The sequence below is a fragment of the Phenylobacterium sp. J367 genome (assembly GCF_024699985.1).
Taxonomy (GTDB): domain Bacteria; phylum Pseudomonadota; class Alphaproteobacteria; order Caulobacterales; family Caulobacteraceae; genus Phenylobacterium.
This window is the reverse complement of sequence record NZ_JAJONA010000001.1, coordinates 2600502-2656248: the sequence shown is the minus strand read 5'-3', so window position 1 is coordinate 2656248 and position 55747 is coordinate 2600502. Positions and strand designations below refer to the sequence as shown.

At 70.2% G+C, this 55747-nt stretch carries 50 protein-coding genes, 1 tRNA gene and 4 pseudogenes (1 of these 55 running past the window's edge); 17 read left to right on the top strand and 38 right to left on the bottom strand.

Annotated elements, in window-relative coordinates; translation table 11 throughout:
* From LRS04_RS14260 to LRS04_RS14245, 4 genes are all read right to left on the bottom strand, one after another.
* Positions 1-1212: the 5' portion of a choline dehydrogenase gene (locus LRS04_RS14260; protein ID WP_257816936.1), read on the bottom strand. 444 nt of this gene lie to the left of the window's left edge; the window shows 1212 of its 1656 coding nt (coding positions 1-1212); its start codon is at positions 1210-1212; its stop codon lies off the left edge, out of view.
* Between the two features lie 84 nt (positions 1213-1296).
* Positions 1297-2388 (bottom strand): DUF3667 domain-containing protein, encoded by a 1092-nt coding sequence (locus tag LRS04_RS14255; RefSeq protein WP_257816935.1) that lies wholly within the window; start codon positions 2386-2388, stop codon positions 1297-1299.
* Between the two features lie 68 nt (positions 2389-2456).
* Positions 2457-2897: a DUF805 domain-containing protein gene (locus tag LRS04_RS14250; protein WP_257816934.1), complete on the bottom strand. Its 441-nt coding sequence runs from the start codon at positions 2895-2897 to the stop codon at positions 2457-2459.
* The gene (locus LRS04_RS14245; protein ID WP_257816933.1) at positions 2897-3679 is read right to left on the bottom strand and encodes an enoyl-CoA hydratase-related protein; all 783 of its coding nucleotides are present in this window, start codon (positions 3677-3679) and stop codon (positions 2897-2899) included. Before LRS04_RS14245 ends, LRS04_RS14250 begins: the two co-directional genes overlap by 1 nt.
* Before the next feature lie 131 nt (positions 3680-3810).
* Here LRS04_RS14245 and LRS04_RS14240 point away from each other — a divergent pair, with 131 nt between their 5' ends.
* Positions 3811-4215: a hypothetical protein gene (locus LRS04_RS14240; RefSeq protein ID WP_257816932.1), complete on the top strand. Its 405-nt coding sequence runs from the start codon at positions 3811-3813 to the stop codon at positions 4213-4215.
* A 68-nt stretch (positions 4216-4283) separates the two neighbouring features.
* Positions 4284-5744 carry a M10 family metallopeptidase C-terminal domain-containing protein gene (locus LRS04_RS14235; RefSeq protein ID WP_257816931.1) on the top strand — a complete coding sequence of 487 codons (1461 nt, stop codon included), beginning with the start codon at positions 4284-4286 and terminating at the stop codon, positions 5742-5744.
* Between the two features lie 7 nt (positions 5745-5751).
* On the opposite strand, the gene LRS04_RS14230 is transcribed toward LRS04_RS14235, so the two are convergent.
* Positions 5752-6279, bottom strand: a complete 528-nt coding sequence (locus tag LRS04_RS14230) for a gamma carbonic anhydrase family protein (protein WP_257816930.1) — start codon at positions 6277-6279, stop codon at positions 5752-5754.
* 315 nt (positions 6280-6594) lie between these two features.
* On the opposite strand from LRS04_RS14230, the gene LRS04_RS14225 reads away from it, so the two are divergent.
* Positions 6595-7377, top strand: a complete 783-nt coding sequence (locus tag LRS04_RS14225) for a PhoH family protein (protein WP_257816929.1) — start codon at positions 6595-6597, stop codon at positions 7375-7377.
* A gap of 42 nt (positions 7378-7419) precedes the next feature.
* Here LRS04_RS14225 and LRS04_RS14220 read toward each other — a convergent pair whose 3' ends face one another.
* Entirely contained in the window at positions 7420-7557 is a 138-nt protein-coding gene (locus LRS04_RS14220; RefSeq protein ID WP_257816928.1) for a hypothetical protein, read from the bottom strand.
* A gap of 194 nt (positions 7558-7751) precedes the next feature.
* Between LRS04_RS14220 and LRS04_RS27980 the strand changes: the two are divergent.
* Positions 7752-8696 (top strand): annotated as a pseudogene (locus tag LRS04_RS27980) (MFS transporter); the annotation flags it as partial.
* A gap of 474 nt (positions 8697-9170) precedes the next feature.
* Here the strand turns inward: LRS04_RS27980 and LRS04_RS27975 are convergent.
* Positions 9171-9422 (bottom strand): DUF5961 family protein, encoded by a 252-nt coding sequence (locus tag LRS04_RS27975; protein ID WP_374577198.1) that lies wholly within the window; start codon positions 9420-9422, stop codon positions 9171-9173.
* A gap of 526 nt (positions 9423-9948) precedes the next feature.
* Between LRS04_RS27975 and LRS04_RS14210 the strand changes: the two genes are divergently transcribed.
* The 3 genes from LRS04_RS14210 (at position 9949) to LRS04_RS14200 (ending at position 16959) form a co-directional block, all read left to right on the top strand.
* Positions 9949-15540: a Calx-beta domain-containing protein gene (locus LRS04_RS14210; protein ID WP_257816926.1), complete on the top strand. Its 5592-nt coding sequence runs from the start codon at positions 9949-9951 to the stop codon at positions 15538-15540.
* A 170-nt stretch (positions 15541-15710) separates the two neighbouring features.
* Positions 15711-15908, top strand: a complete 198-nt coding sequence (locus LRS04_RS14205; protein WP_257816925.1) for a YdcH family protein — start codon at positions 15711-15713, stop codon at positions 15906-15908.
* A 55-nt stretch (positions 15909-15963) separates the two neighbouring features.
* Positions 15964-16959 (top strand): TerC family protein, encoded by a 996-nt coding sequence (locus tag LRS04_RS14200; RefSeq protein ID WP_257816924.1) that lies wholly within the window; start codon positions 15964-15966, stop codon positions 16957-16959.
* 21 nt (positions 16960-16980) lie between these two features.
* Here LRS04_RS14200 and LRS04_RS27970 read toward each other — a convergent pair whose 3' ends face one another.
* The 10 genes and pseudogenes from LRS04_RS27970 to LRS04_RS14155 form a co-directional block, all read right to left on the bottom strand.
* Positions 16981-17142, bottom strand: a complete 162-nt coding sequence (locus LRS04_RS27970) for a hypothetical protein (RefSeq protein WP_374577196.1) — start codon at positions 17140-17142, stop codon at positions 16981-16983.
* Positions 17143-17485: 343 nt separating this feature from the next.
* Positions 17486-17959, bottom strand: a pseudogene (locus LRS04_RS27965) (sulfate/molybdate ABC transporter ATP-binding protein); the annotation flags it as partial.
* A 64-nt stretch (positions 17960-18023) separates the two neighbouring features.
* The gene (gene cysW, locus LRS04_RS14190) at positions 18024-18821 is read right to left on the bottom strand and encodes a sulfate ABC transporter permease subunit CysW (protein ID WP_257819121.1); all 798 of its coding nucleotides are present in this window, start codon (positions 18819-18821) and stop codon (positions 18024-18026) included.
* A gap of 53 nt (positions 18822-18874) precedes the next feature.
* Entirely contained in the window at positions 18875-19771 is an 897-nt protein-coding gene (gene cysT, locus LRS04_RS14185) for a sulfate ABC transporter permease subunit CysT (RefSeq protein WP_308238145.1), read from the bottom strand.
* Entirely contained in the window at positions 19768-20796 is a 1029-nt protein-coding gene (locus LRS04_RS14180) for a sulfate ABC transporter substrate-binding protein (protein WP_257816923.1), read from the bottom strand. Before LRS04_RS14180 ends, cysT begins: the two co-directional genes overlap by 4 nt.
* Before the next feature lie 118 nt (positions 20797-20914).
* Positions 20915-21946, bottom strand: coding sequence for a sulfate ABC transporter substrate-binding protein (locus LRS04_RS14175; RefSeq protein WP_257816922.1), 1032 nt, complete (start codon positions 21944-21946; stop codon positions 20915-20917).
* A 16-nt stretch (positions 21947-21962) separates the two neighbouring features.
* On the bottom strand, positions 21963-23522 hold the full coding sequence (locus tag LRS04_RS14170) for an OprO/OprP family phosphate-selective porin (RefSeq protein WP_257816921.1): 1560 nt from the start codon (positions 23520-23522) through the stop codon (positions 21963-21965).
* Between the two features lie 296 nt (positions 23523-23818).
* The gene (locus LRS04_RS14165) at positions 23819-24823 is read right to left on the bottom strand and encodes a nitronate monooxygenase family protein (protein ID WP_257816920.1); all 1005 of its coding nucleotides are present in this window, start codon (positions 24821-24823) and stop codon (positions 23819-23821) included.
* Between the two features lie 92 nt (positions 24824-24915).
* Entirely contained in the window at positions 24916-25899 is a 984-nt protein-coding gene (locus tag LRS04_RS14160; RefSeq protein WP_257816919.1) for a mechanosensitive ion channel, read from the bottom strand.
* 20 nt (positions 25900-25919) lie between these two features.
* Positions 25920-26210, bottom strand: a complete 291-nt coding sequence (locus LRS04_RS14155; protein ID WP_257816918.1) for a hypothetical protein — start codon at positions 26208-26210, stop codon at positions 25920-25922.
* A gap of 110 nt (positions 26211-26320) precedes the next feature.
* Between LRS04_RS14155 and LRS04_RS14150 the strand changes: the two genes are divergently transcribed.
* Both LRS04_RS14150 and scpA read left to right on the top strand, forming a co-directional pair.
* Positions 26321-27730 carry a methylmalonyl-CoA mutase family protein gene (locus LRS04_RS14150; protein WP_257816917.1) on the top strand — a complete coding sequence of 470 codons (1410 nt, stop codon included), beginning with the start codon at positions 26321-26323 and terminating at the stop codon, positions 27728-27730.
* Positions 27727-29883, top strand: coding sequence for a methylmalonyl-CoA mutase (scpA, locus tag LRS04_RS14145; RefSeq protein ID WP_257816916.1), 2157 nt, complete (start codon positions 27727-27729; stop codon positions 29881-29883). Before LRS04_RS14150 ends, scpA begins: the two co-directional genes overlap by 4 nt.
* 160 nt (positions 29884-30043) lie before the next feature.
* On the opposite strand, the gene LRS04_RS14140 is transcribed toward scpA, so the two are convergent.
* From LRS04_RS14140 to LRS04_RS14130, 3 genes are all read right to left on the bottom strand, one after another.
* A complete protein-coding gene (locus LRS04_RS14140; RefSeq protein ID WP_257816915.1) occupies positions 30044-31381 on the bottom strand; it encodes a hypothetical protein in 1338 nt (445 codons plus the stop codon).
* A complete protein-coding gene (locus tag LRS04_RS14135) occupies positions 31303-32031 on the bottom strand; it encodes a peroxiredoxin (RefSeq protein WP_257816914.1) in 729 nt (242 codons plus the stop codon). Before LRS04_RS14135 ends, LRS04_RS14140 begins: the two co-directional genes overlap by 79 nt.
* Before the next feature lie 121 nt (positions 32032-32152).
* Positions 32153-34258 carry a winged helix-turn-helix domain-containing protein gene (locus LRS04_RS14130; RefSeq protein WP_257816913.1) on the bottom strand — a complete coding sequence of 702 codons (2106 nt, stop codon included), beginning with the start codon at positions 34256-34258 and terminating at the stop codon, positions 32153-32155.
* A gap of 104 nt (positions 34259-34362) precedes the next feature.
* On the opposite strand from LRS04_RS14130, the gene LRS04_RS14125 reads away from it, so the two are divergent.
* Complete coding sequence (locus LRS04_RS14125) at positions 34363-36261, top strand: TonB-dependent siderophore receptor (RefSeq protein WP_257816912.1); 1899 nt, start codon at positions 34363-34365, stop codon at positions 36259-36261.
* On the opposite strand, the gene LRS04_RS14120 is transcribed toward LRS04_RS14125, so the two are convergent.
* Both LRS04_RS14120 and LRS04_RS14115 read right to left on the bottom strand, forming a co-directional pair.
* Entirely contained in the window at positions 36258-37067 is an 810-nt protein-coding gene (locus LRS04_RS14120) for a transglutaminase family protein (RefSeq protein ID WP_257816911.1), read from the bottom strand. The genes LRS04_RS14125 and LRS04_RS14120 overlap by 4 nt on opposite strands.
* Positions 37068-37104: 37 nt before the next feature.
* Entirely contained in the window at positions 37105-38007 is a 903-nt protein-coding gene (locus LRS04_RS14115; protein ID WP_257816910.1) for a transglutaminase family protein, read from the bottom strand.
* A gap of 74 nt (positions 38008-38081) precedes the next feature.
* Here LRS04_RS14115 and LRS04_RS14110 point away from each other — a divergent pair, with 74 nt between their 5' ends.
* The 3 genes from LRS04_RS14110 to purU all read left to right on the top strand — a co-directional run bounded on the left by LRS04_RS14110 (position 38082) and on the right by purU (position 40212).
* A complete protein-coding gene (locus LRS04_RS14110; protein ID WP_257816909.1) occupies positions 38082-38804 on the top strand; it encodes an N-formylglutamate amidohydrolase in 723 nt (240 codons plus the stop codon).
* Positions 38805-38903: 99 nt separating this feature from the next.
* Positions 38904-39362 carry a type II 3-dehydroquinate dehydratase gene (locus tag LRS04_RS14105; RefSeq protein ID WP_257816908.1) on the top strand — a complete coding sequence of 153 codons (459 nt, stop codon included), beginning with the start codon at positions 38904-38906 and terminating at the stop codon, positions 39360-39362.
* A 4-nt stretch (positions 39363-39366) separates the two neighbouring features.
* On the top strand, positions 39367-40212 hold the full coding sequence (purU, locus tag LRS04_RS14100; RefSeq protein ID WP_257816907.1) for a formyltetrahydrofolate deformylase: 846 nt from the start codon (positions 39367-39369) through the stop codon (positions 40210-40212).
* On the opposite strand, the gene LRS04_RS14095 is transcribed toward purU, so the two are convergent.
* The 14 genes and pseudogenes from LRS04_RS14095 to LRS04_RS14030 all read right to left on the bottom strand — a co-directional run bounded on the left by LRS04_RS14095 (position 40202) and on the right by LRS04_RS14030 (position 52178).
* The gene (locus tag LRS04_RS14095) at positions 40202-40783 is read right to left on the bottom strand and encodes an NADPH-dependent FMN reductase (protein WP_257816906.1); all 582 of its coding nucleotides are present in this window, start codon (positions 40781-40783) and stop codon (positions 40202-40204) included. The genes purU and LRS04_RS14095 overlap by 11 nt on opposite strands.
* 17 nt (positions 40784-40800) lie before the next feature.
* Complete coding sequence (locus LRS04_RS14090) at positions 40801-41559, bottom strand: PepSY domain-containing protein (protein ID WP_257816905.1); 759 nt, start codon at positions 41557-41559, stop codon at positions 40801-40803.
* Positions 41556-42263 (bottom strand): PepSY domain-containing protein, encoded by a 708-nt coding sequence (locus tag LRS04_RS14085; protein WP_257816904.1) that lies wholly within the window; start codon positions 42261-42263, stop codon positions 41556-41558. The genes LRS04_RS14090 and LRS04_RS14085 overlap by 4 nt, the downstream gene beginning before the upstream one ends.
* Before the next feature lie 68 nt (positions 42264-42331).
* Positions 42332-42961 (bottom strand): TonB-dependent receptor domain-containing protein, encoded by a 630-nt coding sequence (locus tag LRS04_RS14080; RefSeq protein ID WP_257819119.1) that lies wholly within the window; start codon positions 42959-42961, stop codon positions 42332-42334.
* Positions 42868-43896 (bottom strand): annotated as a pseudogene (locus tag LRS04_RS14075) (TonB-dependent receptor domain-containing protein); the annotation flags it as partial. The gene LRS04_RS14080 and the pseudogene LRS04_RS14075, both read right to left, overlap by 94 nt.
* 625 nt (positions 43897-44521) lie before the next feature.
* Positions 44522-44986 (bottom strand): annotated as a pseudogene (locus LRS04_RS14070) (TonB-dependent receptor plug domain-containing protein); the annotation flags it as partial.
* 610 nt (positions 44987-45596) lie between these two features.
* A complete protein-coding gene (locus LRS04_RS14065) occupies positions 45597-45917 on the bottom strand; it encodes a copper-binding protein (RefSeq protein WP_257816903.1) in 321 nt (106 codons plus the stop codon).
* 26 nt (positions 45918-45943) lie between these two features.
* The gene (locus LRS04_RS14060; protein WP_257816902.1) at positions 45944-47185 is read right to left on the bottom strand and encodes a copper resistance protein B; all 1242 of its coding nucleotides are present in this window, start codon (positions 47183-47185) and stop codon (positions 45944-45946) included.
* Positions 47182-48900 carry a copper resistance system multicopper oxidase gene (locus LRS04_RS14055; RefSeq protein WP_374576448.1) on the bottom strand — a complete coding sequence of 573 codons (1719 nt, stop codon included), beginning with the start codon at positions 48898-48900 and terminating at the stop codon, positions 47182-47184. Before LRS04_RS14055 ends, LRS04_RS14060 begins: the two co-directional genes overlap by 4 nt.
* 112 nt (positions 48901-49012) lie before the next feature.
* Positions 49013-49588, bottom strand: coding sequence for an RNA polymerase sigma factor (locus LRS04_RS14050; protein WP_257816900.1), 576 nt, complete (start codon positions 49586-49588; stop codon positions 49013-49015).
* Positions 49585-49899, bottom strand: a complete 315-nt coding sequence (locus tag LRS04_RS14045; RefSeq protein ID WP_308238144.1) for a periplasmic heavy metal sensor — start codon at positions 49897-49899, stop codon at positions 49585-49587. Before LRS04_RS14045 ends, LRS04_RS14050 begins: the two co-directional genes overlap by 4 nt.
* Before the next feature lie 121 nt (positions 49900-50020).
* Positions 50021-50314 (bottom strand): hypothetical protein, encoded by a 294-nt coding sequence (locus LRS04_RS14040; protein ID WP_257816899.1) that lies wholly within the window; start codon positions 50312-50314, stop codon positions 50021-50023.
* Positions 50315-50418: 104 nt separating this feature from the next.
* Positions 50419-51081 carry a peroxiredoxin gene (locus LRS04_RS14035; RefSeq protein WP_257816898.1) on the bottom strand — a complete coding sequence of 221 codons (663 nt, stop codon included), beginning with the start codon at positions 51079-51081 and terminating at the stop codon, positions 50419-50421.
* A 26-nt stretch (positions 51082-51107) separates the two neighbouring features.
* Complete coding sequence (locus LRS04_RS14030; RefSeq protein ID WP_257816897.1) at positions 51108-52178, bottom strand: alkene reductase; 1071 nt, start codon at positions 52176-52178, stop codon at positions 51108-51110.
* Positions 52179-52351: 173 nt separating this feature from the next.
* Between LRS04_RS14030 and LRS04_RS14025 the strand changes: the two genes are divergently transcribed.
* Positions 52352-52696 (top strand): cytochrome c, encoded by a 345-nt coding sequence (locus LRS04_RS14025; RefSeq protein WP_257816896.1) that lies wholly within the window; start codon positions 52352-52354, stop codon positions 52694-52696.
* On the opposite strand, the gene LRS04_RS14020 is transcribed toward LRS04_RS14025, so the two are convergent.
* Positions 52697-53305, bottom strand: a complete 609-nt coding sequence (locus LRS04_RS14020; RefSeq protein WP_257816895.1) for an NAD(P)H-dependent oxidoreductase — start codon at positions 53303-53305, stop codon at positions 52697-52699.
* 98 nt (positions 53306-53403) lie between these two features.
* Here LRS04_RS14020 and LRS04_RS14015 point away from each other — a divergent pair, with 98 nt between their 5' ends.
* From LRS04_RS14015 to LRS04_RS14010, 3 genes are all read left to right on the top strand, one after another.
* Positions 53404-54498, top strand: coding sequence for an MBL fold metallo-hydrolase (locus LRS04_RS14015; RefSeq protein WP_308238143.1), 1095 nt, complete (start codon positions 53404-53406; stop codon positions 54496-54498).
* The gene (locus LRS04_RS26910) at positions 54414-55001 is read left to right on the top strand and encodes an MBL fold metallo-hydrolase RNA specificity domain-containing protein (protein WP_374576441.1); all 588 of its coding nucleotides are present in this window, start codon (positions 54414-54416) and stop codon (positions 54999-55001) included. Before LRS04_RS14015 ends, LRS04_RS26910 begins: the two co-directional genes overlap by 85 nt.
* A 66-nt stretch (positions 55002-55067) precedes the next feature.
* On the top strand, positions 55068-55376 hold the full coding sequence (locus LRS04_RS14010) for a hypothetical protein (RefSeq protein WP_257816894.1): 309 nt from the start codon (positions 55068-55070) through the stop codon (positions 55374-55376).
* Between the two features lie 18 nt (positions 55377-55394).
* On the opposite strand, the gene LRS04_RS14005 is transcribed toward LRS04_RS14010, so the two are convergent.
* A tRNA-Leu gene (locus tag LRS04_RS14005) sits at positions 55395-55476 on the bottom strand.
* Positions 55477-55747: the final 271 nt, after the last annotated feature.

Sequence of the window (55747 nt, the reverse complement as noted above, 5' to 3'; positions counted from 1 at the left end):
ATCGTCCAGCGGGTCGGCGCTCTTCAGCCCGACCCGGCCGCGGCTCTCCGGGCGGAGCTGGCAGATGTGGAAGGTGAAGCCGTCCTTCTCGACCTGCACCTTGCCGTGGTCCTGCATGATGGCGAGCACGGTGTGGATCTGCAGGTCGGGCCGGTCGAGATCGGGCCGGGAGCGCAGGAAGGCGCCGCTCTCCAGGAAGTTCTGCCGCCCGATCCCCTTGCCGAACAGCATGTAGGAGAGGCCGACGCCGAGGGTTTTGATCAGCCCCTTGCGCATGGAATAGATCGTGATGGGCTGGGGGCACTCCCAGCTCATGCAGACGTCCAGGTGGTCCTGGAGGTTGGCGCCGACGCCCTTCAGCTCGTGCACCACCTTGATGCCGTGGCGGGCGAGCTCCTCGCCGTCGCCGATGCCGGAGAGCTGCAGGATGTGCGGCGACTGCACCGCGCCGGCCGACAGCAGGACCTCCGCGTCCGCGTGGATGATGCGCGCCGGCTTCTTGCCCTCGATGACCTCGACCCCGGTCGCCCGGCCGTTCTCGACGACGATGCGGGTCGTCCGCGTGTCGGTCAGGCAGGTGAGGTTCGGCCGCTTCAGGGCCGGATGCAGGTAGCCCCTCGCCGCGCTCCAGCGCTGGCCGTCGTGGATGGTGAGCTGGTAGGGCCCGAAGCCCTCCTGCTGGAAGCCGTTGAAGTCCTTGGTCAGCGGATAGCCGGCCTGGGCGCCCGCCTCGATGCTGGCCTTGTAGATCGGGTTCGGCGAGGACGCCTTGGAGACCTTCAGCGGGCCGTCGCCGCCGTGCCAGGGATCGCCGCCGCCCTCCAGGCTCTCCGAGCGCTTGAAGTAGGGCAGCACGTCGGCGTAGCCCCAGCCGGGCAGGCCCATCTGCCGCCACTGGTCGTAGTCCCGCGCGTGGCCGCGGATATAGATCATGCCGTTGATCGAGGACGAGCCGCCCCAGCCCTTGCCGCGCGGCCACCAGAGCTTGCGGTTATCGAGGTTCGGCTCGGCTTCCGTCCAGAAGCCCCAGTTGTACGGCCCCTGCTTGCCGATCAGCTGGCCGACGCCGGCCGGCATCTTCACCAGCAGCGAGTTGTCCTTGCCGCCGGCCTCGATCAGCAGGACGCGCTTGGACGGATCCTCGGTCAGCCGCGCGGCCAGGACGCAGCCCGCCGAGCCCGCGCCGATGATGATGTAGTCGTAGCGCTCCACGGCCTTCCGCTCCCTCACTTGTTCCGGCAAAGGTGACGCAGGCGTCACCTTTAGGCAAGGCTTCCCCGAGGGCAGACCTTCAGGTCACATCAGCCCGAGCCGGACCACGACCAGGCCGAAGATGATCAGGGCCCAGAAGCAGAACCACAGCAGGAACCAGGTCCGCCAGGCGGCCGAGAACCAGCTCAGGCCGTAGGCGCCCTTGAGCTGGAAGAACATGTGCGCCGGCACGATGAAGGGGATGACCGCCCAGCCGACGGTCCAGGCGATGGGCAGCCGCGCCGCCACCGCCATCACGGTGATCAGCAGCGACATGAAGGTCATCGAATAGAGGACGAAGACCCCGTGGTCATAGAGCGTGAAGCCGCGCTTCCAGAGGAACAGAAGGGCCACGAAGGGGATCGAGATGGGGATCAGCAGGAAGGAGAATTTGTAGAAGGTCTGCTGGAACTTGTAGATCGCCAGATCCGGGTTCTCGGCCAGGTGCTCGATCTTCTTCTGCAGCTTCTTGTTCGGCAGGTTGATGCCGAGCTTGCCCTCGTGGGCCGACCTCGAAAGCCGCTCCTTCCAGTCGCCTTCCCCCATGACGTCGGCCGCGGTGCTGACGCCCTGCAGGTCCTCGCGCGCGCTCTCCAGCTCGGCCTGCGCCGCCTTGACACCGGCCTGGGCCTCGGCGCGGGCCTCGTCCGTGGTCGCCGCCTTCAGCGCCTCCTCGGCGCGGGCGAGGGCCGTGGCCCGGTTCGCCACGTCGGCCGCCGCCTCGGCGCGGACGGTCGCCAGCGTCTTCGTCGGCAGCGGGGCCGGCGCGTAGCTGATCAGCATGAACATGACGAAGACGGTGAACAGGAACATCGCCAGCGGCGAGACGTAGCGCGTCCGTTTGCCCTGCACCCATTCGCGGGTGAGCTGGCCCGGACGGAACAGCAGCAGCGGGATCGTCCGCCACAGCCGGCCGTCGAAGTGCATCACCCCGTGCAGGATCTCCTCGCCGAGGTGCAGCAGGCTGCGGTGGACGTGGGCGGGCTGGCCGCAGGCGGCGCAGAACCGGCCGGTCAGCTCCGCGCCGCAGTCCGAACAGAGATGGTGCGGCTCGCCCGCCTTGCCCGTCGGCTTCTCGATGGCGCCGGCCACGAGGCCCGCCGTCGCGGCGTCCCCGACCGAACCGATATCGACCATGTCACCCCCCGGTTCCCGATCGGGGCTATGTGACCAGATTGGCGACGGCGGGCAAGCAAAGCACGGGCCTATTCGGAGGCCGCCGCGGCTTCTGTCACGGCGTGGGCACGGCGCTCCTTGGCGCGCTTGCGCGGCAGGAAGCCCATCTCGACAAGGCCCCAGATCCAGAAGGGCAGCGACAAGAGCGCAATCAGCCCGCTGAGCGGCTCATTGGTTTCGCTGTCGATCCCGGCAACCGCGCCGATCAGCCCTGGGATGAACGCGAAGACCAGCAACCACCAGGCCGACTTGCCCCGGTCGTGCAGCCGACGGACCTGAACGGCGAGGCTGGCCACAAAGAGCGCCAGCAGGATCGGGAACGCGAGAAGGCTAACGAGCACGCCGTCTCCCACCCTGGTGGCGATCAGACCGATGACAATTAGGACAGCGTAGAGCGCGAGGACCGTCAGCCAGAACTCCTTCCGGGTCGCCTGACCCCTGAAGTCAAAGAGACGTCTCAGTTGCTCCATTACCGCCCCTTCCACGCCGGCTTGCGCTTCTGCGCAAAGGCGAGCGGCCCTTCCACGAAATCCTCCGAGCGGAAGAGGGCAGCGACGGCCGGGTACCTGTTCTGGCCCTTGATCGCGGCCTCGAGGCTGGCCTCGTCCAGCCCCTGGTAGACGGCCTCTTTCGAGGCCCGGACCGACATGGGCGAGAGCTCGGCGATCGTCGCCGCCCATTCGCGGGCCGTCCGCATCAGGTCCTGGGGCGCGGTCACTTCGTTGACGAAGCCCAGCTCCTTGCCCTCGGCGGCGGAGACACGGCGGCCGGTGAGGATCATGCCCATGGCCCGCTTGGTCCCGATGGCCCTGGGCAGGCGGTGCAGGCCGCCGGCCAGCGCCGCCAGGCCCACGCGCGGCTCGGGCAGGGCGAACATGGCCGCCTCCGAGGCGATGATGATGTCGCAGGCGAGCGCGATCTCGAACCCGCCGCCCATGGCCACACCGTTCACCGCGGCGATCAGCGGCTTGGTGAGGTCGAAGCGCGAGGTGAGGCCCGCGAAGCCCGACGGCGGGCTCTTCATCTCGCCGCCGCCGGCCTGGTGCTTCAGGTCGTTGCCGGCGGAGAAGGCGCGGTCCCCGGCCCCGGTTACGATGCCGACCCATTGGTCGGGGTCGGCGGCGAAGGCGTCGAACGCCTCGTGCAGCTCGAAGTGCGCCGGCGAATGCAGCGCGTTCATAACCTCCGGCCGGTTGAGCACGAAGGTGGTGACCGGACCGTGCCGCTCCACCTGGATGAACTGATAGGCCATGCTGCGCTTCCTCTCTTTATAAGGAGAGGCTCGTCGGGCGCCGTCGCGTCCGTCAAGCCACGAGCGCGCGTCAGGCGAAGTGTGCGCGGTTCGCCGCCCCGACGCGCGAAGCGAAAGATGGAGGCTCGCCGATGACCGGCCAACCCGACGACCTCGACGGCGAGGGCTACGACATCGAGGACTGGGGCCGGCTGAAGCCCTTCGCCGGCCGGGTGGCGACGCTGGAGGACGTGCAGGCCCGGGCGGCGGTCTTCGCGCTGGGCGACACCGGCGATCCCCGGACCATCGACATGGACCTGCCCCAGCCGGTGATCTGGTGGAGCGACGACGGCGAGCTGGCGGCCATCGCCGTCCAGGCGGAGGCGCACGACACCGAGGACGGCGAGACCATGGAGGTCGTGGGCCTGATCCTGCCCGACGGGGAAGGCGCGGTGGCGCTGCTGGACGACGTCGACCTCGTCGACGACAGCGACCCGGTCTGGCGCCGGCTGGTCACCGAGGCGATCGGTGACGAGACCGGCGACGACGAGGACTAAGTGGGGTGGCCGACTCCCGATCGCGTCCGTTGCGCGTAGGATCGACGGCAGAGGGATCGGAGTAGCCCATGCCCGCGCCGGCCTATGCCATCGCCGCCGTCCAGACGGCCCTGCCAGTGAAGCTGGATCCCTGGGCCGGCGCGGCGGGGACCCTCACCATCACCTACGCCTTCGAAAACGAGCAATCCTCCGAGTTCCTGCGCAGCTACTCGGGCTGGGCGGCCTGGACCGACGCCGAGAAGGAGGCCGTCCGCCAGGGGCTGCGCGAGTACGAATCCGTCGTCGACGTGCGCTTCGTCGAGGTGCTGGCCGGCCCCACCGATCCGATGATCGCGTTTGGCCGGGTGGACGTGGCCTCGGTCGCCGAGACCTGGTGGAAGATCTCCTACGGCACGGACGCGACCGGCCAGCTCGCCATCCACCGGTGGGACGCGGGCGTGGTGTTCGACAACGGCCGCGACCTGACCCTGCCCAACGCCCAGTGGCTGATCCTCCACGAGATCGGCCACGCCATGATGATGAAGCACACGGGGGACTACGACACGACCGGCAAGGCGACCGCCGGCCCGTTCCTGCCGGTGGACGAGGACAACCGCGATCACACCGTCATGTCCTATGTCTGGAACGACGGCGCGGCCCCTTCCCTCCAGCTCCAGCTCTATGACATCGCGGCCCTGCAGGCGCGCTGGGGTGCGAACACCACCGAGGCGGCCGGCGACAGCGTCTATAGCTTCGACACGCCGGGGGTCTTCGCCATCTGGGATACCGGCGGGACCGATCGGATCGAGGCCGGCTCCACGGGCGGCGCGGTGGCCGTCGATCTCAACGAAGGCGAATTCTCCCAGCTCGACGGCCAGAACCGCATCTCGATCGCCTGGGGCGCGAAGATCGAGGAGGCCGCCGGCGGCGCATCCGACGACCGGCTCCGCGGCAACGACCTCGACAACCGCCTGACCGGCGGCTCCGGCGGCGACACGATCGAGGGCGGGGCGGGGCTCGACTACCTGCGGGGCGAGGCCGGCGACGATTCCATCGTCGGCGGCGCAGGCTTCGACGACGCCCACGGCAACATGGGAAACGACACGGTCCGCGGCGGCGACGGCGACGACTGGGTGGTGGGCGGCAAGGACCAGGACCAGCTCTTCGGCGAGGCCGGCTTCGACATCGTCTACGGCAACCTCGGCGACGACACCTGCGAGGGCGGCGACGGCGGCGACTGGGTCCGCGGCGGCCAGGGGAACGACCTGGTGCTGGGCGGCGACGGCGCCGACTGGCTGTGGGGCGACCGGGGCGACGACACGGTGACCGGCGGCGGCGGAGCGGACGACTTCCACCTGCAGGCCGGCTGCGCAATCGACCGCGTCACCGACTTCAGCCTGGCCGAGGGCGACCGGGTCTTCGTCGACGGCGCCGCCGGCTACACGGTCAGTCTGTCGGGCGCCGACACCGTCATCGATCTCGGCGACGGCGACCGCATGATCCTGGTGGGCGTGCAGCTTTCGGCCGGCGCCTGGCTTGTGGTGAGCTGAGGCCCGGCTAGGCCTCCACGATCTCGCGCCGATAACGCTTCCAGTTCTCGACGTAGTGGGCGGAGCCCAGCGCCATCATCCGGGCCTGCTGCTCGGTGAGCTCGCGGACCACCTTGCCTGGGGCGCCCATGACGAGCGAGTTGTCGGGGATCTCCTTGCCCTCGGTGATCAGGCAGTTGGCGCCGATCAGGCAGTTCTTCCCGATCTTCGCCCCGTTCAGCACGATCGAGCCGATGCCGACCAGGCTGTTGTCGCCGATCTCGCAGCCGTGGAGCATCACCATGTGGCCGACCGTCACATTGGCGCCGATGATCAGGGGTGATCCCGTGTCGGTGTGCAGGACCGAGCCGTCCTGGACGTTGGAGCCTTCCCCGACGACGATAGGATCGTTGTCGCCACGCAGGGTTGCGCCCCACCAGATCGACGCGTTCTTCTTGAGAATCACGCGTCCGATCACGGCCGCATTCGGCGCAATCCAGTATTCGTCATCTGCTGGTAATTCAGGCGTCACATTCCCCAAATTGTAGACTGCCATTCAATTCCCTCGATGCTTGCGGCAAAGCGTCAGTTTAACGGTTCGGAAACCACGCTAGCATCATTGTAGTCAGGCGATTCGAGAGGTGAAACCGCCCCTCGCGTCGCCGCGGACCGAGCACCGGTTCCGTGTCTCGCGCTGGACGGAGTTGATGGCGCTGAGTTGGTCGTACCCTCGGGCGGTTCCGCCCGGATCCGATCCCGAAAGCGGGCCTCCCGGCCCCGCACGACGCCGCCGCTTCCGTTCCTTTTCCACCATGTCCAAGGGCGCTCCCACGCGGGACGCCCTTTTTTCATGCCCCGTTAGGAGGCCTTGATGAGCAAGCGAGCCCTGAAGCGACAACTGCGCGAAGGCGCGTTCGACGCCGGTCAGTTCGAGGGCGACGATAAGGTCCGCCGCTTGCCGATCGACAGGGGATGGTCGCCGCTCGGCCACGGGCACCACGGGCACCATTCCAACGACGACCGCGAGCAGGGCTATCTGAAGACCATCAAGGCGAAGTCGCCCGGCCAGGAAGAGCTCATCAAGGCCATCGACGAGAAGAACCTCGTCATGGCGCTGGGCCCCGCCGGCACCGGCAAGACCTACCTCGCCATCGCCAAGGCCGTGGAGGCGCTGGAGAGTGGCCGGGTCGGCCGGATCGTGCTGTCGCGCCCCGCCGTCGAGGCCGGCGAATCCATCGGCTTCCTGCCCGGCGACGCTGAGGACAAGCTCGCCCCCTACCTGCGCCCGCTCTACGACGCGCTCTCCGACCGGCTGTCCATGAAGCGGGTCCGGGCGCTGATGGCCGAGGGCGCCATCGAGATCGCGCCGGTCGGCTTCATGCGCGGCCGCACGCTGAACAACGCCTTCGTGGTGATCGACGAGGCGCAGAACTGCACCTACGTCCAACTCAAGATGCTGCTGACCCGGCTCGGCTGGCACTCGACCATGGTGGTCACCGGCGACCCGAACCAGTCCGACTTGCTGCCGGAGATCTCGGGCCTGGCCTCCGTCGCCGCCCGGCTGGAGGAGGTCGGCAACATCTCCGTGGTCCGGCTCGCCGACCGCGACATCGTCCGCCACCCGCTGGTGGCCGAAATGCTGGGCGTGCTCTAGCTCCCCGAAGGGCCCGCCCCGCCGCGTCGGGGCGGGCCTTCGCTAACGCGGCGACGCCACATCCGGCCGCCAGGAGAGCGGTTCGCCGCCGCCGGCGGTCTCGCTGAGGATCTCCGCCAGCTCCAGTATCTGCTCAGGGTTCAGCCTGCGGGCGACCGCCCTCACCTCCGCGCGAAGCATGTCCATCTCGGCGGGCGCAACAGCGCGCCCGGTCACTCCGCTCGAAGCCATGGCCAATCCCTCGGATGCCTTACTCAAATGACAGAACCGACGGCCATGGCCGCCCGTTCCGACCGCAACGCTTGCGGGCGCCTTCGCGGGCGCCTAAGCCCAAGGGGTGAGTGAACCCGACGACAGTCCGCAGGCCCCGGACGATGCCCTGGACGCCCAGGGGCGCCGCGGACGGGGCGACCACCCGCGGCTGGATCGTCCCGGCGATCATCGGCTCCGGCCTGATGATGCAGACGCTCAACGCCACGGTCATCGTCAACGCCCTGCCCTCCATGGCCCGGGCCATGGACGAGCCGCCGCTCCGGCTGAACCTCGCCATCACCATGTATCTGCTGGCCGCGGCGGTGTTCCTGCCGGTCTCCGGCTGGGTGGCCGACAAGTTCGGAGCCAAGCGGATCTTCATGCTGGCCATGGTGCTCTATGCGCTGTCGTCGGCCGCCTGCGGCTTCGCCCAGACCCTGCCCCAGCTCATCGCGGCGCGCATCCTGCAGGGCGCGGCCGGCGCCATGGTCGCTCCGGTGGGGCGGCTCGTCCTGCTGCGCACGACGCCCAAGTCCGAACTGGTGGGCGCGATGTCGGTGCTGACCATGCCGGCGCTCCTCGGGCCCGTGCTGGGACCGCTGATCGGCGGGGCGATCGTCACCTTCGCCGACTGGCGATGGATCTTCTTCATGAACCTCCCGGTGGCGGTGGCCGGCATCGCCCTCGTCCGCGCCTTCGTGCCGAACGTAAAGGCGCAGGACGTGCATCCCATCGACGTCACGGGCATCCTGCTGACCGGCGTGGGCCTCGCGGCCCTGATCTTCGGCTTCGAGAACCTCGGCCGCAGCTTCCTGCCGGCCGGGCTGGTGATCGGCCTGTTCGTCCTCGGCGCGGTCAGCCTCGGCCTCTACGGCCTGCACGCGAAGCGCAACCCGCACGCCATCATCGACCTGTCGATCTTCCGCCTGCCGACCTTCCAGGCCGCGACGGTCGGCGGGGCCTTCATGCGGATCGCCATGGGGGCGAACCCCTTCCTGCTGGCCATGCTGCTGCAGGTGGGCTTCGGCCTTTCGGCCTTCGCGGCGGGAACCATGACCTTCATCTCGGCCGTGGGGGGCGCTCGCCATGAAGACCACCGCGCCGCCGATCCTGCGCCGGTTCGGGTTCAAGCCGGTGCTGGTGGTCAATGCGGTGATCGTCGGCGTCAGCTTCGCCGCCTACGGCCTCTTCCGGCCCTCGACGCCGCACTGGATCATCATGACCGTGCTCGCGGTCGGCGGCTTCTTCCGCTCTCTGCAGTTCACCAGCCTGAACGGCCTGGCCTATGCCGAGGTCGGCCAGGACCGGATGAGCCGGGCCTCGACCACCGCGGCCATGGTTCAGCAGCTCGTGCAGTCGGTGGGCATCGGGCTGGCCGCCGCCCTGCTGCACTTCCTGATGCGCGCCCACGGCGAAAGCGAGCTCACCTGGCAGTCGGTGTCGCCGGCCTTCCCGATCGTCGGCGCGATCACGCTGATCTCGATGCTGTGGTTCGTCCGCCTGCCCGCCGACGCCGGCGCGGTCATGAACGCGCGCCGCGGCTAGTCACACGGCGCGGTCTCGCCGGTGAGGAGGTCGATCCGGAAACACTGGCGCTCGCCGCTCTCGCAATCCTCGACGAGGAGCTGAACCTCGCCTTCCGGGTCCGGCGCGGGATGGACGTCCTCCACATAGTGCAGGGCGGCGTCCTCGAAGCTGACGCCCTCCACGGGCCAGCCGCGGCCGGGGCTCTCGCCGGTCCCGTGGACGGTGAAGCGGCGCTGGAGTTGGGCGGTCTCGATGGCATCGGTCATGGCGGCCTCCTGCGGCATCAACGCCGGGAAGGCCGAAAGGATTCACTCCGCCGGAGCGACCCGGCAGCTCTCGGCGGGGGCCGCCGCCGGCCGCACGCCGTGCTCGGCCTGCTCGGCGAGCCGGCTCCAGAGCGCGGCGAGCTCCAGGTGGGTCCGCCGGATGTCCGCGACCGGACACGCCGCCGCCAGGCCGCGCTGGGCGTCGGCCAGCTCACGGTAGCGGGCGGCCCGCTCCGGCCCGGTGAGCTCTGAGAGCTCCTTATGTCGGATAGTCGACATGCGCATGCAACGCGCGCGCTGCATGACGGTTCCCGACCCGCCCCCGCTCAGTGAAATCCGGCAAGCTTCACCGCATCTACGGCGAAGCTTCAGATCAGCGGCGCGGCTTCTACATCCGCCCCAACGCAAAACTTCAGATCTCTGGCGCCCCAAGCTCACGCATACACAACACTCAAATGTGCCACGGCCACGCTGAACCTACGGCCGATCAAGGTGTTCTCTTCCGCCGTATCGGTGGAGCTGGCGTATGACTTATTACAACTCGCGGGGGATCGCGATGCCCGAGAGCGCGGCCGAACAGGCGCGCGTGGCGGGCACCTCGGCGGGTAACGAGACGATCAATGCGCCGGCCGGACACTCCTCGCTGTCGGGCGAGGGCGGCGGCGATCTGCTGATCGGCAACAACCTCGACAACCGCCACTGGATCACCCACCCGACCGACCGCGTCGTCGAACAGGCCGACGGCGGCGTCGACACCATGATCGGCTGGACGTCGATCAAGCTGGCGCCGAACGTCGAGAACCTGATCGTCAACGGTCAGCTCAACTATGCGGTCGGCAACGACCTCGCGAACCTGATCATCGTCGACGACAACACCCACTTCGTGTGGGGCGCGGGCGGCGACGATGTGCTGGTCGGCGGCGCGATCCAGCGGACGACCTTCATGGTCCGGGCCGGCGAGGGCTCGGACGTGATCTACAACTGGAACGGCAACAGCCAGCTCCAGCTCTGGGGCTACGGGTTCGAGACCGCCGAAGACATCCGCGAGGCGATGACCGAGGATGGCGACGACGTCGTCCTGAAGTTGTCGGCGACCGAGACCCTGACCTTCCGGGACGAGACGCTCGAGAGCTTCCAGGACCGGCAGTTCCTGCTGCCGCTCGACACGTCGCTGCTGGGCGAGCTCACCTTCCACGACGAGTTCGACAGCCTGCAGGTCTACGACCACTCGCTGCAGACCGGCCAGTGGCGCTCGGACTTCGGCGGCAACCTGCGCGACGAGTGGGCCTATACGCTGACTTCGAACGGAGAGCGGCAGGTCTATACGACCCACAACTTCTACGGCCAGGGCGAGCGGCAGTTCGACAACTACGACGCCCTGTCGGTCTCCGGCGGCCTGCTGACGATCCGGGCCGAGCGGCTGGAGGACAGCGACCGCGAGGCGGCCTGGGGCCGCGAATATTCGTCGGGGATGCTCAACACCTTCGGCATCTTCGAGCAGCAGTACGGCTACTTCGAGATGCGCGCCGAGCTGCCGAGCGCGCTCGGCGCCTGGCCGGCGTTCTGGATGATCCCCTTCCCCTACGCGGCCCAGGTCGAAGCCGACATCATGGAGGGCCTGGCCGCCACGCCGAACGTCGACTACCGCCGCGCCTGGGGCGGGTCGGAGAACCTCTACGACAACGGCTACAAGGTCGATCCGACCGGCATGCACACCTACGGCATGCTGTGGACGCCCACCCAGGTGACCTTCTACTTCGACGGCGTCGCGGTGATGCAGACGACGACCCCCGCCAACTGGGACCAGCCCATGGCGATGATCGTCAATCTGGCGGTCGGCGGCTGGGGCGGCGAGCCAAATTCCCTGCAGTTTCCCGCCGAGATGAAGATCGACTACGTGCGGGCCTACGAGCTGGCGGACGGCTCGACGGTCACCGAGACCGGCACGCCGGAGCCGCCGGCCGCGACGATGCGCAACGACGGCGGCCTGACCAGCGGGGCGACGAACGCGCCCGTCGTCTTCGACGGCTCAGGCCAGGCCGTCACGACGGCGAAGATCGAGGTCCACGACGCCAAGCCCACCACGCTCCCCTCCGGCCAGGCCTTCGTGATCTGGGAGGACGCCGGCGCGGTGTTCGGCGCCGTGTCGAACGGCCAGACGCTCGGCGAGGCGACGCCCTTGATGGCCGGCGACAGCCGGGTCTTCACGGGCTCGGGGACCTGGCTCACCGACGGCAAGGTGGCGCTCGCCTACATGATGCCCGACGGCGGCGAGCCGACCGCCTGGGTGATGATCTTCGATCCCGCGAGGGGGACCTTCACCAAGCACGAGCTGGGGGTCTCGCGCGGGGACATCGACATCGTCGCCCTGAAGAACGGCGGCTTCGCGGCCTCCTGGGAGACGCCGGACGGCGACACCATGGGCCGCGCCTACGACGCCTTCGCCTACGACGGCAAGGGTTGGTACGGCCCGGCGCGCGAGGTGGCCGGCGACTTCACCGGCGTGACCGCCAACGGCGAGGTGATCGCCACCACCCCCTCCGGCCAGCAACAGCTCTACGACGTGATCAACCCGCCGCGCGGGATCAACGCCGTGGTCTCCATCGGCCCGATGGCCGGGGTGACGCACGAGGAGGGCGACGCGGGCGGCACGCTCTACACCTTCACAGTCATCCGCGACTGGGACCAGTCTGAGAAGGTGACCGTCGGCTGGCAGGTCCGCGGCCAGGGGGCGAACCCCGCCACGGCGCTGGACTTCGAAGGCGACGTCCTGCCGTCCGGCACGGTCACCTTCGAGATCAACCAGACCACCGCCTATGTGCAGGTCTGGGTGGCCGGCGACGCCACCGCCGAGGCCAACGAGGAGTTCCTGGTCACCCTGGTGAACCCGGTCGGCGCCAAGCTGGGCCAGGCCACCGCCACGGGCTTCATCACCGACGACGACACCGGCGGCGGCGGCCCGACGCCCACCCAGCCGACGCTCGCCTTCGCGCAGAGCTCCCTCACCCTGGCGGAGGGCGACAGCGGCTCGACCGCCTTCGCCTACACCGTGACCCGCACCGGCGACACGAGCGGCGCCTCGACGGTGAACTGGTCGGTCACCGGCTCCGGCGCCAACCCCGCCAGCGCGGCGGACTTCGCCGGCGCCGCCCTGCCCTCCGGCACGCTGACCTTCGCGGCCGGGGAGACCAGCAAGACCATCACCGTCCAGGTGGCGGGCGACACCACCGTCGAGCCGAACGAGACGTTCAGGCTGACTCTCTCCGGCGCCAGCGGCGCGACCGTCAGCGGCAGCGCGGCCACCGGCACGATCACCGACGACGACAGCGCCCCCCCGCCGCCCACGGAGACGGGCACGCTGGTGGTGTTCGCCGGCCAGTCCAATGCGGGCGGGGCCTACATGGACCGGTCGACGCTGGTCGAAGCCTGGGAGCCCGATCCCCTGACGCTGATCTGGGACCCTTCCACCAGCACCTGGGTCGAGATGGATCCGGGCGCCAACACCGGCTACGGCCAGTTGTCCGAGGCCTGGGCGGCCGAGGTGCAGTTCGCCCTCGACTTCCGGGCGGAGCATCCAACCGAGGTGCTGCGGATCATCAAGGCGGCCTGGGGCGGCACGCAGATCGATGAGGGCGCGGGCGTCGTGGACTGGTCGCCAGCCAGCAACGGCGAGCTGTTCGACCGGACGGCCGCGATGATCGCCGACGCCGCGGACACGCTGGGCGGCGCCCGTCCCGTCGCGGTGTTCTGGGGCCAGGGCGAAGAGGACGCCAACTACGCCACGACCTCCGCCGAATACGCTCAGAACCTCAGTGGGCTCTTCCAGGCGATCCGCGAGGAGTGGCTGCACGACGGCGACGGGCGGATCGGCTTCTTCCAGATCACCGCCTCGCCGCCCTACTCGAGCCAGGTGCGGACCGCCCAGGCCGACGTCGACCAGGCCGATCCCTACGCCGTCAGCTATGACGCCGGCGGCCTGCCGGTCCAGGCGGATGGGCTGCACTTCACGGCGGCGGCGCATGTCGCCATCGGCCATGCCTATTACGACATGTACGACAGCTGGCGGACGAACGGCGAGCTGGAGCCCAATACGCCGCCCCCGGTTGGCGGGTCCGGCGGCCAGGTCTTCACCTCACCCGGCCCCGGCTCGACGGTGGTGGCGGGGCCCGGCAACGACACGATCAACGCCAGCCAGGGCGCCGACGTGCTCACCGGCGGCGCAGGCGCCGACAAGTTCACCTGGACGAAGGAGCCCTGGTCGCCGGCCACCGTCACCGATTTCGTGGCCGGAACCGACAAGCTGGATCTTTCCGCCCTGTTCCAGGCCGCCGGCTACACCGGCTCCGATCCCGTGGCCGACAAGTACATCAGCCTCCTCGCCCAGGGCGCCGACACCCTCGTGCTGTTCGACCGGGACGGGACGGCCACCGGCCAGCAATGGCCGAACTATATCATCAAGCTCCAGGGCGTCACGGGCGTCACCTGGGCCCAGCTCTCCGGCGGCGGCGCGAGCAATCCGCCCCCGGCTCCAACCGGATCGCAGGTCTCCCTGACGACGACCAGCCTCTCATTTGCCGAGGGCGACAGCGGATCGACGGCCTTCAGCTTCACGGTCAGCCGATCGGGATCGACCAGCGGCAGCTCGACGGTGACCTGGTCGGTGACCGGCTCTGGGAGCAATCCCGCCACCGCCGCCGACTTCGCCGGCGGCGCCCTGCCGTCCGGCACGCTGACCTTCGCCGCCGGCGAGACCACCAAGACCCTCACCGTCCAGGTCGCCGGCGACACGGCGGCCGAGTCCAGCGAGACCTTCACCCTGACGCTGGCCTCGCCGTCGTCCGGCACGACCCTGGGCGCCGCGACCGCGACGGGCACGATCACCAACGACGACAGCACCTCGCCGCCGCCGTCCGGCTCCGGCCAGGTCTACAACTCGCCCGGCCCCGGCTCGACGGTCACGGCCGGCGCCGGCGACGACACGATCAACGCCAGCCAGGGCGCCGACACGCTCACCGGCGGCGCGGGCGCTGACTCCTTCGCCTTCAGGGCCCTGCCCTGGAGCGCCGGCAAGATCACCGACTTCGTGGTCGGCACGGACCGCCTCGACCTCTCGGCGGTCTTCCAGGCGAGCGGCTACACCGGGACCGACCCGATCGCCGACGGCCGGATGCGGCTGGACAGCGACGGGGCCGGGGGCACGCAGGTGTTCTTCGACCGCGACGCGCCGAACAGCGGCGACTGGCCCTTCCACGTCACGACCCTGCAGGGCGTGAACCCGGCCGGCCTCACATGGGCCCAGCTCTTGGGTAGCAGCGGAACCACGCCGCCGCCCGCCAGCAGCGCGCAGGTCTCGCTCACCACCACCACCCTGTCGCTGGCGGAAGGGGACTCCGGCTCGACCGCCTTCAGCTTCACGGTCACCCGCACGGGCGCGACGAGCGGGACCTCCTCCGCCAGCTGGACCGTGGCTGGCTCCGGTGCAAACCCGGCGTCGGCGGACGACTTCGCTGGCGGCGCTCTGCCCTCCGGCACGGTCACTTTCGGCGCCGGCGAGACCAGCAAGACGATCGTCGTGAACGTCGCCGGCGACGCGACCGCCGAGCCGGGCGAGACCTTCACCGTCACCCTCGCCTCGCCTTCGTCCGGCACGACGCTGGGGACCGCCACGGCCACCGGCACGATCACCGACGACGACGACGACGCGCCGCCGCCGAGCGGCGCAGGCCAGGTGTTCAATTCATCCCAGTGGGGCGACACCCTTACCGGCACGGCCGGGGACGACACCCTCAACGCCGGCCAGGGCCCCGATCGGCTGACCGGCGCGGGGGGTGCGGACCACTTCGTGTTCGCCAACCCGGTGTGGAACGCCGGCCAGATCACCGACTTCACGCCGGGGACCGATAAGATCGACCTGCGCGGCCTCTTCGACCAGGCGGGCTACGCGGGCACGAACCCCGTGGCCGACGGGTGGCTGATCCTGCAGGCGGCGAATGGCGGGACCCAGGTGATCGTCGACATGGACGGGCCGAACGCCAACGGCGACTGGCCGATCACCGTCACCACCCTCGTCGGCGTGGCGCCGGGCCAGCTCGGCGCGGGGGACTGGATCGTGCAGTAGTGTCGGGACGCCCCTTGCGAAGCTTCCTTAAGGCGCCATCTGAAGAGGGCGGGACCGGGCCCCTCTGACGATCGACCGCGATCGTGATGTCGGACCGTGCAGGTGCGCCTGGGGTCCGTTGTCATCTCCTGAGCTGCGGCTCCCGGGTGCGCCTCCAAACGGAGGAGCATATGCAACAATGCCGAATCCAAAGGCTGCGTCGGCTGCATCGGCAGCTCGACGATCTGATCCGCGACGAGCAGCGAAGGGCCAATCCCGACGCCCTGATCCTGCAGGACCTCAAGCGCCGAAGGCTGGAGCTCAAGGACGAGCTCCACCTCGCCGAGGCCGGCCTTGCGCCGGTCACGCTGCGGATCGGTCGCGCCTGACCTGACCGGAGGGCGGCCTTGCGTCGCCCTCCCCCTCAGTCCCACGGATCACAACATGCTCGACATGCTCACGGCGGCCGTGCTCGGCCAGCCGCTCTGGATGTGGCTGGCGTTCGCCGGCCTCGTCGCCATCCTGCTCGTCCTCGACCTCGGCGTGCTGCATCGCGACCAGCACGAGATCGGAGTCCGCGAGAGCCTGCTGCTCTCCGCCGGCTATCTCTCGCTCGGCCTCGCCTTCGGGGGCTGGGTCTGGTTCCAGCTCGGCCGCGAATCCGGCCTCGAGTACGTCACCGGCTTCCTCATCGAGAAGAGCCTGGCCCTCGACAACATCTTCGTCATCGCCACCATCTTCGCCGCCTTCGCCGTTCCCCGGGCCTACCAGCACCGCGTGCTGTTCTGGGGCATCCTGGGCGTCATCGTGCTGCGCGGCGTGATGATCGGCCTGGGCGCCGCCCTGGTCGCCAGCTTCGGCTGGGTGCTGTGGATCTTCGCCGCCTTCCTCATCCTGATGGGCGTGAAGATGTTCGTCAGCGACGGGGCGCCGAAGGATCCCCGCGACAGCCGGGTCTACCGCTGGCTGGCCGCCCGGATCCGGCTGACAGAGGGCTTCCACGGCCATCGATTTTTCGCCAAGGCGCCCGGGCGGGACGGCCGCCTCGTCTGGTTCGCCACGCCGCTGTTCATGGCCCTGCTGATGGTGGAGTTCGCAGACTTGGTCTTCGCCGTGGACTCGGTGCCGGCGATCTTCTCGATCACCACCGACCCCTACATCGTCTACACGTCCAACATCTTCGCGATCCTCGGCCTCCGTGCGCTCTATTTCGCGCTGGCCGCGGTCGTGGCGAGGTTCGCCTACCTGAAGCAGGCGCTGGCGGCGCTCCTGGTGTTCATCGGCGGCAAGGTGTTCTTCGCCGAGGCGATGGGCTGGGAGAAGTTCCCCGCCCCGGTGTCGCTCGCCGTCACCGGCGCGCTGCTCGCCGCCGGCATCGCTTGGTCGGTGTGGAAGACGCGGGCGCCCGGCCCGGCCGCGGTGGAACCCGGGCCGGGATAGCGCGGCACGCCGGGCGGTCGGCTAGACCGGATAGACCCGCGGCCGCATCGGCTTGACCCGGATCGACAGGCCCGGCGCCACGCCGGGCGGCAGGGTCGGGCTGTGGGCCTCGAGCTCGAAGAGCTGGCCCTCGATGACGCACTCGATGCGGACGTCCGGGCCACGCTGGGCGACCGCCTTCACCTCGCCGGCCAGTCCCGCGCCGTCGGCGGGCGCGAAGGCCACCTCGTCGGGGCGGAAGAAGACCTCGACCGGGCCCTGCTGGGCGCCCTTCGGCGCGACGGTCTCCCAGTCGGCGACGGTCAGGCGCTCGCCGTCGACCACGCCCGGCAGCCGGCAGGCGGCGCCCAGGAAGTCGTAGACGAAGGGCGTCGCCGGGTTCTCGTAGACCTCGTTCGGGGGTGCCGAGCTGGACCAACTCGCCGTCCTTCAGGATCGCCACCCGGTCGGCGAGGTCGAGCGCCTCCTCCTGGTCGTGGGTGACGAAGACGGTGGTGACGCCGGTCCGCTCGTGCAGCTCGCGCAGCCAGCGGCGCAGCTCGCGGCGCACCTGGGCGTCCAGGGCGCCGAACGGCTCGTCGAGCAGCAGCATCCTGGGCTCGATGGCCAGCGCCCGGGCCAGCGCCACGCGCTGCCGCTGGCCGCCGGAGAGCTGGGCCGGATAGCGCTTCTCCAGTCCTTCGAGCTGGACGAGGGAGAGCAGGTCGCGGACCCGGTCGGCGACCTCCGACTTGCCCGGCCGCTCCTTGCGGGGCCGCACGGTCAGGCCGAAGGCTATGTTCTGGGCCACCGTCATGTGCCGGAAGAGCGCGTAGTGCTGGAAGACCATGCCCACACGGCGCTTGCGCACCGGCAGCGACAGGAAGTCCTCGCCGCCGAAGCTGACCTCGCCGGCGTCCGGCGTCTCCAGCCCGGCCAGCACGCGCAGGAGGGTGGTCTTGCCCGAGCCGGAGGGGCCCAGCAGGGCCAGGAACTCCTTGTCCCGGGCCTGCAGCGACACCTCCTTCAGCGCCGGGAAGCGGCCGAAGGATTTCGAGACCCCGCGGATCTCGAGCGACAGCGGACTAGTGTCGGCGGCTGGCTGAAAGTTCACCGGAGTGACGCCATTCGAGAGCGGTCTTGAGGATGAGCGTGACAAGGCCGAGTCCGGCGAGGACGGACGCCGCTGTGAACGCGCCGACGGATTCATAGTCATTGTAGAGCACCTCGACGTGGAGCGGCAGGGTGTTGGTGGCGCCCCGGATGTGGCCGGAGACCACCGAGACGGCGCCGAATTCGCCCATCGCCCGCGCGTTGCAGAGCAGGACGCCGTAGAGCAGCGCCCACTTGATGTTGGGAAGTGTCACCTTCCAGAAGGTCGTGAAGCCGCCCGCGCCGAGCGTGAGCGCCGCGGCCTCCTCGTCGGCGGACTGTTCCTGCATCAGCGGAATGAGCTCGCGGGCGACGAACGGGAAGGTCACCAGGATGGTGGCCAGCACCAGGCCGGGCAGCGCGAAGATGATCTTCACGTCGTGCTCCATCAGCCAGGGCCCGAAATAGCCCTGGGCCCCGAACAGCAGCACCCAGACCAGGCCCGAGACCACCGGCGACACCGAGAATGGCAGGTCGATCAGGGTCAGAAGCGCGCTCTTCCCGCGGAACTCGAACCTCGCGATGCACCAGGCCGCCGCCAGGCCGAAGACGGCGTTCAGCGGCACCGAGATCGCCGCCACGATGAGGGTGAGCTGGATGGCGGCGATGGCGTCCGGGTCCTGCAGCGCCTGGAACGCCGCCTGCCAGCCCTGGGCGAGCGCCTCCTTGAAGACGATGCCGAGCGGCAGGACGACCAGCGCCCCCATGGCCGCCACGGAGGCCAGCAGCATCAGGGGCGCGAGCCCGGGGAGATAGACCCGGAAGCCGGGCGACGAGGACCGGCTCACTTGCGGCCCCGCCCGGCGAGGAAGAGCTGGAGCGCGTTGACCGCGATCAGCGCCCCGAAGGAGATCAGCACCATGGCCAGGCCGATGGCGGCGGCTCCGGCGTAGTCGTACTGCTCCAGCTTGATGACGATCAGCAGGGGCGCGATCTCGGTCTTCAGCGGCATGTTGCCGGCGATGAAGATCACCGAGCCGTACTCGCCGACCGCGCGGGCGAAGGCGAGCGTCACGCCGCTGATCAGGGCCGGCAGGAGCGTCGGCAGGACGACGCGGAAGATCCGCTGGAAGTCGGTGGCGCCGAGGGTGCGGGCCGCCTCCTCCACCTCGCGGTCCAGGTCCTGCAAGAGCGGCTGGACCGAGCGGACGACGAACGGCAGACCGATAAAGACCAGGGCGATGAAGATGCCGAGCTGCGAATAGGCGGTCTTGACGCCGATCTGGGCGAAGAGCGAACCCAGCGCGCCGGTCGGCGCATAGAGGGTGGTGAGCGCGATGCCGGCTACCGCGGTCGGCAGCGCGAACGGCAGGTCCACGAGGGCGTCGAGGATCCGGCGGCCCGGGAACTCGTAGCGCGTGAGCGTCCAGGCGATCAGCAGGCCGAGCGGCGCATTCACGACGGCGGCGGCCAGGGACAGACCAAAGCTGATCCTGAGCGCCGAGGCGACCCGCGGGTCGGTGAGCGTGCGGATCACGCCGTCGAGCCCGATCTCCCAGGGCCTGAGCGCCAGCGCCGCCAGCGGGATCAGCACGATCAGGCTGAGATAGATCACCACGAAGCCGAAGGAGAGCCCGAAGCCCGGCAGGATCGACGGCTCCACGAACCGGAACCGCCGCGCCCGCCTGGGCGGCGGCGGCCGGTCGATCGGCGCGGCGTAGTAGCGGGAGTCCACGGTCACGCCGGCTTGTAGATCTGGTCGAACACCGCGCCGTCGGCGAAGTGGTCGGCCTGGGCCTTGGCCCAGCCGCCGAACGGATCGGCGATGGTCACCAGCGGCATCGGCTTGAACGCCGCACCGTACTTGGCCAGGGCGGTGGGATCGCGCGGCCGGAAGTGGTGCTTGCCGATGATCTCCTGGGCGGGCGCCGTGTACAGGAACTCCAGATAGGCCTGGGCCACCGCGCGCGTGCCCTTCTTGTCGACGTTGCGGTCGATCAGGGCGACCGGCGGCTCGGCCAGGATCGAGCTCGACGGATAGACGATGTCGAAGTTCGGGCCGAACTCGTCGAGCGTCAGATAGGCCTCGTTCTCCCAGGTGAGCAGGACGTCGCCGATGCCGCGCTGGGCAAAGGTCGTGGTCGACCCGCGCGCGCCGGTGTCGAGCACGGGCACGTTCCGGAAGAGCGCCTGGACATAGGTCCGCGCGGCCGGCTCTCCACCGGCCTTCAGGCCGTGCGCCCACGCCGCCAGATAGCCCCAGCGCGCGCCGCCGGAGGTCTTCGGGTTGGGCGTGATCACGCCGACGCCGGGCTTGATCAGGTCCGGCCAGTCCTGGATGCCCTTCGGATTGCCCTTGCGGACCAGGAACACGATCGTCGAGGTGTAGGGGGTCGAGTTGTCCGGCAGGCGGCTCTGCCAGTCGGGCGGCAGCAGCTTCGCGCGGCTGGCGATCTCGTCGATGTCGCCGCCGAGGGCCAGGGTCACCACGTCGGCCTGCAGGCCGTCGATCACGGCGCGGGCCTGCTTGCCCGAGCCGCCGTGGCTCTGCTCGATCGTCACCGTCTGGCCGGCGTGCTTCTGCTTCCAGTCGGCGGCGAAGGCGGCGTTGATCTCCTTGTAGAGCTCCCGCGTCGGGTCGTAGCTGACGTTCAGGATCTTGACGCCGCCCGCGGATCCGCCGCCCCCGCCTCCTGGCGAGCAGGCGGCGGCCAGGCTCGCGGCGCCGGCGGCAAGGAGGGTTCGTCGCGACAGGGGGCTGGTCATGGATCAGGTCCTCGACGACGCTTCTACCTCTAATCCCAAGTCGGACACTCGGAATAAGCGTGGAAGCGACCCGAGTTTTTCTAACCCTGCGCAGGCCGCCCGTCGCGCAGCTTCACAATCAACCGGGCTGGTAGATCCGGTCGAACACCCCGCCGTCGGCGAAGTGGGTCGCCTGGGCCCGCTTCCAGCCGCCGAAGGTGTCATCGATGGTGACGAGCGGGATCTGGCGGAACTTCGACCGGTACTTGGCCAGGGCCGCGGCGTTGCGGGGCCGGAAGTGGTGCTTGCCGATCAGGTCCTGGGCCAGGGGGCTGTAGAGGAAGTTCAGGTAGCCCTCGGCCACGACGCGGGTCTTGTGCTTGTCGACGTTGCGGTCGACCAGGGCCACCGGAGGCTCGGCAAGGATCGACACCGACGGGTAGACGATGTCGAAGTTCGGGCCGAACTCCTCGAGCGTCAGATAGGCCTCGTTCTCCCAGGCCAGCAGCACGTCGCCGAGACGGCGCTGCGCGAAGGTGGTGGTCGAGCCGCGGGCGCCGGTGTCGAGGACCGGGACGTTGCGGAACAGCTTCTGCAGGAACGCCTGCGCGGTCGCCGGGGAGCCGCCCGGCTGGCGCAGCGCCCAGGCCCAGGCCGCCAGGTAGTTCCACCGCGCGCCGCCCGAGGTCTTCGGGTTCGGCGTGATCACCTCTACGCCAGGCTTCGCGAGGTCCCCCCAGTCCCGGATCTTCCACGGGTTGCCCTTGCGGGTCAGGAAGACGATCGTCGAGGTGTAGGGCGTCGAGTTGTTCGGCAGCCGGCTCTGCCAGTTGGCCGGCAGCAGCTTCGCCCGCGTGGCGATCTCGTCGATGTCGGCGGCGAGCGCCAGGGTCACCACGTCGGCCTGCAGGCCGTCGATCACCGAGCGGGCCTGGCGGCCCGAGCCGCCGTGGCTCTGCTGGAGGTCCAGCGTCTGACCGGTCCGCCCCTTCCAGTACCGGGCGAACTCGGCGTTGATCTCCTTGTAGAGCTCGCGCGTCGGATCGTAGCTGACGTTCAGGAGCTTGATCGGCTTGCCCTGAGCCAGGGCCCCACCTCCCCACGCGAGGGAGGACGCGGCGACGCCGCCGGCCGCGATGAGGCGGCGTCTGGAGAGGTGGGGTTGGCTCATGGCTCCATCCTTGGGGCTAGAAGGCGTACTGCGTTCGCAGTGACCAGATGTTGAGATCCTGGCCGACCTGGGCGCCGGCCGGCGGGGTGAGCGCGCCCGCGCCCCAGGCTGTGCCGCCGGGCGAGATCCGGTCGACCTCCACGTGCTGGAAGTCGGCCAGGAAGCGGACCACGCTGTTCGGGTACCAGTTGAGGCCGATCGTCAGGATGTCCTGCCGGCCGCCGAACACCCGCGAGGCGGACGTCCCGGCGCCATAGTCGAGGTCGAGGGTGGAGTAGCGCGCGGCCAGCTCCCAGACGCCCCAGGTCCCGGCCTTGATGTCGAACGGCTTCTCCACGCGCGGGGCGTCGAAGCCGCCGGCGACGGCGTTGTAGCGGCGCGGCTGGCCGGTGATGGTCCAGGCGCCCTGCACGTACCAGCCGGAGAAGTCCGGGTTCTCCAGCGCGCCGGTTCGCCGGTCGACGTCGAGCCAGAAGTGCTCGCCGGCGAGGGAGAAGTTCCGGTACTGCCAGCCGGCCTCGAGGCCGAGCGCGGTGACGCCGTCGGCGTCGATGGAGCCCGTGTCGACCAGGCGGGTGGGATCGACCCGGTTCTCGGGCCGCTCGCGCAGGCGGATGGGCGTGGCGGCGCCGGCGGGCTCGACGTCGGGCCCGGTAGCCGCGGGGTTGATGATCAGGTTGGCGTTGGCGCCGATGTGGATCAGCGAATTCTCGGCCTTGTAGGGCAGGTACGAGACCCGGCCGACGAAGCCCAGTTGCTCGTCGAAGGTCTGGGTGGTGACGAGGTTGCCGGTGAAGGCGCCCATCGCCGTCCAGCGGTCGCCGCCGGCGTAGAGGGCCACCGCCGCCCGGCCGTCGCCTCCGGCCAGGCCCCGGACGAGCTCCGCCACCGCGGCGCGTTCCAGGAACAGCGAGGCGCTGTTCGAGGTCGCGTCCTCGAGGCCCGTGGTCGGCGGGAAGGCGCCGGCGCGCAGACGGAACGGCTTCAGGCCGGCGTATTCCACATAGAGGGCGCTGATCTTCCCGGCCTCTTCCGTGCCGGAGCCGCCGAAATCGAAGAGGAAGTTGTAGTTCCAGTCCCCGAAGGCCTTGCCTTCGATGCCGAGGCGGGCGCGGCGGAAGTTCAGGCCGTCCGAAAGGTCACGGGCCCGGTCGGCCTCGGTCGCGTCCCCGAACGAGCCGCGCCGGTAGTCGGTGGCCAGCGGACCGGGCGCATCCTGGTCGTAGTGGGTGGCGTCGAGCTGCGCGACGCCGCGGATCGAGGCGGTGAAGCGGCCGTCGGCGCTGGTGAAGGTCGGGCGGCCGTTGGAGAGCGAGACCTTCGGCTCGGCGGCGACCTGTTCGCGGATCGCCTGGTCGCCGGCGGCGGAGCGGGTCTTGAGGTCGGCGATCTGGTCCTGCAGCTCGCGGTTCTGCGCCTCCAGGGCGTCCAGGCGCGCGGAGAGGGCGAGCGCCTGCTCCTGCGAGATGCCGCCCCCGAGCTTCGGCGCGGTCGGAAGCGCCTGGGCGAGGGCCGCGGGCGCCGTGCTGCCGAGCAGGAGGGCCAGGGCGGTCGTACGGATGTGTCGCTTGGTCATGGGTGTTCCCTGCGGCGGCGGGATCGATTTATTCCCGCTAATTCATATCGGTGAAGTAGGTTTAGACTGGAAGGCCGCCGAGATTTTCTCACAGTGGCGCTTACGGCATTGATTTGACTTGGGAAGACTGGCTGGACCATCCCCCGATGACGCTTCTAGTGCGCGTCGATGAAGCTTCTGCGACGCTGGAATGACGGTCCGGACACACTTCGCGACGCCGGCGCGCGGCGCAAAGGAAAAGGGCGCCGTCACCCCGGGGTGACGGCGCCCTGATAGCGCGCGGGTTCGCCTGGCGCCTACTCCGCGGCGAGCAGCGCCTTGCCGGCGGTCAGCGAGGTCTTGGCGGCGAGCTGGGCCTTGGCGGCCTCGTACTCGCTGGACAGGCGGGCGACGAGTTCGCCGGCGGTGGGCACGTGCTTCACCGCACCGATCCCCTGGCCGCAGCCCCAGATGTCGCGCCAGGCCTTGGCCTTCTGGTTGCCGCCGGAGCCGAAGTTCATCCGCGAGGGATCGGACTGCGGCAGGTCGTTGGGGTCGAGCCCCGCGGCGATGATCGACGGCTTCAGGTAGTTGCCGTGCACGCCGGTGAAGAGGTTCGAATAGACGATGTCGTCCCCGGCCGAGGCGACGATCATGTCCTTGTAGGCGGGATCGGCATTGGCCTCCTCCGTCGCGATGAAGGCCGAGCCGATATAGGCCAGGTCCGCCCCCATGGCCTGGGCGCCGAGGATCGCGTGGCCGTTGGCGATCGAGCCCGAGAGCGCCACCGGCCCGTCGAACCACTCGCGGATCTCCTGGACGAGGGCGAAGGGCGAGAGCTGGCCCGCGTGGCCGCCGGCCCCGGCCGCCACGGCGATCAGGCCGTCGGCCCCCTTCTCCACCGCCTTGCGGGCAAATCGGTCGTTGATGATGTCGTGCAGCACCACGCCGCCGTAGGAGTGGACCGCGGCGTTGACGTCCTCACGGGCGCCGAGCGAGGTGATCACCACCGGGGCCTTCCACTTGGTCGACATCTCGATGTCGTGCTCGAGGCGGTCGTTGGTCTTGTGCACGATGTGGTTCACCGCGAACGGCGCCGACGGCGTGTCCGGGTGGTCGCGGTCCCAGGCGGCCAGTTCCTCGGTGATCCGGTGCAGCCACTCGTCGAGCAGGCTGGCGGGCCGCGCGTTCAGCGCCGGGAAAGAGCCCACGATGCCCGCCTTGCACTGGGCGATCACCAGGTCGGGGCCGGAGATGATGAACAGCGGCGAGCCGATCACCGGCAGGCGAAGGCGGTCACGGAGCACGGGCGGCAGGGCCATGGCGGGGTCCTTGGATCGACGTTAGATTTACACTGTACGCGCAACAGGACGCGGGATGCAAGCGTCGGAATCCTGCCGCCGCGTCCGGCAAGTCAGATTTTCGGCGTCCGGGGCGGCGGGCGCACCTGCGGACGGCGCACCGGCGTCGCGCGGCCAGGCGGCGTCTCCCCCTGCTTCGTCCACTTCTCCAGCAGCCGGCCGGCGGTCTCGCGGCCGCCGATGCCGAAGGCGAGCGCCGCGGCCACCGCCGCCGAGCCCAGCACCAGGCCGAAGGCGAGGATCACGATCTCGTCGGCGATGCCCATGAACTGCAGGCCCATGGCGGTGGCGAGCGCAATGGTCGCCCAGCGCACGATGGTCGAGGCGAACTGGTCCGCCCCGTTGGTCGAGCGGTCGAGCAGGTTGGCCAGGAAGTTGCCGATCAGCACGCCGAGCGTGATGATCACCCCGCCGAACAGCACGTGGCCGGCCAGGTCCAGCACCTCGGTCAGCATCACGGCGACGGCGGCGAAGGCCAGGAGGCGCGCGGCCTCCACGGCCGAGAACAGCATGATCGCCACCAGCGCCAGGCGCGCCACGACCTTGGACGGCGTGATGCCGCCGGCCGGCGGGGCCTCCGGCGCGTCGGCGGGATCCGCCGCGGCCGGGCCGCCGATGCCGAGGGCCTGCAGGCTGCGGTCGAAGCCGAACGACGGCAGGACCTGCTCGATGAGGCCCGCCACCCAGCGGCCGATCAGGAAGGCGATGGCCAGCACGATCGCCGCCGCGATCAGCCTGGGCAGGGAATCCAGCACGGTGGCCAGCACCGCTACCGCCGGCTCCGAGATCGCCCGGATGCCGAGCTGCTGGAGGGCCGCGATGGTCACTGGGATGATGATCAGCACATAGACGAGCGTGCCGAAGGTCCTGGCGAGGCCCGATGCGCCGGTGAGCCGGGCGAGGCCGGCCCGCTCCAGCCAGCTGTCCACGTGGGCGACGTTCAGCGCCGCCTCCACGACCCGGCGGGCGAGCGTCGCCACGACCGCGCCGACGACGAATATGACGATCGCGCCGACGAGGTTCGGCAGGAAGGCCATGACCTCGATGAGCAGGCCGTTCAGGGGGCGACGATCTCGGTGAGACCAAGGATCGAGAGCGCGCCCACCACGCCGATCAGCAGGATCAGCCAGTAGCCGAGCTGGCCGAGCTGATAGCCGGTGGTCTCCTTCGGCGTCGCGCCCTCGTTGTGCTTCTTCATGCCGGGCGCGCGGTCGATCAGCCGGGCCACGCCCCACTGCACCGCCTTGGCGATGAAATGCGAGACCACCAAAACGGCGATGGCGGCGAGCAGCGCCGGCCCCCACTGCGTCGTCAGGTTGCTGATGTAGGTGTAGTCCAGCGTCGGCATGGGTCCCTCGCGGTCAGGCCTTTAGACCCTAATCCATAGCAGGCGATTCCGGTTGATAGCTGTCCTTGCGTGAGCTTGACGCCCCCGGCGGTTGCGGCCCATCTCCCCCCATGGCCGAAACCAGCCTTTTCCCGCCCGCCAGCGAGGACGCCTGGCGCGTCCTGGTCGCCAAGACGCTCGGCGAGGCGCCGTTCGAGAGCCTCCAGAAGACCACCGTCGAGGGGCTGCCGATCCAGCCCCTCTACCCGGCCGCCGACGCGCCGGCGGCCTTCCCGCCGCGTCCGTTCGACGAGACGCGCGCCTGGGACGTCCGGACGCTTACGGCGCAACCGGACGCCGCCCGGGCCAACGCCGAGATCCTGGCGGACCTCGAAGGCGGCGCGGCGTCGACGGTGGTGAAGATCGACCCGACCGGCGAGGCGGGCGTCGCCGTGGGCTCCGCCGAGGGGCTCGCCCGCGTGCTGCAGGGGGTGATCGTCGAGCTGGCGCCGGTCGCCCTCGACGCCGGGTTCCTGGGCCCCAAGGCCGCCGACTGGCTGGGCGCCGTCGCCAAGGCCTCGCCGGGCGCGAAGCTCAACCTGCATATGGACCCGCTCTCGGCCTTCGCGGAAACGGGCGCGAGCCCCGGTCCGATCGAGAGCCATCTGGTCAGCGCCGCCACCGTCGGCGTGCGCCTGGCCGAAACCTATCCACAGGCCCAGCTCATGCTGGCCTCGGGCCGCGTCGTCCACGAGGCCGGCGGCGGCGAGGCCCTGGAAGTGGCGTTCGCCGCGGCGTCCGCCCTGGCCTATGCCAAGGCCCTGGTCCGCGCCGGGATGCCGGTGCGCGACGCGCTCGCCCGGATCACGCTCGGGCTCTCGGCCGACGCCGACTACTTCGTGACCATCGCCAAGCTGCGCGCCGCCCGCGCGGTCTTCGCGCGCCTCGCCATCGCCTCCGGCGCCGACGGCCTGGCGCGCATAGAGGCCCGCACCTCGCGCCGGATGCTCGCGGCCCGCGACGCCTGGACCAACATGATCCGGCTGACCGCCGCCGGCTTCGGCGCCGCGGCCGGCGGGGCCGACGCGGTCGTGCTGGGCGCCTTCACCGACGCCATCGGCCGGCCCACGGCCTTCGCGCGCCGCCAGAGCCGCAACGCCCAGCTCGTCCTGATGGAGGAGGCGCACATCGGCCGGGTCGCCGACCCCGCGGCGGGCGCCGGCTACATCGAGGCCCTGACCGACGAGATCGCCCGGGCCGCCTGGACCAAGTTCCAGGCGATCGAGGCCGCGGGCGGGATCATCGCCGCGCTGACGTCCGGCCTGATCGCCCGGGAGGTGGACGCCGCCAACGCCGCGCGGCCCGCCCCGAAGCTGGTCGGCGTCAACGCCTTCCCGCCGGACAAGGAGAGCCCCGTAGAGGTGGACCGGAGCGAGCCCACGGCGGTCGACGCCCCCTCGCCCCGCCTGCCCGGCCCCGACGCCGCCTGCCCGCCGCTGGCGCCCATCCGCATCGCGGAACAGTTCGAGGCCGCGCAATGACGAGCTTCCCCGACTTCTCCACCCTGCCGTTCGACGCCGACATCGGCCCGGGCGCCGCGCCGACCGCCGCCGCCTGGGAGACGCCGGAAGGCGTCGCGGTGAAGCCGTCCTACGGCCCGGCCGACATCGCCGATCTGGACATCGCCCACGCCTATCCGGGCCTCGCCCCGTTCCTGCGCGGGCCCTATCCGACCATGTACCTGACCAACCCGTGGACGATCCGCCAGTACGCGGGCTTCTCCACGGCCGAGGATTCCAACGCCTTCTACCGGCGCAACCTGGCGGCCGGTCAGATGGGCCTGTCGGTGGCCTTCGACCTCGCCACCCACCGCGGCTACGACAGCGACCATCCGCGGGTGAAGGGCGACGTCGGCATGGCCGGCGTGGCCATCGATTCCATCCTCGACATGCGCACGCTGTTCGACGGCATCCCGCTCGACAAGATGAGCGTCTCGATGACCATGAACGGCGCCGTGCTGCCGATCCTGGCGCTCTACATCGTGGCCGGCGAGGAACAGGGCGTCGCCCACAAGGCGCTGTCGGGGACGATCCAGAACGACATCCTGAAGGAGTTCCTGGTCCGGAACACCTACATCTATCCGCCCGCGCCCTCGATGCGGATCATCTCGGACATCTTCGCCTACACCAGCGCCGAGATGCCGAGGTTCAACTCGATCTCGATCAGCGGCTACCACATCCAGGAAGCCGGAGCGACGCTCGACCTGGAGCTGGCCTACACGCTCGCCGACGGCGTCGAATACGTCCGCGCCGGCGTCGCGGCGGGGATGACCGTCGACCAGTTCGCGCCGCGCCTGTCGTTCTTCTGGAACGCCGGCATGAACGCCTTCATGGAGATCGCCAAGCAGCGGGCCGGGCGCCTGCTCTGGGCGAAGCTGATGCGGGAGAACTTCGACCCGAAGGACAGCCGTTCGCTCTCCTTGCGCGCCCACACCCAGACCTCCGGCTGGTCGCTGGCCGCCCACGACGTGTTCAACAATGTGCCCCGCACGGTGATCGAGGCCATGGCGGCCACCGGCGGCCAGACCCAGAGTCTGCACACCAATTCGCTCGACGAGGCCCTGGCGCTGCCCACCGACTTCTCGGCCCGGATCGCGCGCAACACCCAGCTCTTCATCCAGCTCGAGAGCGGCCAGACCCGGGTCATCGACCCCTGGGGCGGCAGCTACTACGTGGAGCGCCTGACCGCCGACCTGGCGGCGCGCGCGCTGGAGCACATCGCCGAGGTCGAGGCGCTGGGCGGCATGACGCGGGCCATCGAGGACGGCCTGCCCAAGCGCCGGATCGAGGAGGCCTCGGCCCGCACCCAGGCCCGCATCGATAGCGGCCTCCAGTCGGTGGTCGGCGTGAACCGCTATCGCCCGGAAGGCGCCGACGAGATCCCGGTGCTGAAGGTCGACAACACCGCCGTGCGCGAGCAGCAGCTCGCCAAGCTGAAGCGGCTGAAGGCCGAGCGCGACCCCGAGGCCGTCCGCCAAGCCCTGGAGGCGCTGACCAACGGCGCGGCCGCGAACGCCAATCTGCTGGAGCTTTCGGTGAACGCCGCCCGCGCCAAAGCCACGGTGGGCGAGATTTCCGATGCGCTGGAGCGCGTGTTCAACCGCCACAAGGCCCGCGCCGACGCGGTGAAGGGCGTCTACCTCCGTGAATCCGGCGAGACGCCGGCCGCCCAGCGGGCCAAGGCCATGGTGGAGGGCTTCGTCCACGCCGACGGCAGGAAGCCGCGCATCCTCGTCGCCAAGATGGGCCAGGACGGCCACGACCGCGGCCAGAAGGTGATCGCCTCGGGCTTTTCCGACCTCGGCTTCGACGTGGACATCGGCGACCTCTTCCAGACCCCCGCCGAGACCGCCGCCCAGGCGGTGAAGGACGGCGTCCACGCGGTGGGCGCAAGCTCGCTGGCCGCCGGGCACCTGACCCTCGTCCCCGAGCTGAAGGACGAGCTCGCCAAGCTCGGCCGGCCCGACATTCTGGTGGTCGTCGGCGGCGTGATCCCGCCCGAGGACTTCAAGGCGCTGGAGGACATGGGCGTCGCCGCGGTGTTCACGCCGGGCACCGTGGTGCCGGAGGCCGCGATCACCGTGCTGGAGCGCCTGAACGAGCTGCTCGGCTACGCGCAGGAAGCGGCGCAGTAGAAGCCGTCCAATCCCTCCCCTTCAGGGGAGGGTGGACGGTGCGAAGCGCCGCCGGGTGGGGGGTGTATGGGCCAGGCTCCGATGTCGGAGCTTGAGCGCGAATTCCCCACCCCGGTCGCGTTCCGCGACCTGCCCCTCCCCTGAAGGGGAGGGATGGCGGTTACCCCAGCGGGGTGTTCTCGTTCGGGCCATCGGCCGCCTGGCGGCGGCGTTGCGGCAGGAGCGCCTGGGCGGCCTTCAGCTCGGCCTTGTCGATCGTGCCGTCCTTGGACGTGTCGATGCGGTCCCAGAAGGTCAGCATCATCTTGCCCATCTGGCCGCGCAGTTCGGCCTTCTGCAGCCGGCCGTCGAGATTGTCGTCCATCATCCCGAACATGCGGGTCTCGGCGAACCGGGCTTCCGAGTCGATCTGCTTCTCGGCCGTCTCGTCGAGCCAGCGGAAGCTCAGCGAGGTGAACAGCATCTCCTCGTGGCTCTGCTCGCCCCAGGTGACCTTGATCGTCGGGTCGGGGTTGGACGGGTTCCGCTTGGAGTTGTCGTAGACGTAGTGGGCGATCAGCTTCGAGCCGGCCGGGATCTTCACCGGTTCGGCGAAGGTGTAGGCCCGCTGCCAGTTGAAGTCGTAGCGCGGCAGGGTCAGCAGCCGGGTCTTCTTGCCGTCCGGCGTCTGCAGCCACAGGTCGTTCGAATAGGCCCGGTAGTGGGCGTGCGGGAAGGCCGAGTAGAGCAGCGCATCCTTGGGGAACTCGACGTAGGCCACCTCCTGGTGGCGCGCGGTGTTCGGGGCGATCTCGATGGTGGGATCGATCACCACCACGCTGCGCATGATGTACTTCGGCTGGTCCTTCCGGAAATAGACGCCGATCTGCGAGTTATCGACCGTCTCCTTGCCGTAGGGCGTGTAGTGCATCTGGTAGCCGACCGCGCCGCCGGCCGGCAGGTAGGTGCCCACGTCGCCGCCGAAGATGTTGGACTCCGCGCCGACCGCATAGCCGCCGACCGAGCCGCGCCAGTTGGTCTCGGACGCCACGCCGTTCTTCGGCGCCTCCTTCATCCAGCCGGTGAGCACATGGTGCACGGCGCGCCGGTCGCCCGGCTTCACCGTCGTCGCGCGGATCCACTTGCCTTCGGTCAGCTCATTGACCGTGTAGGGGCGCTGGTAATCGACGATACCGGAGGCCGGCACCTTGTAGGCCGGGATGTTGAGGATCAGGTCCGGCTTGCCGAGCGGCCACTCGGCGGCGACCACCTTGTGGGCGGCCAGCGGGTCAGCGCCCTCGCCGCGCGGCGCGCCGGCCTCGATCCAGTGGACGAGGGTCTTCACCTCGGCCGCGGTCAGGTTCTTGTTGTCCGAGAATTTCCCCACATGCGGATCGGCGTTGTAGGGCGGCATCCGGTCGGTGCGGATCACCTCGCGGATCATCGGGGCGAAGCCCTTGACCATGTCGTAGTTCGACATCGCAAAGGGGCCGATGCCGCCCTCGGAGTGGCAGGCCACGCAGTTGGCCGTGAGGATCGGGGCGATGTCCTTGGCGTAGGAGATCTTCGCGAACTCCGCCTGGCGGGCGCGTTCGGGGAAGGCGACGGCGATCCCCTTGCTGGCCCGGGCCGCCGGGGCGCCTGGCCGGCCAGGACGGCGGCGACGGCGGCGTCCGCGTCGGCCGCGGCGCCGCGATAGGTCACCGTCCAGGTCTTCGGGTCGACCAGCAGGAGCTCGGCCGAGCGGGTGACGCCGAGCTGTTCGCCGACGAGCTGGTGCACGTCCATCAGGACCGGCAGCTCCAGGCCCTCGGCGGCGATCGCCTCGCGGCCGTCCTTGAGGTTCGAGTTGATCAGCAGGACCTCGACGCCCTGGGCGGCGTAGCGGTCGCGCAGCGCGGTCAGGGCCGGGGCCAGGCGCTTCACCTCGGCGTCGCCCGTCGCGTGGCTGACGATGGCGATCAGCCTGGCGTCGGCCAGGCGGTAGAGCTCGTGGGCCTCGAAGTCCTGGTCGACGAGCATGAAGTTGTCGACCTGGGCCGGGGCCGAGGCGGCGACCGGCGACCCCTGGGCCAGCGCGTTCGGCGCGGCCGGATTGTCCGTCGTGCAGCTCGCCACGAGGGCGGTGGAGGCCACGAGGCCAAGGACAGCTAGGCGGGCGGTGGTCATCGACGGTTTCCTCGTTCGACGCGGGGCAGGTCTTCGCCCGACTCCGCTGCAAATCCGAACTTGCGGTATGCGTGTTACACGAAAATTTCCGTCGCCGCACGGCCGCGCCGGCCTGAGCCGCCTAATCCGTGGCCAGATCGAAGAGGCCCAGGTCCACCTGGTCGTCGAGGGTCTGGGCGACGATCACCCGCCCGTCGGGCGCCGTCCCCAGGAAGCCGCCGCCGTTGTCCGGCACGTCCGCCAGCTTGCGGGCCGGCCCCGACCACGGGTGCAGCCAGACCGCCGCCGCCTGGTCCCGCCGGGGCGTCAGGACGTAGATCCCGTCGCGCCCGACGGTCCAGGCCTCGCCTGAGCCGACACGGACCGGCGGCGCCGGGCCGTTCAGGCCCACGACGGTCCCGCCGGCGGCCCTGAGACCGTAGAGACGGCCGTCCGGCCCGGCGCGCAGGTTGCGGAAGCCCGCGCCCGCGGCCACCGGCGCCGCATGCTCGGCGCCCGGCGTCAGCTCCATCAGCCGGTAGGCCGTCCCCTGGCGCTCCAGGTAGTAGAGCCGCCCGCCCGGGCCCCAGACCGGGTCGAGCTTGTCGAAGCCGTCCCAGGTGATGCTGCGCAGCCGCGAGCCGTCGCGGCCGACCGTGTAGATGTCCGAGCGCCGGCCCTTCACCGCCACGAAGGCGAGGCTCTGGCCGTCCGGGGACCAGGCCGGCGCGTTCAGGTAGCTGCCGACGATCGAGGTCAGGCGCACCGACTGGCCGTCGGGCCGGGTGACCCACAGCTCCGGAGCCCCGCTGCGGTTGGAGACATAGGCCACCGTCCCGTCGGCGGCGGCCTCCGGGTCCCAGTCGGTCCCGGCCTCGGTGGTGATCGGGGTGAGCGTCCCGCCGGCGCCCAGCCAGGCGAGGTTGGTGCGGCCGCGAGGGGCCTCCACGGCCAGGCGGTTGCGGCCGTCGATGGACATCCGGCTGAAGGTGACCTGGCCGAGGCCCAGGCTGATCCGCTTCGGCGGGTCGCCGGTCCGGGTGTCTATCGTCCAGAGGCCGAACTCGCCGCCCCGGTTGGACGAATAGAAGATGTGCCGTCCGTCCGCCGACCAGACGTAGCCCGCCGCCTTCCAGCCGTCGGTGGTCAGCGCCCGCTCGCGCCCCGTCCTCACGTCGATCAGGAAGAGATCGTCGGCTCCGTGCATGATGCTCCGGCGGAAGACCACGTAGCGGCCGTCGGGCGAGGCGGCGGGGTCCGAGTCGCCCAGGGTCGCGGGGTCGGGCGTCGTCAGGTCGCGGGCGGCGCCGGTGCGGATGTCGATGGCCCGGATCCGCCAGATGTCGGTCGTCGTCGGCCGATCGCCGATGACCAGCGTCTGGTCGTCGAGCCAACTCACCCGCGTGTAGGTCGCCTGCTGGCACCGCGCCACGCTGCGCTCGGCGCCCGCCGGCACGGGGGTCACCATCACCGTGCAGGGGCCGCTCGCCGGCACGCGAATGAAGGCCAGGCGGTCGCCCCGCGGGGACCAGACCGCGCTGATGTCGTCGCCCGGATCGGTGGTGATCCGCACAGGCGTCCCCTGCTCCACGCCGCGGATGTAGAGGTCGCGGCGGACCGAGGCGTCCGGCCGGCGGCTGTAGACGATCTGCTCGCCGCTGGGCGACAGCGCCGGGTGGGTCTCCACCCCCTGCTCGGCGGTCAGCGGATGGTAGCCGGCGGCCGTCCAGTCCACCGGCTTCGGCAGGAGGAACCACAGGCCCGCGGCCGCCGCGGCGACGGCGGCGAGGCCGCCGAGGATCAGGTTGCGCGGCAGGCGGCGCTCGGGCGCCGGCGCAGGCTCGTCGAGAGCGACCGCCGGCGCGCCCGCGACCGCGGCGGGCGGCGCGACGCGATGCACCTCGGCGCTGGCCTGCAGCCGGTACCCGACCGTCGGGATGGTATCGAGCCGGATGCGGGGATTGCACGACAGCGCCTTGCGGAGCTGGGCCACGCAGCGGTTCAGCGCGCCCTCCGTGACGATGCGGCCGTTCCAGCAGATGTCGATCAGCTCGTCCCGGCTCACCGGCTGGCCGCGCGAGCGGTGCAGGGCCACCAGGACCTTCATCACCCGGGGCTCGAGCTGGGTGACCTGACCGGCGGTCTCCACCTCCAGCGCGGCCGGGCGCACGTGGGTCCCCGCCAGGCCAAAGGGCATCTCCCTCGCCAGGTTCAGGCTCGGCCAACCGAGCGCAACGTGCTCGTTCATCGCGAAACCATCACGAATAAATCACGCCCGCAGCCACGCCGTCCCCGGCGCAATCTCCGACAGATCGCCCCGTCTGAACAGCAGAGACAGGCGGGATTACAGCAATGTCACGTTTGAAGGCCGCGCTCCTGGCGACCGTTTTCATCGGTTCACCCGCGCTGGCGCAGGAAAGCGCCGTCCGGTCGGCCGCCGACGCCTTCGGCGAGCGTGTGGGTATCGAGCAGCTCGGCCTCTACGGCGAGGGCCAGGTGCGCGGCTTCGACCTCCAGGGCACCGGCGCCTACCGGATCGACGACGCCTACTTCGCCCGCGCCTCGCCGCTGAACGATCCGGTGCTGGCCGGGGTCGGCGTGCGGGTCGGCGTGAACGCGGCGCGCCTCGCCTATCCGTCGCCGTCGGGGGTGGTGAACTACCGGCTGCGCGAGCCGGCCGCGACCAACAGCCTGACGGTCGGCGGGGGCCTGCGCGACTACTGGACCCAGACGCTCGAGGCCAACGGCTCCTGGTCCACCGACGACGCCCGGTTCGGCGTGGCCGGCGGCTTCGTCTGGCGCCCCTCGGTGTCGTGGGGCCCGGGGACCGAGGGCAAGGCGTTCGACGTCGGCGGCGTCGCCCGCTGGCGGATCACCGAGACCCAGGTGCTGAAGGCCTTCGTCAGCCTCTACGACCGCAAGTACGACGGCGACTACACCATGAAGGCCGCCCAGCCCGCCGTCCCGCCCTCCCCGCAGCCGTTCTTCAACTACTCGCCCGAGTGGGCGACGGTGGACGCCGCGAACCTGAACTTCGGCGCGATCTACAAGGGCGACCTGGCCGGCACGTCGCTGGACCTCTCCGCCTTCCGCTCGATCTACGACGCCGACCGGCAGGACTTCACGGTCGTCAGCCTCGACGACCAGGGGAACGCCTTCGCCACCCTGTTCCTCAGCCCCGGCAAGACCAATGTGTCCGACAGCGGCGAGGCGAAGGCGAGCCGCGTGTTCCGCCAGGGCGACCTCAGCCACCTCGTCAGCGCCTCGGGTCGCTGGCGGAAGAGCAAGGTCGATCTGGCCACCACCGTCCCCGTGCCGATCGGCGCCTTCGACATCGACGACGCCCCGCCGCCGTCCGACGAGCCCGTGTGGGCCGGCAAGCGCGGCCTGGACACCGTCGAGCAGGTGACGGGCTCGCTGGGCTACGGCCTGGTGTGGAAGGACAGGCTGCAGTTCCGGCTGGGCGCGCACCGCACCCGCTACGAGAAGACCGTCGACACGCTCTCCGGCGTCACCACCTCGGGCATCGACGAGACCACGCTCTGGAATGCGTCCGCGATCTGGAGCTTCAACGACCGCACGAGCCTGTTCGGAAGCTGGGTCACGGGCCTCGAGGAGACCGGCATCGCGCCCAACACCGCCACCAACCGCAACGAGGTCCTGGCGCCGGTGGAGGCAGAGCAGTTCGAGGTCGGGGTGCGCCACGCCGTGACGAGCCAGCTGACCTTCATCAGCGCCCTCTTCGACGTCTCCAAGCCGACCACCGGCTTCCGGCCGGACGGGTCGTTCGGCCTGGTCGGCGAGGTGGCGCACCGGGGGCTGGAAGCCTCACTGGCCGGCCAGCTCAGCGCGCGGACCAGCGTCGTCCTGGGCGCCGTCGTCTTTGAGCCGAAGGTGACCGGCGCGCTGGTGGAGGCCGGGATGGTCGGCGACGAGGCGATCGGCATTTCGGACAAGGTCGCCAACTTCAATGTCGAGCATCAGCTCGGCGACGGCTGGAGCCTGGACGCCCAGCTCTCCTGGTATTCCGCCCGCTGGGCCGACACGAAGAACATCTACAAGACCCCGGACGTGACCCTGCTGAACGTCGGCGCGCGGCGGCGCTTCGACCTCGGCGGCCACGCGGCGCTGTTCCGGGTGCTGGCCTCGAACGTGACCGGGACCGACGGCTACTGGGCCTCGCCTTCCACCCAGCTCTGGCCGATCGCGCCCCGGACCGTCCGGGCGCTGATCAGCGTGACGTTCGGCTAGGCCGGAAGCTCCTCGGTGATGACCTTGAAGCCGACCAGCGCCGAGGGACCGAAATGGGTGGTGATCGCCACGTCGGTGGCGTCGCGCCCGACCGCCTGCAGGATGCGGCCGACCCTTGGCTTGTTGTGGCGGGCGTCGAAGGTCCGCCAGGCGCCGCCCAGCCAGACCTGGAACCAGGCGCTGAAATCCATCGGCGCGCCCGACGGCGGCACGCGAAGGTCGCCCAGGTATCCCGTGCAGTAGCGCGCCGGGATGTTCATGCACCGGCACAGGGTGATGGCCAGGTGGGCGTAGTCCCGGCAGACGCCGCAGCCTTCCTCGTGCGCCTCGTGCGCGGTCTTGGTCGGCCGCGCGTGTTCGTAGCCGAAAGTGATGCGCTGGTGGGCGTAGTCGACGATGGCCTGCACGCGCGCCCAGCCCGGCGGCGTATCCGCGAACAGCTTCCAGGCGAGGTCGTTCAGCGGCGCGGTCTCGCAGTAGCGCGAGCCGAGCAGGAACTGGATGACCTCGTCAGGGAGATCCTCCACCGGATGCTGCACGGCGTCGGCAACGACGGGGTCCGGCGCCTCGTCGCTGCGGATCACGAAGTCGGAGGACAGCGTCAGGCGGCCCGCGGGCGCCACCAGCCGGGCGCAGGTGTTGCCGAACAGGTCGGTGTAGAGGCGGACCGGGACCGGCGGGTCGGTGAAGATCGTGTCAGGGGACTCGAGGTGGCCCCGCAATTCGGGCCGCACGTTGAGCATGAGCAGCATCGGGGTGGGCGCCGGCGAGTCGTAGGAAATCTCGTAACCGGCCCTGATGCGCATCCGCGCTCCTCTTCACGTCAACCCGTCTGCGCAACTCTCAGGTGCGATGCAGGTTGCGCCAGGGAAGCGGCCTCGAGCGAGATATCCACCTCGACGTCCATCCCGAGGTAATCTCCGGCGTCGCCTGCCCAGGTTCCGTGCAGCGGCAGGGCCTGGCGGGGATCGACGACGGCCGCCACCCGCACGAGGTCGGTGTTGCCGATGATCCCGTTGGTCGGATCGAAATCGGTCCAGCCGCTGTCCGGCAGATAGACCCGGGTCCAGGCGTGGGTGTGCCCGCCCCCTTGCGTCCCGCCTTGGGCGAGGCCGAGTAGACGTAGCCCGAGGCGAAGCGCGCCGCGAGGCCGAGGCTGCGCGCGCCCTCCATCATCAGGACGGCGAAGTCCCGGCAGCTGCCGCGGCGGGTTTCGAGGGTCTCGATCGGCGACTGCGGCGCGCCCTGCAGGCGGATGCCGTAGGCGAGTTCGCCCCGGATCGCATGGGTCATGTCGCTCATCGCCTGGAGGAGCGGCGTGCGGCCGGCGGCGCGCACGAACCGCTGGGCCCAGGCCGCGACCGCCCCGTCGGGATCGGCGTGCCGGCGCTGGATCGCGCGCGACAGCTCCGCCAGGTCGTCGGGCGCGTAGGCGAAGGCCTCCCCGGGCGCGAGGGTCGCCTCGCCCTCCAGCTCGAACGCGGCGGTCGGCCGGTGGTCCAGACGGGCGCGGCTCTCGAAGGCGAGCTGCTCGGCCCGGCCGTTGAAGCGCGCGACGCCGACGGTCGCCCCGCTCACGTCGTGCACGTGCCGCAGCATGTCCGGCGTCGGGCTGATGCTCACCTCGGCGGAGAGCAGCCGCTGATCATGGCTCTCCATCGGCCGGAACATCATGCGATGCTCGCCGAAGCTCACCGGCTTGCGGTACCGGTAGGTGGTCAGGTGACGGATGGAGACGACCGGCATTGGAAAAGGGTTCGAGCGATTCCAGGGCTCCGTCCACGCGCCTGCTCGTCGCAGGCGACCCGAGCCCGTCGGCTGTGCTGAATCCGGGCGCCCCCTCCCCGTTTCTGCTCGTGGGCGACCATGCAGGGCGCGAGACGCCGGCGGCGCTGGGCGACATGGGCGTGGCCGCCGAGGACTGGGAACGGCACATCGCCTGGGACATCGGGGTCGCCGGCCTGGGGGCCAGTCTCGCCGCCCTGCTGGACGCCGCCTTCGTCCGCCAGCGCTATTCCCGCCTGGTGATCGACTGCAACCGCGACCCGGGGCGGCCGGACGCTATCTGCGAGGTCAGCGACGGCACGACCATTCCCGCGAACCAGCATCTGACGCCGGCCGAGCGCGCCCGGCGCGTCGACGAGATCGTCCGCCCCTACCATGCGGCGATCGCCGGCCAGCTCGACCAGCGCGCCGGCAGGAGGACCTGCCTCGTCGCGCTCCATTCCTTCACCCCGGTGATGGACGCATTCGCCCGGCCGTGGCGGTTCGGCGTGCTGCACCTGGAGGATTCGCCGCTCTCGCGCGCCGTGCTGGCGCGGCTGCGGGCCGAGCCCCTGGCCGGCGAGGTGGGCGACAACCAGCCCTACAGGATGGACGGCACGGACTTCACCGTGCCGCACCACGCCCACGCCCGCGGCCTGGACTATGTGGAGCTGGAGGTCCGCCAGGATCTCATCGCCGCTCCGGCCGGCCAGGCGGAGGTCGCGGACCTGCTCGCCCGGGTGCTGACCCGCGCGCTGGAGGACCTCGGACCCGCCTGAGGCGCGCAGGCCCGCTTCACCGGGCCTCAGGCCTTCTGCATGTGCACATCGCGCCAGGATCGGCTATTGCGTGCGCCCACTTCGGGAGGGGAGCCGGCGATGGCCCGCATCTATGTACTCAACGGTCCGAACCTGAACCTGCTGGGCCAGCGGGAGCCGGAGATCTATGGCCGCGACACCCTGGCCGACGTGGAACAGCGCTGCCAGGCGATCGCCGCGCGCGAAGGCGTCGAACTGGTCTTCCGCCAGTCCAACCGCGAGGACGAACTGGTCGACTGGATCCAGGAGGCGCGGAAGTCCGGCGGCGTGATCATCAATCCGGCGGGCCTGTCCTACAATTCCGTGCCCGTGCTCGATGCGCTGAAGATGTGCGAGTGCCCGGTGGTGGAGGTGCACATCTCCAACATCCACAAGCGGGCGGAGACCGAGGCGTCCTGGCGCGGCGACAGCCTGATGAGCCCGGCCGCCACCGGCGTCATCGCCGGCCTCGGCGTCCACGGCTACGAACTCGCCCTCGACTTCATCGCCCGCCGCCTGAAGGCCCAGAGTCCCGCGTAAATCGATGATCCTCACCCTCTCCTGCCCCGACCGCACGGGCATCGTCGCCCGCGTGGCCGCCCTGCTCTACGAGCGCGGCGCCAATATCCTCGACGCCCAGCAGTACGACGACGGCGAGACCGGCCGCTTCTTCATGCGCGTGGTGTTCGACCTGGGCGAAGGCGACGACCTGGAGGCGCTCCGCGCCGCCTTCGGCGACCTGGCCGGCCAGCTCTCCATGGACTGGACGCTGCGCGACCCCAGGCAGCCCCGGAAGGTGATGATCCTCGCCTCCCAGACCGACCACTGCCTGGCCGACCTGATCTGGCGCTGGCGGCAGGGCGAGCTGCCTATGGACATCGCCGCCGTGGTCTCCAACCACCCGGCCTCCACCTTCCCGCACACCGACCTGAAGGGCATCGCCTTCAAGCACCTGCCGGTGACGCCCGACACCAAGGCGAAGCAGGAGGCGCAGATCTGGGGCCTGGTCCAGGAGACCGGCGCCGACCTCGTCATCCTCGCCCGCTACATGCAGGTGCTGTCCGACGATCTGGCCGGCAAACTGGCCGGCCGCTGCATCAACATCCACCACTCGTTCCTGCCGGGCTTCAAGGGCGCCAAGCCCTATCACCAGGCCCATGCGCGCGGCGTGAAGCTGATCGGCGCCACCGCCCACTTCGTCACCGCCGACCTCGACGAGGGCCCGATCATCGAGCAGGACGTGGAGCGCATCAGCCATCGCGACACGCCGAACGCCCTGATCCGCAAGGGCCGCGACATCGAGCGCCGGGTGCTGGCCCGCGCGGTGCGCTGGTTCCTGGAGGACCGGGTGCTGCTGAACGGCCGCAAGACCGTGGTGTTCACCGACTGAGTGCGGCCCCGGCCTGGCAGCGGCGGACGAAGTCGCCGAAGGCCTCCAGATAGCGGACCAGATACTTCGCCGTCTCGGCGTCGGTGAGTTGGCCAGCCTCGTCGAACTTCTCGTGGGCGCGGGCGACCAGCAGCTCCGGCTGGGCCATGCAGGGCGAGTTGGTGAATTCGAAGGCCTGGCGAAGCTGGCTCTGACCGCGCGCCGAACCGGTCATGCCGGGCGAGGCGCCGATCAGGCCGACGGGCTTGCCGGCCAGGGCCGCGCCGCGCGGCGGGCGGGAAGCCCAGTCGATGGCGTTCTTGGTCACGCCCGGGACGCCGTGGTTGTACTCCGGCGTGGCGATCAGCACGCCGTCCGCCGCCCCGATCGCCCGCTTGAAGGCGGCGACGCCCGGCGGGTCGCCCTCGGCCTCCACGTCCCCGTTGTAGAGCGGGACGTCGTCGATCTCGTGGACGTCGATGACCAGGCCATCGGGCGCCAGCGCCTGGGCCGCACGGATCAGGGCCCGGTTGTAGGAGCCCTTCCGGAGGCTGCCGGCGAAGCCGAGGATCTTCAGGGTCTCCGCCGCCATGTCTGCTCCTGCCGCGCCTAGCCGGCCTCCACGCGGGCCGTCTTGCGTTTCTCGGTCATCTTCTCGATCGGGTCGAGCACCCAGGCCACGTCCGAGCGCCGGAAGCTGCGGAACAGCAGGATCAGCCCGCTCAGCGCCAGCCAGGCGGCCGCGAACGCCAGCGTGATGATCAGCGGGTGGTTGAAGCTCTGCCGTTCCTTGTAGTCCATGATGTGCAGCATCCAGGCGATGTCCCAGAGCCGCCAGGTGTCGTTCTTGGCGCCCAGGACCTCGCCCGTGGCGGCCGAGACGATGACGGCGGTGTTGTCCGGATCGGCGAATTGCACCCGCCAGGCCGGCAGGGTCATGTCGCGGGTTTCGAGCGTCGGCTTCGCCACATGGGTGACCGAGACGACCGGCGCCTGGCTGCTGAAGCGCGCCACCGCCAGTTCGCGGGCCTTGGAGCCATCGATGGGGATCAGCGCGCCGCTGGCGGCGTCCACCAGCCGGACGCCGGACGCGGTGGTCGCTTCGTAGACCCACCGGTCATAGAGCGGCTTCAGCTGCAGGCGGGTGACCGGCCCGCCGGCGGTCTCGACGACGCGGGCCAGCGGCTGGATTCCGGCCGGCGCCGGCAGCTGGGCCACCGGCAGGATCGCGTCCTCGGCGGCCACCTTGTGGTGGTCGAGGAGCGCCATCACCGCGCCGCTCACCGACCACAGCAGGAACTGCAGGCCGAGCACCAGGCCGAACCACTTGTGCAGCCAGCGGATCAGGAACATGGGCGACCAGGTCATGCGACGGCCTTTCGCACGCGGCGCTTGCGGCGGAAGCTGTAGAGGAGGAGCCAGCCGCCGGTGCCGGCGGTGGCGACGGCGAGCCAGGTGAAGACGCGGATCAGCAGGTTGTTCACGTCCTGCCGGTCGTCGTAATCCATGATGTGCAGCATCCAGACGAAGTCGAAGGTGCGCCACAGGTCGTGCCGGCGCGACACCAGCTCGCCCGTGAAGGGCGAGATGTAGAAGGTCGGCTTCCAGGCGCCCTCGAACTCCACCCGCCAGATCGGCACGGGGCGGGTCTGGATCTCCAGCGGGGCCTTGGTGACGTATTGGGTCGAGACCACCGCGCCGTCCTCGGCGAACAGGGCCTTCGCCCGGGCGGCGGCCTGCTCGGCGTTCAGCGGTGACATCTTCTGGCCGGTGCGGGCGTCGAACAGCGCCGGCCCTCCTTCGGCCTGGACCACATAGACCGGCTGGCCGAGCTGGGTGTCCAGCGTGGCGCTCTTCAGTCCGGGCGCGAGGTGGGCCAGGTGCGCCGGCTCGACGAGGCCGGCCATGGCGATGGGCGGTGGCGCTACCGCCTTCACCAGCCGGTCGCCGTGGATGATGTCGATGTGGACAGCGGTCATGTAGACGCCGCTGAGCGTCCAGAAGACCGCCTGGATCGCCACGATCAGGGCGAGCCACTTATGAGTGCTTCGGGCCAGGGCCGGCCAACGCATGGATCTTCTCGCAAGAAAGGCAGGCGCCGCCGGAGTTGGGGTCCCGGCGGCGCCCGCGGCCAGAGGCCTCAGAAGCTGTAGGTCAGGCGGACATAGCCGCGCCGGCCCAGGAGGTCATAGACCATCGTGTCGGTGTTGCCGTCCGTGTAGCTCGGGATGAACGGCGGCTCCGGCTCGAAGATGTTGTCGACGCCGAAGGCCACCACCGCCTGCTCGGTCGCGCGCCAGGAGACCTGGGCGTTGTGGTAGAACACGTCGTCCGTCCGGAAGCCGATGGCGGTCGGCGCGGCGTTGAAGTCGGTCGCCTTGCCGATCCACTGGATCGAGTAGGTGGCGCTCCAGCGCGGGTCGTCGAGCGTGAAGCTCGTCAGGCCGCGCCACTTCGGATAGCCGCCGTTCCCGCCGCCGATGAAGCCGCGGTAGTAGATCGGCGCACCGCCCGGATAGGGGACGATGGTGTAGTCCTTCAGGTAGGTGACGCCGGCGTCGAGCGTCGCCGAGCGGCCCATCAGGTCGAAGTTGTAGCGGGCCGCGGCGTCGACGCCGCGGACCGTTTCGGCCCCGACGTTGACCTGCTGCGAGGACAGGAAGCTCACCTCCCCCGTCACCGTGTTGCGCGTGAAGTTGTCCGGGCTGCAGAACGGGTGGGCCAGGTTCGGCGTGTTGTAGCAGACCGACAGCTTGGTCGAACCCGGGATCGAACGGATCGCGTCCTCGATCTCGATCTTCCAGTAGTCGACCGTGAGCGACAGGCCGGGGACCAGCGGCGGCTCCCAGACCCCCCGATGGTCAGGGTCTCGGCCGATTCCGGCTTGAGGTTCTCGTTGCCGCCGGTGGTGGTCAGGATGGTGTTGTTCGGCTGGATGTAGTTGGCCGGCACGCCTGCGGCCTGGCAGTTGGCGCGCAGGGTCGCATTGGTGCTGGTGCTATAGCGGCTGCACGGATCGGTGGTGGTCAGGTTGCCCTGGGTGACGCCGCTGAACAGCTCGGCCACGTTCGGCACGCGGAAGGCAGTGCCCCAGGTGGCTCGGGCGCGGATCCCCCAGCCGAGCGTCCAGTCCAGGCCGAGCTTGTAGTTCGTGTCGCTGCCGAACCGCTCGTAGTCGGAATAGCGGATCGCGCCGTCGACGCGCACCATTTCCGCCAGAGGCAGGTCGCGGACCACCGGCGCCGCGACTTCCGCATAGGCTTCCTTGGCCTTAACGGATCCCTTGATCGGGCTCTGCTGGTTCGAGTTCGCGATGCCGGCGACGATCAGGGGGTCCGGATCGCGCCAGCCCTTGTCCTCGCGGGACATGACCCCGGCGGCCATCTGCAGCGGCCCGGCCGGCAGCTCGAACAGCGTGCCGGTGACGTCGCCGGTCAGGTTGAGCGTCTCGTTGCCGCCGTGGTCCACGGTGGTCGTGAGGATGTAGTCGACCACAGCCTTGGAGACGTCGCCCGGCCCGAGGTAGTCGGCGCAGGGGATGGCGGCGCCGGTCGCGAAGCTGCAGACCGACGTGTTGATCGTCTGGGCCACCCGCTGCCGGTTGGCGATATTGGTGAAGCCGTCGATGCCCTCGTTGCGGCCCCAGTTGGCGGCCACTTCCCAGGTCCAATCGCCGAACAGCTTGCCGCGCGCGCCGCCGGTGACCTGGTAGGTGTCGGTCTCCCTGGAAGGCCATGCGCGGCCCGCCCTCGACGAGGCGGCGCTGGATGACGTTGATGTTCTGGCCGGTCGGGTTGGTCGGGTTGGACGCCGAGATCGCCAGGTTGGTCAGGGTCCCCGGCGCGGAGAGCTGCTCGGTCTCGCGCCGGGTGTAGAGCGCTTCGCCGAACAGCTCGACATCCTCGGTAAGGTCGAATTTCCCGAAGGCGCCTGTCGTGTAGCGCTCGATGGGGTTCACCGCATTGATGAACGGATTGCCGTTGTAGCCGTGCAGGGCGGCGCTGTAGGGCGCGTAGGAATTGCCGCCCGTGAAATTGACGATCTGACCGTTGGCCAGCGAGGCCCGGCCGCCGGCCGTCGAGCCGCTGCCCAGGCAGATCAGCGTGCCGGACGCGCCGTTCAGAGGACAGGGCGCGCGGGTCGCCATATTGACCGCGTCGGTCTTCTGCCAGGTCGCCGCGACCGACAGGCTCGCGCGCTCGCCGACCCAGCCGTAGGAGACATCCACGGTGCGGTCGTCGCCGTCCCACTCATCGGAGATCGCGTAACGGGCCGAGATGTCGAAGCCCTCGTAGTTCTCGCGGGTGATGATGTTGACCACCCCGGCGACCGCGTCGGTGCCGTAGATCGCCGACGCCCCGTCCTTCAGCACCTCGATGCGGCCGATGATGGCGGTGGGGATGGTGTTCAGGTCCGGGGCGCTGTTGGCGCCGGTGCCGCCGTTCACCAGGCGGCGTCCGTTCAGCAGCACGAGCGTGCGGTTGATGCCGAGCCCGCGGAGGTTGACCGTCGCGGTGCCCCATCCGCGCGAGCTCCAGTAGGCGTTGGTCTGGTTGCCGCCGAAGCCGGCCGCGGCGGGCAGCCGCTGGAGCAGGTTCTCGACGTTGACGATGCCCGTCGCCGCGATCTCCTTCTCCTGCACCACGGTGGCCGGGCCGACGCCCTCGATGTCGGCGCGCTTGATCCGGCTGCCGGTGACGATGACCTCGTCGACATCCTGCGCGAACGCCGGCCCCGCCGCCGCGACAGTGGCGCACGCGCTGGCCAACAGGAGTTGCTTGGTGAACCGCTTCATACCTACCCCCTCGAAATCCCGCGAGACGGCCGGCCCGCTTCCCTGGCGGGTCGATCCGTGCGCCGACAACAGGTCTCCTCCCGCCATCGGCTGTCAATAATGTCTATACAAATAGGACGCCCACGAAAGGGCACCGGAATCCCTAGATTAGCTCGATTTCGCGCTCATATCCGTCTGATCCCCGAGATTCACGACACAATTTTGCGCAGAACGCCGACATATAAGCATCGACATGGTTATTTTTGGTCGATGCGTAATGACTTCCAATCACGCAGCGCTGTCATAAGGCAATCACTCCGCTGCGGAATTGATGATCACATAGAATGCGGACGGTGCGCCATCGTGACGCACGGCCTCTGTAGGTCGCATTCTTCGCCACATTCAACCTTCGGGTGTCTCGTTGCCTGAGAAACCACACAGCATCACTCCGCGTGATTGGCGGAATGCTGTAGGATTATTGCACGAATACATGACGTCATCTGCGCATGCGTCGCATGGCAGGGTCTGAAGGCTCGACCGCGCGGGCCGGCGTCACTGGGGATACGCACGGCCGCGCCGCGCCCTCAGGAAAAAAGCGCCCTGGCCGCTGACCAGGGCGCCTGGGCCGGGCTCAGCGCTTGCTGAGCGCGACGATCTGCTGGCCCTTGAGCTGGAACGTCACCTTGTCGCCCGACGCCGCGGCCTTCAGCAGAGCCGGATCGGCGACCTTGAACGGCATGGTCATGGCGCCCCAGTTCAGCGCCTTGATCGGATCGTGGGCGATGGTCACCGTGCCGGCGCGGGCGTCGATGCTCTTCAGCACGCCCGTGCCCTGGACCGTGGCGGCCGGCGCGGCATGAGCGGCATGGGCGCCGTGGCCGGCGTGTTCGCCATGCTGGGCGAGCGCCGGCGTGGCCAGGGCGAGCACGGTGGCGGCGAGAACGAACTTCATCGGGTTACTCCTCAGGAACTTGATGATCAGAACCAGGCGCGCAGGCCCACCACCGCGCGGGTGTCCTCGACGCCTTCACCGTGGGCGCGGGCGAGGTCGGCGGTGTCGCCGAGTTTCCGCTCCCAGTGGACGCCGACGTAGGGCGCGAAGGTCTGGCGGATCGCGTAGCGTAGCCGCAGGCCGAGCTCGATGTCCTGGACGCCCGCCCCCAGGCCTGCCGCCTCGTCGGCGCTGGCCGCGACGCTCACTTCGCCTCGCGGCTCCAGGATCAGCTTCTGGGTGAGGCGCAGGTCGTAGGAGCCTTCCAGCCGCGCGGACAGGTCGCCCTTGTTCGACAGGAAGGCGGCGGCCTCCACCTCGAACCAGTAGGGCGCGACGCCTTCCACGCCGATGGTGGCGTAGGTGCGATCCGGGCCGTGGCCGAAGTCCTGGCGGACGCCGGCCTGCAGGTTCCAGTAGGGATCCAGGGCGCGGGAATAGAGCGCCTGCACCTCGCCGTGCTCCAGCTCCCCGGAGGCGGCCTCGCCTTCCGTCGTCAAGGCGAAGCGGTTGATGTCGCCGCCGAAAGTCGCCTCGCCCTCCCAGGCGTAGACGTCCGGGCCGTCGTCGGGACGGACCTCGAAGGTCTCGAGCATCACCTTCGACCAGCGGACGTCGCCGTGCTCCAGCCGGAGCTGGGCGCGGGCGGCGGCCATCTCGGCGGCAGAATAGAAGCGCTCGGCCGCGTGATCGGTCGGCGGCGGAGGCGGCGGCTCGGAGCCGACCACCGCCGGCGCCATGCTGTGGCCGGCGTGGGGATCCGCCGCCGGCATCCGGTGACCGGCGTGCGGGTCGGCCGGCGCGGCCGGCATCTGGTGGCCGGCGTGCGGGTCGGCAGGCGCGGGCTGCGCCGGCATCTGGTGGCCGGCGTGGGGATCGGCCGGCGCGGCCGGCATCCGGTGACCGGCGTGGGGGTCGGCCGCCGCAGCCGGCATCTGGTGGCCGGCGTGAGGATCGGCCGGCGCGGCGGGCATCCGGTGACCCGCATGCGGGTCGGCAGGCGCAGTCGGCATCTGGTGGCCGGCGTGGGGATCGGCCGGCGCGGCGGGCATCCGGTGGCCGGCGTGCGGATCGGCCGTCGGGGACTGCGCCGGCATCTGATGCCCCGCATGGGGATCCGGCGTGGGCTGGGCGGCGGGCGCCGGCGCGTGGTGGTGCGCGTGCGGGTCCTGGGCCAGGGCCGGAGTCGCGAGCGCCAGCGGCGCGGTGAGGATCAGCAGGCGCCTCATTGGCCGGCCTCCAGCGGACGCACGGTCACGACCCGGAACATCCCGGCGTGCATGTGCAGCAGCATGTGGCAGTGGAGGGCCCAGTCCCCCGGCTCGTTGGCCGTCAGGTCGAAGGAGAGCTTGCCGCCCGGCAGGACGTTCACCGTGTGCTTCCGGGGCTGGTGGTCGCCGTGACCGTTGACCAGCTCGAAGAAGTGGCCGTGCAGGTGAATCGGGTGGGCCATCATGGTGTCATTGACGAGGGTGACGCGCACCCGCTCGTTCAGACGGAAGGGGATCGGCTTGGTGTTCTCCGAGAACTTCTCGCCGTCGAAGCCCCAGATGAACCGCTCCATGTTGCCGGTCAGGTGCAGCTCCACGCTGCGCGACGGCGGCCGCGCATCGGTGTTGGGCGTGAGCGCCACGAGGTCGGTGTAGGTCAGCACCCGATGCGGGACGGTCTCGAGGCCGGTCCCGCGGTCGCCAATCCGGTCAGCGGGCATCGGCGAGATCATCTGCACGCCAGGCGTCAGCTTCACCTGCGGGGCGTTCGCCGGGTCGCGCATCCCCATGGACCCATGGTCCATCTGGTGGCCGGCGTGCCCGCCCATGTCCATGCCCATGTCCTTCATGGTCAGGATCGGTCGCTCGCGCAGCGGCGGAACCTCGGCGCTCAGACCCGCCCGCGGGGCGAGCGTGCCCCGGGCCATTCCCGACCTGTCAGAGGCCTCGGCGACCAGCGTATAGGCCCGGTCCTCATGCGGTTGGACGATGACGTCATAGGTCTCGGCGTTGGCGATCTGGAACTCGTCCACCTCCACCGGCCGGACGTCCTGGCCGTCGGCCTGCACCACGGTCATGGGAAGCCCCGGGATGCGGACGTTGAAGATGGTCATGGCCGCGGCGTTGACGAACCGCAGCCGGACCCGCTCGCCCGGCCGGAACAGGGCCGTCCAGTTCGCCTTCGGCCCGTGGCCGTTCATCAGGTAGCGGTAGGTGGAGGCCGTGACGTCGGCGATGTCGGTGGGGTCCATCCGCATCTTCGCCCACTCGATGCGGTCCTTCAGCGGCTGGTCCTTCCCGGCCAGCAGGCCGGCGATGGTCTGCTTCTGCTCGTTGAAGAACCCCGGCTGCTGCTTCAGCCGCGCCAGCAGGGTGTGCGGATGCAGGAAGCTGTAGTCCGACAGCACGATGACGTGCTCCCGGTCGTAGGGCGCGGGCTCCGCGCCCGCCGGGTCGATGACCATCGGCGCGTAGTGCCCGATGAGCTCCTGCAGGCCCGAGTGCGAGTGGTACCAGTAGGTCCCCGCGTGCCGGATCGGAAACTCGTAGGTGAAGGTCTCGCCGGGCCTGATTCCCGGGAAGCTGACGCCCGGCACGCCGTCCATCTGGAACGGAACCAGCAGGCCGTGCCAGTGGATCGAGGTGTCCTCGTCAGGCAGGTTGTTGGTCACCGCCAGGCGGACGTTCTGGCCTTCCTTCAGGCGGATCAGCGGACCCGGCACCGTGCCGTTGATGGCGATGGCGTGCCCCGCCTTGCCGTCCACCTGGAACGGCGCATGGGCGATGGTCAGGTTGATCTGCTCGCCCTCCAGCGCGGTCGGGCGCGGGCTGAGGCCGGGCGTCTGGCTCCGCGCCCAGCCCGGCAGCAGGGCGCCGGCGGCGGCGAGCCCGCCGGCCGCGGCGGTGCGTCCCAGCAATGTGCGTCGTGTCACGTCAGGCATGCGCAGGCGCATCAGGTGATCGGTCCCATCTCTCTTTCGGCGCTGAGCGTGATCCGCCTTCCCACGGGGGAAGGTCAACGGCCCTTCGGTTCTATGGCTGATACGCAGCCGGGCTCGCGATCCCTCACCGCCGTGAGCGCCCTGTTAGGGCCTCGGCCAGCTGCTGGCGAGCCCTGTAGACCCGCGTCTCCACCGCCTTGACGGTGATCCCCAGCAGGTCGGCCGCCTCCTGCTGGCTCATCTCCTCCAACCAGGTGAGCAGCAGCGGCTCCTTCAGGTTCTGTGGCAGGCGGGAAATGGCGCGGTCCAGCCGGCGCAGGTCCTGCGCGCTGGCCAGCGCGGCTTCCGGGTCCGGTCCTCCGTCGGATTGCCGCCGGGCTTCCGGGCTCTCCAGGTCGCGGTCGCCGAGGATCGCGCGGCGCACCGCCAGCCGCCGGCCGCGGTCGCGGCACTTGTTGAGCGCGATGGCCCTGAGCCAGGTGGCGAACGACCGCCGGCCGTCGAACCGGCCGAGCGCCTTCCATGCGGCGACGAAGGTCTCCTGCACCACCTCATAGGCGGCGTCCGGCTCGCCCACGTGGCGGCGCACGAAGCGGTAGAGCGCCTCCTTGTGGCTGCGCATCAGGGCGGTGAAGGCGCGCTCGTCGCCGTCGGCCGCCCGTCGGGCGAGCTCCAGCTCGTCGGCGCCGGCATTGCTCACGGCGTGGGTTCGGTCAGGGCCTCTGCAACGCGGGCGTCGAACTTCCGCGCCTGCTCCGGCGTCAGCACCCGGCGCATTTCCAGCACGTGGACGATGGTCTCCTTCTGGAGCTCGCCCATCGCGTGATGGAAGCGTTCGACCGAGGCCTGCACCTCGGGGGAATACTCGTGCCGGACCTGAATGGCGGCGGCCAGTTCGGCATTGGCCGACCTGAGCTCGGCCTCGCGGATGCGCCGGCGGACGGCGAAGGCCTGCTCGAGCTGGTCGAGCTTCGCATCCTGCTCCGCGGTGAGCTTCAGCTCCCCATGCACGAACTCGTGCAGCGAGGGGGCGTGCGGCGCGACTCCATGTAGGTGACCGCGGCCCAGGCGCCCACGGCGCCGGCTATCATGGTCAGGACAAGCGTCAGCAGCAGGCCACGGCCGACACCCTTCATCCGCGGCCCTCGAGGAGGGTCGACGGCGCGAGCTGCGGCCCGATCGAGAAGACCGAGATCTCGTCCTCGCGCGAGGACGAGTCGGTCGCGCCCAGGCCACCGGCCGCGACGCCGAGGAACAACGCACCGACCACCGCCGACACCCGCAGGGCGAAGCCCGCGCCGGCGGGGCCCGGCGCGGGCCGCGCCTCGTCCAGCGCCTGCCACACCCGTGGCTCGAGCTGGTCGAGCCGCCGGTCGGCGGGCTGCCGCTTCAGCGCCAGCAGCAGGCTGTCCAGCCGGTCGGCCACGAGTCACTCCGCAAGACGTTCGTCCGCAGCATATACGCACGCCGCCGACCGGTCCCTCAACCCGGGCGTCGGCCGGCTTCCCGGGAGCGGCGCGCCGGACGGATTCAGCCGCCCGGCTGCGGCACGATCCGGATGTAGGGCTTCGGCGCCTTCCAGCCGTTCGGATAGAGCGTCTTCGCCTCCTCGTTGGAGACCGAGCCCGCGATGATCACGTCCTCGCCCTGCTTCCAGTCGGCGGGCGTCGCCACCCGGTGCGTGGCGGTGAGCTGGAGACTGTCGATGACCCGCAGGATCTCGTCGAAGTTCCGGCCCGTGGTCATGGGATAGACCAGGATCAGCTTGATCTTCTTGTCCGGCCCGATGACGAAGACGTTGCGCACCGTCTGGTTGTCGGCCGCCGTCCGGCCCTGCGAGCCGCCCTCCACCGCCGCCGGCAGCAGGCCCCAGGCCTTCGAGATCGAGAGGTCCGTGTCGCCGATCAGGGGGTAGTTCAGGGCGGTCCCCTGGGTCTCCTCGATGTCCTTGGCCCAGCGACCGTGGTCGTCGACGGGATCGACCGACAGGCCGATGACCTTCACGCCGCGCCGGTCGAACTCCGGCTTCAGGCGCGCGACGGCGCCGAGTTCGGTCGTGCAGACCGGGGTGAAGTCCTTCGGGTGGCTGAACAGCACCCCCCACTGGTCGCCGAGCCATTCGTGGAAATCGATCCGGCCTTCGGTGGTCTCGGCCTGGAAGTTCGGGGCGGTGTCGCCGAGCGCGAGCGCCATGGGGATTCCTCCGCTTGAGAGGCCGCCTAGGCGGCCTCGGTTTCGAGCGCCGGGTAGTCGATGTAGCCCTCCGGGCCGGGCGTGTAGAAGGTCGCGAAGTTCCACTCGTTGAGCGGCGCGCCGGTGCGCAGGCGCTCCACCAGGTCCGGGTTGGCGATGATCGCCTTGCCGAAGCCGACCGCATCGGCGTCGCCGCGGTCGATCACAGCCTGGGCGTCCTCGGCGCCCTTGAAGCCTTCGTTGGCGATATAGACGCCGCCGAAGATGCGCTTCAGCTTCGGCCCGATGCTGCTGTCGGCCACGTGCTCGCGGGCCATCAGGAAGGCGAGGTTCCGCGCCTTCGCCTGCTCGGCCACGTAGCTGAAGGTCGCCAGCAGGTCCGAGTCGCCCATGTCGTGGGCGTCGCCGCGCGGCGCGATGTGCAGCCCGACCCGGCCCGGCCCAAAGACCGAGATCGCCGCGTCCACCGCCTCGAACATCAGGCGCGCCCGGTTCTCGATGGAGCCGCCGTACTGATCGGTGCGCCGGTTGACGCTGTCCTGCAGGAACTGGTCGAGCAGGTAGCCATTGGCGCCGTGCAGCTCGACGCCGTCGAAGCCGGCCCTCTTGGCGTTCTCGGCCCCTTTCCGGTAGGCCTCCACCACCTCGGCGATCTCCGCGACCGAGAGTTCCCGCGGCACGGGATAGGGCCGCTTGGGGCGCAGCAGGCTGACCTCGCCCTTGGCCGCGACCGGGCTCGCCGACACCGGCGGCTGGTTCCCCGGCAGCAGGCTCGGGTCGGAGATCCGTCCCACGTGCCAGAGCTGCATGAAGATCGTCCCGCCCTTGGCGTGGACCGCATCGGTGACCTTCTTCCAGGCCTGCGTCTGTTCGTCGGACCAGATGCCTGGCGTGGCCTCGTAGCCCACCCCCATCGGCGTCACCGAGGTGGCCTCGGTGAGGATCAGGCCCACCGAGGCGCGCTGGGCGTAGTACTGGGCGACGATCTCGCCGGGCACGCGCTCGGCGCCCGACCGCGAACGGGTCAGGGGCGCCATGACGATGCGGTTCTTGAGGGTGAGGTCGCCGACCTGGATCGGATCGAAAAGCGTGGGCATCCAAAGCTCCGGAATGGTCTGGGGCATTAGGTAGGCGGCCACGGGCCCTCCGCACCCGAAGAAATCCTACGGCGCGGGCCAGAATTTCCGGTCCTGCCCGCCGGCGGCCTTGACGGCGGTCAAGGCCGAGGCGCCGGATCGCCGTACTGTGGCGCATCGTCCCGGAGGGCTCCATGCTGCGCAACGTCTCCATCCTGGCCCTGGGCCTGCTGGCCGCCGCCTGCGCGACGTCGCGGGAGCCCGCGGCCGGCGGGGCCTTCTCGCCCAGCGCCCTGGCCGGGGAACGGCTCGCCTGGCGGGCCTGCGCCGGCTGCCACGCCGTCGGCCCGACGGGCGACAGCCCGTCCAGCGCCGCGCCCCGCTTCCGCGACCTGTCGCTGAAATTCAACCCGCTCAGCCTCGAGCACCGCCTCGGGCAGATCTCCCGCGACGGCCACTACGAGATGCCCCCGGTCTTCATCTCCCCCGAGGAGGCCCGGCAGTTGACGGCCTACATCAATGAGATGGCCGTGCGCTGATCAGGGCTCGACGATCTCGGGCGCTGCGAAGCGGCGCGTCACGCCCGTCCGGACGTCCTCCAGGATCTGGTCCATGGCCTCTTCGGTGAGGCCGGCGACCAGGCCGCCCACATGGACATGGTCGACGACCGTAAGGCCGCACATCGTCGCGACGTGGTTGTCGAACAGGGTGCGCAGCGCCGGCAGGGCGCCCGTCGTCTGCAGCCAGGTCTCCGGCGCGCCCGACGAGGTGAAGCTGATCAGCTTCCGCCCCTCCAGAAGGGGCACCGCCCCCTGCGGGGTCAGCTCGTAGCCGAAGCCGGCCGAGAACACCCGGTCCACGTAGCCCTTGAGGATCGCCGGCGGGGCGTTGAACCAGAGGGGATAGATCAGTGCGAAGACATCGGCGTCGCTCAGGCGCCGGCGCTCCTCCAGGACATCGTCGCCGGGGGTCATCCCCTCCTCGTCGGGCAGTTCCGCAGCCTGCAGCCTGGGATCGAAGCCGATACGATAGAGGTCGCGGAGCTCGACGGCGTGGCCCAGCGACCGGGCCGCCTCCGCATAGGCGGCGGCCACGGCCAGGGTGTAGCTGCGCCTGCGGGGGTGGGCGACGATGACGGCGTGCTTCATGGCGGACCTCGCGTGAGCCCATTCAGGGCTGTCGCCGGCCAGCGCCGCATTGATGATTGTCACGACGCCCGGCCGCCGATGGGGCGATAGTCGCACGGATGACGGTCCAGCTCACCTTCCACGGCGCCGCCGGCTGTGTCACCGGCTTCTGCGCGCGGCTGCAGACCCCGCGGGCCACGATGCTGATCGACTGCGGCATGTTCCAGGGCTCCAAGACCCTGAAGGCCCTCAACTACGAGCCGTTTCCCTTCAAGGCGCGCGACGTGGACGCCGTCCTGCTGACCCATGCCCACATCGACCACTCGGGCCTGCTGCCGAAGCTGATGCGGGCCGGCTTCGAGGGCCCGGTGTTAGCGACCAGCGGCACGCGGGATCTCTGCGCGGTGATGCTGCCCGACGCCGGCGACATCCAGGAGAGCGAGGTCCGCCAGCTCAACCGGCGCAACGAGCGCCGGGGCCGCCCCCTTGTCGAGCCGATCTACACGGCCCGCGACGGCGCCGATGCGGTCGAACTGTTCCGCACCGTGCGGCTGGGCCGCGAGGTGGACGTGGCGCCCGGCGTGCAGGCGGTGTTCTGGGAGGCCGGCCACATCCTCGGCTCGACCTCGGTGGAGGTCCGCGTCGCCACCGAGGAGGGTCCGCTCACCTTGCTGTTCTCGGGCGACCTCGGCCCCGGCGGCCGGGACTATGCGCCCGACCCGAAAGGGCCCGCGGGCGTTGACCACCTGATCCTGGAATCCACCTACGGCGCCCGCGAGCGGCCGGCCCTGGATCCCCGCCGGCCGCCGCCGGCGGCTCGCCCAGGAGCTGAACGACGCGCGGGCGGCCGGCGGCCCGCTGATCATCCCCGCCTTCGCCGTGGAGCGCTCGCAGGAGCTGCTGGCCGACGTGATGACGCTCATGCACGGCGGCGACATCCCGCCGGTCGACATCTTCCTGGACTCGCCCCTGGCCATCGAGGCGACCGAGGTGTTCCGGCAGCACGGTTGGCTGCGGGAAGCCGGCCGCAATCCCTTCGCGGGCCTCCGCCCGGGCGACCGTCTGGAAGTTCCTGCGCGAGCCGTGGGAGAGCGACGAGCTGGACCGCCTCGGCGGCTGGCGGATCGTCGTGGCGGCGAGCGGCATGTGCGACGCCGGCCGCATCCGCAAGCACCTCAAGCGGCACCTGTGGGACCGCCGCGCCACCGTGCTGATCCCGGGCTATCAGGCGAGCGGCACGCTCGGGCGCCTGCTGGTGGAGGGCGCGCGGCGCGTGAAGATCCAGGGCGAGGACGTCGTCGTCCGCGCCCGCATCCGGTCGATGGACGTCTACTCCGGCCATGCCGACGCCCAGGGCCTGACCGATTGGGCCCTCGCGCGGGGGCCGGTGGCGGGCAAGGTCTTCCTGGCGCACGGCGAGCCCGAGGCGCTGGAGGCTCTGGCGGCCAGGCTCGCGGCCAACGGCCTCCCCGCCGGCCAGATCGTCATCCCGCGCCTCGACGCCACCTTCCGGTTGACGCGCGCCGCGATCGAGCCCGTGGCGGGCCCGGCCCGGCTGCTCGCCCCGGCCGCGGCCCGCGAGGACTGGCACAACCTCCGCGCCCAGCTGCTGCTGGACCTCGACGAGCGCCTGGCCGCCGCGCCGAACGACGCCGACCGCGAGGCGTTGATCGCGGACCTGTCGCGCCGCCTCGGGGGCGCCCAGCCGGGGTTTTGAGCTGCCTCAAAGCCAGGCTTCGCCGGCCGTGGGACCAGAGGCGGTGGTTGGACAGGAGGCTTCGCCATGAGCAAGACCATCACCCGCGCCGTGCGGCGCGACCTGGAGCACACCCTGGAGGACGTCGCCCTGGCGCTGAAGGAGGCGGCCGAGACCGTCGGCTGCGGCGCCGAGGACGCCATCTCGAAGGCGGCGGTCGCCGTCCGTGAGGCCGCCGAGCAGCTCGCCGCCGAGGCCGGCCCCCGCGCCAAGGCGGTCGCCAGGCGCGCCGCCGACGAGGCCAAGGCGCACCCGGTCGCCGCTTCGGCGGCAGCGCTGGCCGCCGCCGCCGCCCTCATCGCCCTCTTGGCGCACCGGAAGCGCGACGCCGCCTGAGCCGCGCGCCGGCGGCGGTGGGGACACCGGGGGTCGAACCCGGACGGATCACTCCGAGCGATTTTAAGTCGCTTGCGTCTACCAGTTCCGCCATGTCCCCGGCCGGCGCAACGGCCTTATCCGCAAAGGGAATTTGCGTCGATAGGGCCTGACGTCACCTTTGTGGAAACCGGAACAGAACGCAGCTTTCGCGCTGCTCCGGGACCCATAGTCCCGAAGCCCGTTCCCCGTTTGATCCACCAACAGCGGGCCTGCTACAGCTCGCAATCAAGCTCCTGCGCAGCTAGCCAAGCACGTGGTCATCAGGTCATCACCGACGGCCGGGAGCCACAAGACGTAGCCTTGGGCCTGGCCGGCGCGGTAACGGCACG

Bases quoted from the DNA above. Each gene is read 5' to 3' on its own strand.
- LRS04_RS14255 (WP_257816935.1), bottom strand. From the start codon at position 2,388: ATGGTCGATATCGGTTCGGTCGGGGACGCCGCGACGGCGGGCCTCGTG.
- LRS04_RS14250 (WP_257816934.1), bottom strand. From the start codon at position 2,897: ATGGAGCAACTGAGACGTCTCTTTGACTTCAGGGGTCAGGCGACCCGG.
- LRS04_RS14245 (WP_257816933.1), bottom strand. From the start codon at position 3,679: ATGGCCTATCAGTTCATCCAGGTGGAGCGGCACGGTCCGGTCACCACC.
- LRS04_RS14240 (WP_257816932.1), top strand. From the start codon at position 3,811: ATGACCGGCCAACCCGACGACCTCGACGGCGAGGGCTACGACATCGAG.
- LRS04_RS14235 (WP_257816931.1), top strand. From the start codon at position 4,284: ATGCCCGCGCCGGCCTATGCCATCGCCGCCGTCCAGACGGCCCTGCCA.
- LRS04_RS14230 (WP_257816930.1), bottom strand. From the start codon at position 6,279: ATGGCAGTCTACAATTTGGGGAATGTGACGCCTGAATTACCAGCAGAT.
- LRS04_RS14225 (WP_257816929.1), top strand. From the start codon at position 6,595: ATGAGCAAGCGAGCCCTGAAGCGACAACTGCGCGAAGGCGCGTTCGAC.
- LRS04_RS14220 (WP_257816928.1), bottom strand. From the start codon at position 7,557: ATGCTTCGCGCGGAGGTGAGGGCGGTCGCCCGCAGGCTGAACCCTGAG.
- LRS04_RS27975 (WP_374577198.1), bottom strand. From the start codon at position 9,422: ATGACCGATGCCATCGAGACCGCCCAACTCCAGCGCCGCTTCACCGTC.
- LRS04_RS14210 (WP_257816926.1), top strand. From the start codon at position 9,949: ATGACTTATTACAACTCGCGGGGGATCGCGATGCCCGAGAGCGCGGCC.
- LRS04_RS14205 (WP_257816925.1), top strand. From the start codon at position 15,711: ATGCAACAATGCCGAATCCAAAGGCTGCGTCGGCTGCATCGGCAGCTC.
- LRS04_RS14200 (WP_257816924.1), top strand. From the start codon at position 15,964: ATGCTCGACATGCTCACGGCGGCCGTGCTCGGCCAGCCGCTCTGGATG.
- cysW (WP_257819121.1), bottom strand. From the start codon at position 18,821: ATGCTGCTGGCCTCCGTGGCGGCCATGGGGGCGCTGGTCGTCCTGCCG.
- LRS04_RS14180 (WP_257816923.1), bottom strand. From the start codon at position 20,796: ATGACCAGCCCCCTGTCGCGACGAACCCTCCTTGCCGCCGGCGCCGCG.
- LRS04_RS14175 (WP_257816922.1), bottom strand. From the start codon at position 21,946: ATGAGCCAACCCCACCTCTCCAGACGCCGCCTCATCGCGGCCGGCGGC.
- LRS04_RS14170 (WP_257816921.1), bottom strand. From the start codon at position 23,522: ATGACCAAGCGACACATCCGTACGACCGCCCTGGCCCTCCTGCTCGGC.
- LRS04_RS14165 (WP_257816920.1), bottom strand. From the start codon at position 24,823: ATGGCCCTGCCGCCCGTGCTCCGTGACCGCCTTCGCCTGCCGGTGATC.
- LRS04_RS14160 (WP_257816919.1), bottom strand. From the start codon at position 25,899: ATGGCCTTCCTGCCGAACCTCGTCGGCGCGATCGTCATATTCGTCGTC.
- LRS04_RS14155 (WP_257816918.1), bottom strand. From the start codon at position 26,210: ATGCCGACGCTGGACTACACCTACATCAGCAACCTGACGACGCAGTGG.
- LRS04_RS14150 (WP_257816917.1), top strand. From the start codon at position 26,321: ATGGCCGAAACCAGCCTTTTCCCGCCCGCCAGCGAGGACGCCTGGCGC.
- scpA (WP_257816916.1), top strand. From the start codon at position 27,727: ATGACGAGCTTCCCCGACTTCTCCACCCTGCCGTTCGACGCCGACATC.
- LRS04_RS14135 (WP_257816914.1), bottom strand. From the start codon at position 32,031: ATGACCACCGCCCGCCTAGCTGTCCTTGGCCTCGTGGCCTCCACCGCC.
- LRS04_RS14130 (WP_257816913.1), bottom strand. From the start codon at position 34,258: ATGAACGAGCACGTTGCGCTCGGTTGGCCGAGCCTGAACCTGGCGAGG.
- LRS04_RS14125 (WP_257816912.1), top strand. From the start codon at position 34,363: ATGTCACGTTTGAAGGCCGCGCTCCTGGCGACCGTTTTCATCGGTTCA.
- LRS04_RS14120 (WP_257816911.1), bottom strand. From the start codon at position 37,067: ATGCGCATCAGGGCCGGTTACGAGATTTCCTACGACTCGCCGGCGCCC.
- LRS04_RS14115 (WP_257816910.1), bottom strand. From the start codon at position 38,007: ATGCCGGTCGTCTCCATCCGTCACCTGACCACCTACCGGTACCGCAAG.
- LRS04_RS14105 (WP_257816908.1), top strand. From the start codon at position 38,904: ATGGCCCGCATCTATGTACTCAACGGTCCGAACCTGAACCTGCTGGGC.
- purU (WP_257816907.1), top strand. From the start codon at position 39,367: ATGATCCTCACCCTCTCCTGCCCCGACCGCACGGGCATCGTCGCCCGC.
- LRS04_RS14095 (WP_257816906.1), bottom strand. From the start codon at position 40,783: ATGGCGGCGGAGACCCTGAAGATCCTCGGCTTCGCCGGCAGCCTCCGG.
- LRS04_RS14090 (WP_257816905.1), bottom strand. From the start codon at position 41,559: ATGACCTGGTCGCCCATGTTCCTGATCCGCTGGCTGCACAAGTGGTTC.
- LRS04_RS14085 (WP_257816904.1), bottom strand. From the start codon at position 42,263: ATGCGTTGGCCGGCCCTGGCCCGAAGCACTCATAAGTGGCTCGCCCTG.
- LRS04_RS14065 (WP_257816903.1), bottom strand. From the start codon at position 45,917: ATGAAGTTCGTTCTCGCCGCCACCGTGCTCGCCCTGGCCACGCCGGCG.
- LRS04_RS14060 (WP_257816902.1), bottom strand. From the start codon at position 47,185: ATGAGGCGCCTGCTGATCCTCACCGCGCCGCTGGCGCTCGCGACTCCG.
- LRS04_RS14055 (WP_374576448.1), bottom strand. From the start codon at position 48,900: ATGCGCCTGCGCATGCCTGACGTGACACGACGCACATTGCTGGGACGC.
- LRS04_RS14035 (WP_257816898.1), bottom strand. From the start codon at position 51,081: ATGGCGCTCGCGCTCGGCGACACCGCCCCGAACTTCCAGGCCGAGACC.
- LRS04_RS14030 (WP_257816897.1), bottom strand. From the start codon at position 52,178: ATGCCCACGCTTTTCGATCCGATCCAGGTCGGCGACCTCACCCTCAAG.
- LRS04_RS14025 (WP_257816896.1), top strand. From the start codon at position 52,352: ATGCTGCGCAACGTCTCCATCCTGGCCCTGGGCCTGCTGGCCGCCGCC.
- LRS04_RS14020 (WP_257816895.1), bottom strand. From the start codon at position 53,305: ATGAAGCACGCCGTCATCGTCGCCCACCCCCGCAGGCGCAGCTACACC.
- LRS04_RS14015 (WP_308238143.1), top strand. From the start codon at position 53,404: ATGACGGTCCAGCTCACCTTCCACGGCGCCGCCGGCTGTGTCACCGGC.
- LRS04_RS14010 (WP_257816894.1), top strand. From the start codon at position 55,068: ATGAGCAAGACCATCACCCGCGCCGTGCGGCGCGACCTGGAGCACACC.